General features: G+C 44.2%; 44 protein-coding genes and 1 pseudogene. 20 read left to right on the top strand and 25 right to left on the bottom strand.

Going from position 1 to position 46130, the window contains the following annotated elements; translation table 11 throughout:
• The 4 genes and pseudogenes from A3756_RS22695 to A3756_RS22675 all read left to right on the top strand — a co-directional run.
• Nucleotides 1-222 (top strand): annotated as a pseudogene (locus A3756_RS22695) (2,3,4,5-tetrahydropyridine-2,6-dicarboxylate N-succinyltransferase); the annotation flags it as partial.
• Between the two features lie 135 nt (nt 223-357).
• Entirely contained in the window at nt 358-1497 is a 1140-nt protein-coding gene (dapE, locus tag A3756_RS22690; RefSeq protein WP_068554741.1) for a succinyl-diaminopimelate desuccinylase, read from the top strand.
• Nucleotides 1498-1515: 18 nt separating this feature from the next.
• A complete protein-coding gene (locus tag A3756_RS22685; protein ID WP_068554735.1) occupies nt 1516-2373 on the top strand; it encodes a putative RNA methyltransferase in 858 nt (285 codons plus the stop codon).
• 287 nt (nt 2374-2660) lie between these two features.
• Nucleotides 2661-3053 carry a hypothetical protein gene (locus A3756_RS22675; protein WP_068554605.1) on the top strand — a complete coding sequence of 131 codons (393 nt, stop codon included), beginning with the start codon at nt 2661-2663 and terminating at the stop codon, nt 3051-3053.
• A gap of 32 nt (nt 3054-3085) precedes the next feature.
• Here the strand turns inward: A3756_RS22675 and A3756_RS29085 are convergent, their stop codons facing one another.
• Nucleotides 3086-3583: a cold-shock protein gene (locus A3756_RS29085; RefSeq protein WP_068512899.1), complete on the bottom strand. Its 498-nt coding sequence runs from the start codon at nt 3581-3583 to the stop codon at nt 3086-3088.
• A gap of 310 nt (nt 3584-3893) precedes the next feature.
• Here A3756_RS29085 and A3756_RS22665 point away from each other — a divergent pair, with 310 nt between their 5' ends.
• Complete coding sequence (locus A3756_RS22665; RefSeq protein ID WP_068512900.1) at nt 3894-4133, top strand: SlyX family protein; 240 nt, start codon at nt 3894-3896, stop codon at nt 4131-4133.
• A gap of 79 nt (nt 4134-4212) precedes the next feature.
• On the opposite strand, the gene A3756_RS22660 is transcribed toward A3756_RS22665, so the two are convergent.
• Complete coding sequence (locus A3756_RS22660) at nt 4213-6255, bottom strand: nucleoside-diphosphate sugar epimerase/dehydratase (RefSeq protein WP_068512903.1); 2043 nt, start codon at nt 6253-6255, stop codon at nt 4213-4215.
• 200 nt (nt 6256-6455) lie between these two features.
• On the opposite strand from A3756_RS22660, the gene A3756_RS22655 reads away from it, so the two are divergent.
• On the top strand, nt 6456-6794 hold the full coding sequence (locus A3756_RS22655; protein WP_068512906.1) for a helix-hairpin-helix domain-containing protein: 339 nt from the start codon (nt 6456-6458) through the stop codon (nt 6792-6794).
• Nucleotides 6795-6901: 107 nt separating this feature from the next.
• On the opposite strand, the gene A3756_RS28860 is transcribed toward A3756_RS22655, so the two are convergent.
• The gene (locus A3756_RS28860; protein WP_304438929.1) at nt 6902-7384 is read right to left on the bottom strand and encodes a pilin; all 483 of its coding nucleotides are present in this window, start codon (nt 7382-7384) and stop codon (nt 6902-6904) included.
• Nucleotides 7385-7895: 511 nt separating this feature from the next.
• On the opposite strand from A3756_RS28860, the gene pilB reads away from it, so the two are divergent.
• The 7 genes from pilB to tsaA all read left to right on the top strand — a co-directional run bounded on the left by pilB (nt 7896) and on the right by tsaA (nt 13921).
• Nucleotides 7896-9602 carry a type IV-A pilus assembly ATPase PilB gene (gene pilB / locus A3756_RS22645; RefSeq protein WP_068512909.1) on the top strand — a complete coding sequence of 569 codons (1707 nt, stop codon included), beginning with the start codon at nt 7896-7898 and terminating at the stop codon, nt 9600-9602.
• Between the two features lie 3 nt (nt 9603-9605).
• Nucleotides 9606-10820: a type II secretion system F family protein gene (locus A3756_RS22640; protein ID WP_068554733.1), complete on the top strand. Its 1215-nt coding sequence runs from the start codon at nt 9606-9608 to the stop codon at nt 10818-10820.
• 132 nt (nt 10821-10952) lie between these two features.
• Nucleotides 10953-11822 (top strand): A24 family peptidase, encoded by an 870-nt coding sequence (locus A3756_RS22635; protein ID WP_068512915.1) that lies wholly within the window; start codon nt 10953-10955, stop codon nt 11820-11822.
• A gap of 21 nt (nt 11823-11843) precedes the next feature.
• Nucleotides 11844-12467 carry a dephospho-CoA kinase gene (coaE, locus tag A3756_RS22630; protein ID WP_082865443.1) on the top strand — a complete coding sequence of 208 codons (624 nt, stop codon included), beginning with the start codon at nt 11844-11846 and terminating at the stop codon, nt 12465-12467.
• On the top strand, nt 12460-12693 hold the full coding sequence (gene yacG, locus A3756_RS22625; protein WP_068512918.1) for a DNA gyrase inhibitor YacG: 234 nt from the start codon (nt 12460-12462) through the stop codon (nt 12691-12693). Before coaE ends, yacG begins: the two co-directional genes overlap by 8 nt.
• Nucleotides 12694-12716: 23 nt before the next feature.
• Nucleotides 12717-13160 carry an HIT family protein gene (locus A3756_RS22620; protein WP_068512922.1) on the top strand — a complete coding sequence of 148 codons (444 nt, stop codon included), beginning with the start codon at nt 12717-12719 and terminating at the stop codon, nt 13158-13160.
• A gap of 14 nt (nt 13161-13174) precedes the next feature.
• The gene (gene tsaA, locus A3756_RS22615) at nt 13175-13921 is read left to right on the top strand and encodes a tRNA (N6-threonylcarbamoyladenosine(37)-N6)-methyltransferase TrmO (protein ID WP_068510987.1); all 747 of its coding nucleotides are present in this window, start codon (nt 13175-13177) and stop codon (nt 13919-13921) included.
• Here tsaA and A3756_RS22610 read toward each other — a convergent pair.
• The 4 genes from A3756_RS22610 to A3756_RS22600 form a co-directional block, all read right to left on the bottom strand.
• Nucleotides 13918-15354, bottom strand: coding sequence for an HDOD domain-containing protein (locus A3756_RS22610; RefSeq protein WP_068554731.1), 1437 nt, complete (start codon nt 15352-15354; stop codon nt 13918-13920). The two genes, tsaA and A3756_RS22610, sit on opposite strands and share 4 nt — an antisense overlap.
• Nucleotides 15355-15528: 174 nt before the next feature.
• Nucleotides 15529-15645 carry a cytochrome c oxidase subunit CcoM gene (gene ccoM / locus A3756_RS29080; protein ID WP_304438928.1) on the bottom strand — a complete coding sequence of 39 codons (117 nt, stop codon included), beginning with the start codon at nt 15643-15645 and terminating at the stop codon, nt 15529-15531.
• Between the two features lie 170 nt (nt 15646-15815).
• Nucleotides 15816-17138, bottom strand: a complete 1323-nt coding sequence (locus A3756_RS22605) for an alginate export family protein (RefSeq protein ID WP_068512929.1) — start codon at nt 17136-17138, stop codon at nt 15816-15818.
• 157 nt (nt 17139-17295) lie between these two features.
• Complete coding sequence (locus A3756_RS22600) at nt 17296-19455, bottom strand: acetyl-CoA hydrolase/transferase C-terminal domain-containing protein (RefSeq protein ID WP_068554729.1); 2160 nt, start codon at nt 19453-19455, stop codon at nt 17296-17298.
• A gap of 220 nt (nt 19456-19675) precedes the next feature.
• On the opposite strand from A3756_RS22600, the gene A3756_RS22595 reads away from it, so the two are divergent.
• Nucleotides 19676-20065 (top strand): ribonucleotide reductase subunit alpha, encoded by a 390-nt coding sequence (locus tag A3756_RS22595; protein WP_068512934.1) that lies wholly within the window; start codon nt 19676-19678, stop codon nt 20063-20065.
• A 223-nt stretch (nt 20066-20288) separates the two neighbouring features.
• On the top strand, nt 20289-21332 hold the full coding sequence (locus A3756_RS22590) for a putative solute-binding protein (protein WP_068512937.1): 1044 nt from the start codon (nt 20289-20291) through the stop codon (nt 21330-21332).
• Between the two features lie 18 nt (nt 21333-21350).
• On the opposite strand, the gene A3756_RS22585 is transcribed toward A3756_RS22590, so the two are convergent.
• On the bottom strand, nt 21351-22250 hold the full coding sequence (locus A3756_RS22585; protein ID WP_231875617.1) for a cation diffusion facilitator family transporter: 900 nt from the start codon (nt 22248-22250) through the stop codon (nt 21351-21353).
• Nucleotides 22251-22397: 147 nt separating this feature from the next.
• Between A3756_RS22585 and A3756_RS22580 the strand changes: the two genes are divergently transcribed.
• Nucleotides 22398-23936: a bifunctional ADP-dependent NAD(P)H-hydrate dehydratase/NAD(P)H-hydrate epimerase gene (locus A3756_RS22580; protein WP_068554725.1), complete on the top strand. Its 1539-nt coding sequence runs from the start codon at nt 22398-22400 to the stop codon at nt 23934-23936.
• Nucleotides 23937-23965: 29 nt separating this feature from the next.
• Here the strand turns inward: A3756_RS22580 and A3756_RS22575 are convergent, their stop codons facing one another.
• The 6 genes from A3756_RS22575 to rpoE all read right to left on the bottom strand — a co-directional run bounded on the left by A3756_RS22575 (nt 23966) and on the right by rpoE (nt 28865).
• Nucleotides 23966-24448, bottom strand: coding sequence for an NADAR family protein (locus A3756_RS22575; RefSeq protein WP_068509096.1), 483 nt, complete (start codon nt 24446-24448; stop codon nt 23966-23968).
• Nucleotides 24449-24570: 122 nt separating this feature from the next.
• Nucleotides 24571-25974: a DegQ family serine endoprotease gene (locus A3756_RS22570; protein WP_068554724.1), complete on the bottom strand. Its 1404-nt coding sequence runs from the start codon at nt 25972-25974 to the stop codon at nt 24571-24573.
• Nucleotides 25975-26087: 113 nt separating this feature from the next.
• Nucleotides 26088-26540, bottom strand: coding sequence for a SoxR reducing system RseC family protein (locus A3756_RS22565; protein ID WP_068554722.1), 453 nt, complete (start codon nt 26538-26540; stop codon nt 26088-26090).
• A 10-nt stretch (nt 26541-26550) separates the two neighbouring features.
• Nucleotides 26551-27579, bottom strand: coding sequence for a MucB/RseB C-terminal domain-containing protein (locus A3756_RS22560; protein WP_068554720.1), 1029 nt, complete (start codon nt 27577-27579; stop codon nt 26551-26553).
• Nucleotides 27580-27606: 27 nt separating this feature from the next.
• Entirely contained in the window at nt 27607-28257 is a 651-nt protein-coding gene (locus A3756_RS22555) for a sigma-E factor negative regulatory protein (RefSeq protein WP_068509103.1), read from the bottom strand.
• Nucleotides 28257-28865, bottom strand: a complete 609-nt coding sequence (gene rpoE, locus A3756_RS22550; RefSeq protein ID WP_068554737.1) for an RNA polymerase sigma factor RpoE — start codon at nt 28863-28865, stop codon at nt 28257-28259. Before rpoE ends, A3756_RS22555 begins: the two co-directional genes overlap by 1 nt.
• A gap of 276 nt (nt 28866-29141) precedes the next feature.
• Here rpoE and nadB point away from each other — a divergent pair, with 276 nt between their 5' ends.
• Nucleotides 29142-30755, top strand: a complete 1614-nt coding sequence (gene nadB, locus A3756_RS22545) for an L-aspartate oxidase (RefSeq protein ID WP_068554718.1) — start codon at nt 29142-29144, stop codon at nt 30753-30755.
• Nucleotides 30756-30788: 33 nt separating this feature from the next.
• On the opposite strand, the gene A3756_RS22540 is transcribed toward nadB, so the two are convergent.
• The 4 genes from A3756_RS22540 to A3756_RS22525 form a co-directional block, all read right to left on the bottom strand.
• Nucleotides 30789-33932 carry an ATP-binding protein gene (locus tag A3756_RS22540; RefSeq protein WP_068554716.1) on the bottom strand — a complete coding sequence of 1048 codons (3144 nt, stop codon included), beginning with the start codon at nt 33930-33932 and terminating at the stop codon, nt 30789-30791.
• A gap of 111 nt (nt 33933-34043) precedes the next feature.
• Nucleotides 34044-35801, bottom strand: coding sequence for a single-stranded-DNA-specific exonuclease RecJ (gene recJ, locus A3756_RS22535; RefSeq protein ID WP_197470248.1), 1758 nt, complete (start codon nt 35799-35801; stop codon nt 34044-34046).
• 96 nt (nt 35802-35897) lie between these two features.
• Nucleotides 35898-37292 (bottom strand): threonine synthase, encoded by a 1395-nt coding sequence (gene thrC / locus A3756_RS22530; protein ID WP_068554714.1) that lies wholly within the window; start codon nt 37290-37292, stop codon nt 35898-35900.
• 63 nt (nt 37293-37355) lie between these two features.
• The gene (locus A3756_RS22525) at nt 37356-38663 is read right to left on the bottom strand and encodes a homoserine dehydrogenase (protein ID WP_068554713.1); all 1308 of its coding nucleotides are present in this window, start codon (nt 38661-38663) and stop codon (nt 37356-37358) included.
• Nucleotides 38664-38884: 221 nt separating this feature from the next.
• Here A3756_RS22525 and A3756_RS22520 point away from each other — a divergent pair, with 221 nt between their 5' ends.
• Nucleotides 38885-39097: a hypothetical protein gene (locus A3756_RS22520; RefSeq protein ID WP_068507676.1), complete on the top strand. Its 213-nt coding sequence runs from the start codon at nt 38885-38887 to the stop codon at nt 39095-39097.
• A gap of 54 nt (nt 39098-39151) precedes the next feature.
• Here A3756_RS22520 and A3756_RS22515 read toward each other — a convergent pair whose 3' ends face one another.
• The 7 genes from A3756_RS22515 to ffh form a co-directional block, all read right to left on the bottom strand.
• Nucleotides 39152-39868 (bottom strand): DsbC family protein, encoded by a 717-nt coding sequence (locus A3756_RS22515; RefSeq protein ID WP_068510827.1) that lies wholly within the window; start codon nt 39866-39868, stop codon nt 39152-39154.
• A 139-nt stretch (nt 39869-40007) separates the two neighbouring features.
• The gene (gene xerD / locus A3756_RS22510) at nt 40008-40892 is read right to left on the bottom strand and encodes a site-specific tyrosine recombinase XerD (RefSeq protein ID WP_068510830.1); all 885 of its coding nucleotides are present in this window, start codon (nt 40890-40892) and stop codon (nt 40008-40010) included.
• Nucleotides 40893-40982: 90 nt separating this feature from the next.
• A complete protein-coding gene (gene rplS / locus A3756_RS22505; protein ID WP_068509094.1) occupies nt 40983-41339 on the bottom strand; it encodes a 50S ribosomal protein L19 in 357 nt (118 codons plus the stop codon).
• A gap of 38 nt (nt 41340-41377) precedes the next feature.
• Complete coding sequence (trmD, locus tag A3756_RS22500) at nt 41378-42151, bottom strand: tRNA (guanosine(37)-N1)-methyltransferase TrmD (RefSeq protein ID WP_068510832.1); 774 nt, start codon at nt 42149-42151, stop codon at nt 41378-41380.
• Between the two features lie 161 nt (nt 42152-42312).
• Nucleotides 42313-42855, bottom strand: a complete 543-nt coding sequence (rimM, locus tag A3756_RS22495; RefSeq protein ID WP_068510833.1) for a ribosome maturation factor RimM — start codon at nt 42853-42855, stop codon at nt 42313-42315.
• 55 nt (nt 42856-42910) lie between these two features.
• Nucleotides 42911-43159 carry a 30S ribosomal protein S16 gene (gene rpsP, locus A3756_RS22490; protein ID WP_068510835.1) on the bottom strand — a complete coding sequence of 83 codons (249 nt, stop codon included), beginning with the start codon at nt 43157-43159 and terminating at the stop codon, nt 42911-42913.
• 183 nt (nt 43160-43342) lie between these two features.
• The gene (ffh, locus tag A3756_RS22485) at nt 43343-44710 is read right to left on the bottom strand and encodes a signal recognition particle protein (protein WP_068554712.1); all 1368 of its coding nucleotides are present in this window, start codon (nt 44708-44710) and stop codon (nt 43343-43345) included.
• Nucleotides 44711-44795: 85 nt separating this feature from the next.
• Between ffh and A3756_RS22480 the strand changes: the two genes are divergently transcribed.
• Both A3756_RS22480 and A3756_RS22475 read left to right on the top strand, forming a co-directional pair.
• Nucleotides 44796-45593 (top strand): inner membrane protein YpjD, encoded by a 798-nt coding sequence (locus A3756_RS22480; protein WP_068510840.1) that lies wholly within the window; start codon nt 44796-44798, stop codon nt 45591-45593.
• 32 nt (nt 45594-45625) lie between these two features.
• Nucleotides 45626-46130: CNNM domain-containing protein (locus A3756_RS22475; protein ID WP_156490700.1), on the top strand; the 505-nt coding region annotated here is incomplete at its 3' end.

The raw sequence follows: 46130 nt of genomic DNA, 5'->3' as shown, positions 1-46130 counted from the left end.
TTAGGTGATCGCTGTACTGTTGAGTCAGGTCTCTACATTACTGCTGGCACTAAAGTAGTTATGCTTGACTCTGAAAACCAGGTCGTTGAGACGGTTAAAGCACGTGATCTAGCAAATAAAGCTGACCTACTGTTCCGCCGAAACTCGGCAAATGGTCGAGTTGAATGCTTAACTAATAAGACTGCCATTGAACTGAATGAAGAGCTTCACGCCAATAACTAGTATCTGGCTAAGCAACTAACACTGCCCTAACAGGGCAGCCCTTAAAGGCGCACTCATAATCAAAGCTTTTTAATGCTTACATCTATGGATGCGCTTTTTTGCATATATACAACGATTGAAACGACGAGCCTAATTATGAGCGATAGCACAACTGACACGATCCAACTGACCCAAGCACTTATACAGCAGCCCTCTGTTACACCAGAAGACTGCGAGTGTCAGGATATTATGATGCGTCATTTGGCTCCGCTAGGCTTTGAAGCCGAAACAATGATCTTTGAAGATGTGACCAATCTTTGGGCTCGTAAAGGTACGGAAGCGCCTTTAATCGCATTTGCGGGGCATACCGATGTTGTCCCTACCGGCCCAGAACAAGAGTGGACATACTCACCCTTTTCGGCCCGTATTCAGGGAGATATGCTACATGGTCGTGGCGCTGCTGATATGAAGGGCAGCCTGGCTGCATTTATCACCGCCTGTGAGCGCTTTGTTAAAAAACATCCCGACCATCAAGGCTCTATCGCTTACTTAATTACCAGCGATGAAGAAGGACCAGCAACAAACGGTACCGTTAAGGTTGTTGAAACTTTGGAGGCGCGTAATGAAAAAATTGATTGGTGCCTGGTTGGTGAGCCATCCAGTACCAAGGTGCTCGGTGATGTGATCAAGAACGGCCGCCGCGGATCTTTAAACGCAAAACTTACCATTAAAGGCAAACAAGGACATGTTGCCTACCCGCACTTGGCGAACAACCCTATTCACCTGGCAATGACTGCCCTTGACGACCTATGCAAACTTGAATGGGACAGTGGCAATGAATTCTTCCCCGCGACATCATTCCAAATCACCAATATCAATTCCGGTACCGGTGCGACGAACGTGATACCCGGTACTGTCGAGACACTTTTTAACTTTCGATTTTCTACTGAAGTCACCGCCGAGCAACTTAAAGCAGGTGTCGTCAAAGTGCTTGAGCAACACAAGCTGGATTACGATATCCAGTGGACATTAAGCGGAGAGCCCTTCCTAACCGCAGCGGGCCCACTCGTCGACGCAGCGGTTAAAGCGATAAAAACAGTTAAAGGTATCGACACAGAGCTTTCAACCTCAGGCGGAACCTCTGACGGCCGTTTTATCGCACCAACGGGCGCACAAGTGCTTGAACTTGGGCCGCTCAACGCAACGATTCACCAAGTTGATGAACACGTGAGTATCACCGACCTGAACGACTTGTCAGTGATTTACGAACAGATCTTGGAGCACCTGCTAACATAAGCCAAGCGCTAAGATACTATGGATACTCTAAGCCCCTATTTACTCTGCCCCGTTTGTAAGGAGCAGCTCGTTCTTGCAGACGATCAAAAAGGCCTATGCTGTCGCAACAAGCATAGGTTTGATCGCGCCAAGCAGGGCTACCACAACTTATTATTAAGCCAAAATAAGCGGAGTAAGCACCCGGGAGATACGACTGAAATGGTCGCCGCTCGTCGTGACTTCCTTGATCAAGGCTACTACGCTAATCTTGCCGAGCGATTTATTCACCATGCTGAAGACGCGCTAGCTAAAGATTCTGAAAAAGCCTTCCACTATTGCGACTTAGCATGTGGCGAAGGCTATTACACTCACAAGCTCCACACCAAGTTGCTTAGTTATTTTCAAGAGGTATACACAAGCGGTATTGATATCTCGACACCTGCAATTAAATCAGCCTGCCGGCGCGACAAATCAATTAACTGGTGGGTAGGTAGCGCTGCGAATATCCCCTTGGCGGACAATTCTCAAGATCTGGTAAGCGGCCTGTTTTTCCATTTTGACCTGGAAGAAATATCTCGCACAGTTCGCCCCGGCGGTCATGTGATCCTTGTAAATACCGGCCCTAGACATCTAATAGAGCTTCGCCGTGTTATCTACGATGAACTCAAAGCCGAAACGCGAACAGAGTTTGAAAGCCTCCCTACGAGCCTTCAGCATGTGAAGACTGATTACTTTGAGCAAACAATTCACCTACCTAGCTCACAAGACATCACTAACCTGTTTTCAATGACACCGCATTACTGGCGCTGTAAACCAGAAAAAAGAACTCTACTTGAGTCCCTTGATACTCTAGACTTACAGCTAGACATACAGTTTGATATATTTCAGAAGAAGTAAATCAGCCACTATCAGTACTGATCACTAATAAGAGTTTAAAAGCCACTACCGTGTCGTCTAAAAAACATAATCAGCAGAATTATTTTAAATACTTTCTGATCAGTGCCATTTGTACCCTGGCAGGCCTCGGAACAATTGTATACGTTAATATTCTCTTGCCCGCATCTGAAAAGCAGGAATTACTTGCGCTAATTGGTCTTATTCTTAGCGTGCCTAGCGCTATCATCGCCTTTTACTGCTATATTCGCCTTCTCGTAAGCAGAATCCAGAATTTCTTGGACAAATAAATGATAACGCCCGATATAGAAATATACATAAAGAACATAAACAACAGTGAATTGCTCGCCTGGCTAAATACTCACTTTACAACCATCGATATCAACCTTGAAGCAAGCAGCTTATCCGAAAAGAAAAGTATCTCGGGCACCCTTTCACGCGAAGGGAATAAGATCCCTATCGTCGTTACGCCCTGTGCAGCAGGAAAGTCTTATTGCAGTGTTTGGTTCAAATCGTCTGAAACACCTTGGGACAATGATGAAGCCTGCGCACTAAGCCTGTTAGAGATGTATGACCTGGAGGTCAGGTGTGCCGCACATAGCTGGCAAGAAGGGGAAGATGAAGCAGGTGAATATTGGAATGCCATCACCCGAAACGAAAAAAAGCTTATCCGCTGGGGATAAGCCTTTTCTGTAGAAGCTAAAGAGCTAGAGGCTTACTTGGCAACCGAAACGTTGTCTGCCTGCATACCCTTCTCACCCTCACTCAAATCAAAGCGCACTGCTTGGCCTTGACGCAATGAGCGACGACCGCGACCACGAATTGAACGGAAGTGAACAAAAACATCTTCGCCCGCATCGGTCGTAATAAAACCAAAACCTTTATTCACATTGAACCATTTAACGGTACCGGACTCTACACCCTCAGGTGTATCATCGTCGTCATCAGACTCAGATGCTTCTTGCGCATTGTTACTTGAAGCAGAAGAAGACGAAGACTGTGCCGCAATTTGCGAAATGGCAGATGCAGCAAAAAACATCAACCAAACCAAAGCGTAAAAGCCGCTACCATTTTCACCTGAAAGGAAATTCTCGGCTGTAAGGCCTTGTGGTAATACTGAAGCAGACGAAGCCAATACCAACATAACGTAAGGAAATGGCAGCGCAACAACCGCACTTACTAATAATTTTTTAGATAAACTCTGTGTAGACATGTAAATTTTCTCGTTAAACAAACTCTTAAAATAGTGGAATTGGTTCAGCAAACACCATTAAGGAAAAAATATCTGCATCCCCCACCTGTGAACAACCCTGTAAAAGTATTGGCAATCGACAGGTAACGCTGCATTGACCTGTATAAACACGACCAGACTCAACGCAAGCCGAGCATGATAACAGATTTTTGGCTCACACAATATCTTGCTTAGAACTTATTCGATTCTACAGTCAACACACTAAATTCTTGAGCACCGGGTAATATGTATTACAATAGCGCCCTCTCTCCATACTTAAGATAGTAAAAACATGAGCCAATCAGAATTACCCGAAGCCCTTATCGAAAAACTTAATGAACGAATCAGTGAGCTCGAAGTTAAACTATCGTTTCAAGATGATTTACTGAACACCCTCAACGATGTAATCACTAAGCAGGACAGGGAAATCCAAGATTTGTGGGTAGCGAACCGACTATTAAAAGAAGGGCTTGGGGAACTTAAATCTGGCAGCGCAAGCACTGAGCAGGAGCCGCCCCCGCCGCACTATTAGCACTATTAGCACTATATAAAGTAGTGCTAAAAAGCGAGATAACTCTGCTCACGCCACCCTCATTTGGCAGCGCAGTAAATCAGGCCAGTTTTTTGGGCGATTTTGAAATCGAAACCACTTTTGGCTTTACGGGTGCTTCTTCATTCGCTGAAGCATTATGTTCGGGTATCAACTCATGCTGAGATTGCTTCCAAACAAGGTCATCAATCTCGTTCGATGGGTTATACCCTAGAGGCGCTTTAAGTAGCGTCTCACGCACTGAAGAACAATCAAATAGATGAGAGTATTTATCAATCTTCTCAAGCAAGGCTTCTACTTCAACCCAAGGTAATGAGATCTCACGACCTTTCATAATTCGAGAATGACTGGTTGGTAAAGGGTCGTCGCCAATCAACAACTCTTCGTATAACTTCTCGCCTGGTCGTAAGCCGGTATACTGAATTTCGATATCACCATTTGGATTATCATCATCCTTCACCTCAAGGCCCATTAAGCGAATCAGCTTACCTGCCAAATCGGCAATTCGAACCTGCTCGCCCATATCAAGCAAAAAGACATCACCGCCCTCGCCCATTGAGCCTGCTTGAAGTACCAACAAGGCTGCTTCAGGAATGGTCATAAAATAGCGAGTAATATCAGGGTGCGTTACCGTTACCGGGCCACCATCATTAATTTGCTTACGAAACAGCGGTACAACAGAACCCGAAGAACCTAATACATTGCCAAAGCGAACCATGCAAAAACGTGTATCGTTCTGGCGCTGGGCTAAGCCTTGAAGTACAAGCTCCGATAAACGCTTGGTTGCGCCCATCACATTAGTCGGGCGAACAGCCTTATCGGTTGAAACTAACACAAAGGTATCTACCCCTGCTTTAATCGCCGCTTCGGCACAATACCAAGTGCCAAAGACGTTATTGCGAACACCTTCAATGACATTGTGTTCTACCAAAGGAACATGTTTGTAAGCTGCGGCATGGTAGACCGTTTCGACAGCGTAGCTCTTCATGATAACTTCCATGCGATGCTGTTTCTGCACAGAGCCCATAATGGCATGCACTTCAGTCTTTAATGTATGTTTTTGAATATACTTGGAAATCTCTTGCTCAATTTGATAAAGGGCAAATTCAGACAATTCAAACAGGACAATCTTTCGCGGGTTTAGCTTGACGATTTGGCGACACAACTCAGAGCCAATTGACCCCCCCGCACCAGTGACCATCACCACCTTATTTGAGATACAACCCGAAAGCCTGGCCCTATCGGCCGCGACTTCATCACGCCCAAGCAGGTCTTCAATATCAACATCACGAATTTCTTCAATTCGCGCCTTACCGCTGACAACATCATTAATTTGTGGAATGGTCTGCACAGCAAGCGGGTACTGCTCCAAGCCCTTTATCACTTCAGCTCTTCGAGCCCTGGAAGCATGGCCCAAGGCTAACAAAATACTCTGCGCACCATAACGCTTGAGCACCTCAGAAATATTCTCGGGTGAATAAACGCGGATACCGTTAAGAATGCTACCGTGCTTACTAATATCATCATCAATAAAAGCAATTGGCTGAACCTGCTTGCCATGAAAAAGTATCGAACTTAGCTGCAAGCCAGACTTACCCGCACCATAGATAATCACCCGATCTTTGGATTTCATCATATCGCGGTGTACCAGAGAGCGAGCTAACATACGCGTCCCTCCGACAAAGATCATCGCTAAACACCAGTAAATAATGGGAACGGAACGAGGAATCGGCGCCTGAAATAAAAAGCCCAAAGCCGCCAACATAATAGCAGAGATAGAAACACCAGAAATAATCGCCAGTAAAGCATGATTACTCATATAGCGAATAACAGCCCGATATAAACCGAGACGCGCAAAAACAAAAATACTGGTAAAAACGGTGACAAAAGCGACTAACAATACGGAGCTATTTTCAAGCAAATAAAGTTCATCGTAACGTAAACTTAGGGCCATCCATAAGGCGAAAGGTAGACAAAGACTGTCTGCAAAAACCGTAACCAGGCGTTTCTGGTACCGGGGAAGGTGTAACAACTTACTTAGCACGTCCGATTTATCCTTATCATTCTCCAGTTTCTGAGCGCTTCTGCGAGCGCCTGACTTCATTTTAACCAAGTCCTTAGTGAATACAATAGTGATTGTCGCTAATTGTGTCAGTGAGTTAAATTAATTAGGAATAATCATANAATTAGTATTCACTATCGCCTCTGAAGCCGTTAATATCGAACTTGCATGACACAAGCTTTGACACGGATTGCTCAATAGCCGTTCATGCACTTGATTCTATTAACGCAAGGAGCGAACTTATGAAATCAAACTCTTTTCTTTCTAACAACATCGCAAACATCCCTCCCCGCCTGCTTATCCCTTTTTTGTTTAGCTTGCTGCTTTCTTTCAGCAATATTAGCTATGCAGACAATGAACCAAATAGTTCAATACAAACCAGTAAGGCCATAAACATCAATAGCGCAGATGCTCAAACTATTGCCAAAGCATTGAAAGGCGTAGGTTTAAAAAAAGCTGAAGCCATTGTTGACTATCGTGAGCGCTATGGTGAGTTTGCCCGCCTCGAAGAGTTAGTTGCAGTAAAAGGTATAGGCAAAAGTACATTAAGCAAGAATGAACACTTACTTAGTCTTGAGTAAAACATTAATCTTTATGTTTTTATCAACCTTTCAGACACAAAAAACCCCGGACTAAGCCGGGGTTTCTCGTTAGCAGCCTTAAAGGCTAGCTAGTTCCTATGTAGCGATTACTTACAAGTCGCTGGTAGGAATTTATCAGCAATTGTTGTTGCTGCAGTATCACAAGCCCAAACAATTGTTCCCGCTGCATTGGCATCCGCTAAAGGATTTGTACCAATCGAAGGTACGAAGGCAAGATTACCTGCACCAGAGATCGCAGGAATCAGAGTCATATCAATAGTGATTGTTCCTGGATTTGTGTCTGTAGACTTATCAATAGTGATTGCCTTAATTGAACCAGTCTTCAAGTTCGCTTGGTCCCCAGCAACTACAGCAGCATACGAATCAATACCAGCTACACCACTATCAGCGAACATATCTGTTACTCCAATTTTCAGCGCAGCCGCAGAAACCATACCTTCAGTTACTTTCGCTCGAATCGTGTAATCCTGATAAGCAGGAATGGCAACCGCTGCCAAAATACCAATAATCGCAACAACGATCATCAATTCAATTAGCGTAAAACCTTGCTGATTCTTTTTCATATTCATAATATATCTCCAGATTTAGTATAAATGGCCGCTCGATTGTTTTAGTAGCCTGTTTGCTTTACTACTACCTTCAATCTGGAACCCATCTTTAAAGGTAAACTTGAGTCTACCCTTAAGGATGGCTTCGCGTCAGGAAAGTTGCTTGCTCTTCTAAGCGTTTGCAATCAGTCTTCACACTCTGCGTACCGACACTTAAACAATAGCAGGCAACGTGCCAATTACAAATATTAATATTATTTCCCTTATTAGTCAGTAGATTACAGTTCTTTTATAGAATTACCTTGAAGTATTATCACAAGTATTGGACCATACTCTTGATGACAGGAAGTGACAATATTTGTCAGTTACTCACACTATGCGAAGCTTTCTTTTAAATCTGAAAACTTCCACTACACTTCCTTATATATGTATGCGTTTATCAGCAAGCGCTAAACCGTTTAAAGCCAGTTATTTAGTCCAAACATTAGTTTGTGCATCTAAATGGTGAATTTAACTCAAGCAAAGAAGCCCCATGACAGCAGAAAACACGACACTTACTGGCTTGGCCAGAAAGTTTGTTTTGGATCAGTTACTCGATGAAGAAACTGCCCGAAAAGCACAGCTACACGCTCATCAGAACAATTTATCACTGGTTTCCCATCTGGTTCAAGCAAAAGCGGCTAAAGCCAAGGACCTAGCATTTTCTGCTGCGCAAGAATTTGGTATGCCTGTTTTGGACCTAAATGCCTTTCAGCAAGAATCCTTCCCCGAAAAGGTGGTTGATGAAAAGCTAATTAGAAAACACCATGCCCTGCCTTTATTTATGCGTGGCAATCGGCTTTTTATTGCGGTATCGGACCCAACCAATATTATTGCCCTTGATGAAATCAAGTTTCATACAGGCGCAAGTGTTGACGCAATACTCGTTGAAGATGACAAGCTTAATGCAGCCATCGAGAAGTATCTTGAGTCGCAGGATACAACGATGGGCGATCTGGACGATGCAGACCTTGACGACATCGATGTTGATCAGAGCGATGACTCAGACAATGAAGTGTCGGCTAGTGATGCGGATGATGCGCCGATTGTTAAATACGTCAACAAGATGCTACTCGACGCAATCAAAACTGGCGCATCAGATTTACACTTCGAACCTTATGAAAAAAGCTACCGCGTTCGCTACCGTACAGACGGTATATTACACGAAGTTTCAAAGCCCTCCATTAAACTGGCCCCCAAGATATCAGCCCGTTTAAAGGTTATGTCCCAGCTGGATATTTCTGAGCGGCGAATTCCTCAAGATGGACGTATTAAGCTAAAGCTATCAAAAACCAAAGCGATTGATTTCCGGGTGAATACCCTACCTACGTTGTGGGGCGAAAAAATTGTATTGCGTATTCTTGACCCGAGCAGCGCGAAAATGGGGATTGACGCATTGGGTTACGAAGACGTCCAGAAAGAGCTCTATATGGATGCGCTTCACCAGCCGCAAGGGCTTATCCTAGTAACCGGCCCTACGGGGAGTGGTAAAACAGTATCACTCTATACCGGTTTGAATATACTAAATACTGACGAACGAAATATCTCTACCGCGGAAGACCCGGTTGAGATCAACCTGGAAGGTATCAACCAGGTTAACGTTAACCCGAAGGTCGGGCTTGGCTTCCCTGAAGCGCTTAGGTCTTTCTTACGTCAAGACCCTGACATCATCATGGTGGGTGAGATTCGAGACCTGGAAACTGCGTCTATCGCGATCAAAGCAGCACAGACGGGTCATATGGTCATGTCGACCCTGCATACCAATAGTGCACCAGAAACCTTAACTCGTATGATCAATATGGGCGTTCCGGCATTTAACATCGCCACATCTGTCAGTCTTATCATCGCACAACGACTGGCAAGACGCTTATGCAGCGCCTGTAAAGAGCCTGCTGATATCCCTCCCGAAACACTAGAGAAGGAAGGCTTCACAAAAGAACAAATTGATACAGGTTTTACACTTTATAAACCAAAAGGGTGTGATAAATGTAATAAAGGCTATAAAGGCCGGGTGGGCATTTACGAAGTCGTTAAAAACACGCCTAAGATCGCTCAACTTATTATGTCCGAAGCCACTTCACTTGAAATCGCAAAGCAGGCAGATGAAGAAGGCTTTAACAACCTTAGAAAATCAGCACTTTTAAAGGCTATTGAAGGCGTCACCAGCCTTGAAGAAGTCGAACGTGTAACCAAGGACTAACACATGGCAAGCACCACAGATAAGACACTGTCCTTTTCCTGGGAAGGTACTGACCGGAAAGGCAATAAAACCACAGGCGTTATGGCCGCGGCAAACTCGGCCTTGGTCAAAGCACAGCTTCGTAAGCAAGGCATAAAACCCGTCAAAGTAAAAAAAGCGGCTGCCACTCGTGCGAAAGGGAAAAAAATAACCCCCTTCGATGTCGCTATTTTTACGCGCCAGCTTGCTACCATGATGAAAGCGGGCGTACCGCTTATTCAAGCCTTTGATATTGTTGCAGACGGCCTTGAGAATCCAAGCCTGCAAACACTGGTTATTGATATTAAAAATGAAGTCGCTGCAGGTAACAATTTTGCCGGCGCGCTTCGTAAACACCCTCAACATTTCGATGATTTATTTTGCAACCTAGTTGACTCTGGTGAGAAGTCGGGTGCACTCGAAACCATGTTAGACCGTGTTGCGACTTACATGGAAAAAACAGAGGCACTAAAGAAGAAAGTTAAAAAAGCAATGAGCTACCCCATTTCGGTACTGGTTGTCTCTTTTATCGTTACCACTATTCTCTTGGTAAAAGTTGTACCAACATTTGATGAAATGTTTAAGGGCTTTGGCGCCGAACTTCCTGCTTTTACTCAGTTTGTTGTTGGACTCTCTGAATGGATGCAGGAGTACTGGTTTATACTTATATTAACCATTGCGGGACTAGTCTTCGCATTTAAACAAGCAAGTCAACGTTCCGAGGCTTTCCGTGATGCAAGCGATAAGGCAAAACTCAAGATTCCTATCGTAGGTCGGATTATTGAGAAATCATCCATTGCACGCTTTGCACGCGTATTGTCTACCACTTTCTCAGCAGGTGTACCTCTTGTAGACGCTCTCGACTCAGTTGCCGGCGCAACAGGTAATATTGTTTATCGTAACGCCGTTTTTAAGGTGCGAGACGATGTAGCCTCGGGTACACAACTTCAATATTCTATGCGTTCTACCGGTGTGTTCCCCTCCATGGCAGTACAAATGGTTTCGATCGGTGAGGAGTCTGGTGCACTTGATACGATGCTAGACAAAGTCGCGACGCACTTCGAAGATGAGGTAGATGACCTGGTTGATAATATGACGGCACTAATGGAGCCGATTATTATGTCCGTTTTAGGTGTACTGATTGGTGGATTGATCATCGCCATGTACTTACCAATCTTCCAGATGGGACAGGTTGTATAAGAGATATCCGTGCGGGCACCTTTCTCGTGCCCGCCTTATCTACTACTTAAGCCCGACTTAGGCTATGATTCCCCTCATTCGCAACTTCAAGCTGACAATAAATAACGATAAACGCCGCAACGGAACAATTTCATGCTCGCACTTTTCCAACACCTGAATGACAACCCTGCGTTCCTATACGCTTCAACACTTATTTTCGGTTTATTAGTCGGCAGCTTCTTGAATGTTGTCATTTTTAGGCTCCCTAAAATGCTTGAGCAAGATTGGGCACTTCAGTGCGCTGCATTTTTAGACCAGCCTGAACCAAAACAGGAAAAAATCACCCTATCGACCCCCAACTCGAGCTGCCCAAAGTGTCAGCATGCGATTAAGCCTTGGGAAAATATCCCTGTAATCAGCTATATCTTCTTGCAGGGGCGCTGTAGTCAGTGCAAAAACAAAATCTCGATCCGCTACCCTTTAGTTGAACTTGTCACAGCTTTACTTTCACTTGCCGCTATTTCCATCTATGGTGCAAGTTATGCTGGTCTTGCAGCACTTATCCTGACCTGGGTACTTGTGGCACTAACGATGATCGATGCCGACACACAACTTCTGCCAGATAACATGACGCTACCACTAATGTGGGGTGGTTTGATTCTCAACTACTACGAAACGTTTGTGCCCTTATCAAGCGCACTATGGGGCGCCATATTCGGCTACTTAAGCTTATGGCTAGTATTCCACGCCTTTAAGCTGCTAACAGGTAAGGAAGGCATGGGTTATGGTGACTTTAAACTTCTGGCAGCCTTAGGAGCCTGGTTTGGCTGGCAATCCCTGCCGATTATTATTTTGCTTTCTTCTGTTGTAGGCGCGGTGATTGGCATTTCCCTTATTATCATTAAGGGCCGGGATAAAAATATCCCGATCCCTTTCGGGCCTTATCTAGCCATTGCTGGCTGGATCTATATGATTTTTGGTGATGAGCTAGTTCGCTTTTGGCTCGGTAGCCTTCAAGCATAGCGCTGAATAGTGAGCATCATAGTGAATACTAATTCCAAAGCACAGCAGAAGCTTATTATTGGCTTAACCGGTGGTATCGGCAGCGGAAAAACTGCAGCGTCAGACGAATTCCAGGCATTGGGTATCTGTATTGTTGACGCCGATATTGTCGCCCGTGAAGTTGTTGAACCTGGCACTGCCGCACTCTCCAAAATTGCTACTCACTTCGGTACCGATATACTTACCAATACTGGTGAGCTTGATAGAGCAGCCTTGCGCCAAATTATATTTTCATCGAAAGATCAAAAACAATGGCTCGAAAGCTTACTGCACCCGATAATTCGAAGCGAAATCAAAAGGCAGTTAAACAGTGCAGACAGCCCTTATGTAATCCTCGTATCCCCTTTGCTTTTCGAGACCGATCAAGCTGAACTGGTATCACGAATATTACTTATCGATGTTCCTGTTGAACTCCAATTACAACGTGCAAGTGAAAGAGACCAAAATTCTACTGAACAAATTCAGAAAATTATTGATATGCAGCTCCCAAGAGATTATAAATTAGAGCGCGCAAATGATGTGATCAGTAATGACCGTGATTTAGCGAGCTTAAAACAAAATGTTCTTCGACAACACCAAGCCTATTTGGAGCTAGCAAGTGAGTAAGTCAAAAAGTAATGAGCTAAAGGTAAACTGCCCTACTTGTAAAAAAGATGTGGCCTGGAGTGATGACTCACCTTTTCGCCCCTTTTGCAGTGATCGCTGCCAGAAAATAGATTTAGGGGCATGGGCTGATGAGTCCTACACCATCCCTGTCGAAAATGCCGAAGAATGGAGCGGAGTTCAAAGCGAACAAATCTCAAACAGTGGCAACTCTCAGAACTTCCACTAACACGTTCATGGACGGAGCAAAAAATGAAGGACTGTATATTTTGCCAAATTATATCTGGGAATGAAGAAGCCAGTATTGTTTACGAGGATGAGCATTTTCTAGCTCTAATGGATGCCTACCCTCTTACTAAAGGACACTGCCTGGTCATTCCAAAACGGCATTATGAGCGTTTGGATGAACTCAATGCCAAAACGCGAGCCCAGCTATTTAATATCGGTAACAAAATTGTCGAAGCACAGAAAAAAGCAGGTTTAGGCATTCACGGCACTAACCTCTTGGTAAACGATGGCAAAGCGGCTAATCAGACTGTACCACATCTTCACCTCCACCTTATTCCCCGTGAGTCTGGCGACTGGCTGCGCGCAATTCCAAAAGTATTTCTTCATATTAGTGGCCTATTCGGTTTCAAAACACCGCGAACAATACTGGATGAGCACGCGCTTCAGATTAAACAATTTTATAAATAAGCCTCTAGCTGATAATGCCTGCACCTACTATCAACCCGAGAGAAGAAAGCTCAAACTCTCTTCAAGCGATAGGAGTATTGCATTCACCTTTTACTGAAAAGTTTGGTATTCCCCGGCAAGCTAACTTAATTACTTCAGCTTACGCTGAAATAGAACTTTATCCCCCTTATAACGACCCCGATGCATTTCACGGGCTTGAAGCGTTTTCTCATATTTGGCTAAGTTTCAGCTTTCACTTAAATGCTGATAAACCTTGGCGACCAATGATTCGGCCACCGCGCTTAGGTGGTAATAAAAAAATTGGGGTATTCGCGAGTCGTTCTCCCTTTCGACCGAATTCACTTGGGCAATCTTTGGTTGAACTACGGGAAGTTAGAATCCAAAACAATCAAGCAAGCTTGATCATCGCTTGCCCGGACATTCTGGATGGCACACCAATATTGGATATCAAACCCTATATTGATTATGCGGACGCTACCTCGGACTCGCGCTGCGGATTTGCAGAAGAACCACCAAAGCCAAGGCTAAAAGTAGTTTTAAACAAACCCTTTAAGGATAAAGCACAGCAATTATCGAGTTCGTACCCCGATGACCTATTGGCATTAATAGTCGAAGTTATTTCATATGATCCGCGGCCTGCATACAAACAAGATCAAGAAGATGAGAAGCTTTATAAGCTTAGACTATACGATTTGGATATTAGCTTCTCGGTAGAAGATGGTTTTGCGACAATAAGCGACATCGAGAAGCAATTGAGTTAGCGTGCTGCAAGAATTGTTAGCGCTTCTTTAGACTTATCTAAAAACCGATGAAAGCCTTCAAAATAACTTGTATTGAGCTCTCTCGAAGTCTGCCCCATATCCGCATAGATAAACCCGATTCGTTTACGGCCAGTGGCTAAAGGCGATATAAAAAACCTTTTCTGACCTGTAATACCTAGGTATTCGGGCGATATAAATTGCGTTATGTGCTGGTAGTCCGAGTTACCTATCCAGGCAGCCTGATCACGTTCAAACAGGTTAAACAAGAAACCCGAACGGCTTCTTTCATATCGAACAACAAACTTCTCTCGCCACTTCTCCGTGCTCTGCCCTGAAGCATATTTAACGACTACCCTCTGGTGCTCTTTATCAAATATTGCCAAGGCGACGCGCTCAAGGCCGATGCCTTTATGAAGCCCTTGCAAGCAAAGCTTAAACACCTCATTGATATTAAAATCACCCGCTAACAGCTTATCCAAACGCTCCAGTGCTTCAAGCTCTATTGCAGTATTTGGCTGTAAGCCTTCAGTTTCATTGTCGTATTTTTTCTCTAATTCCTTTGCTGCTCGAGTGCTGGTTGGAATATGCTCAACCAATACTTTCTTGCCGAAGGAAGCAACAGTCTCTGCCGTTTCATCTGCTGTTTTCTTGAGTGCGAACATTGCTTCTGCTTCACCGATATTTTTAAATTCTGCGACGCGCTGCGCAACCTCCTTAAACTCTGCTGAATCCCAGCCGAGTAAAGCAACACGACTTATCTCATCTCCTAATATAACCGCTTGAACACGCGGGTCCTCTTCTCCTGAGCCCGCTAGAACATCGTTAATCAGGCCTTCAATTCGCCACTGTTTGGTCAGTGTTTTTGCTAAACGAGTTAAGCTAACGCCCAGGAACTTCTCAGCACAGCGATTTTTTTCTTCAATTGAAGAGCTAGGTTCAATCTCACGCTTAAGCAAGCGTACCTCAGATTCGTGGCACCCCAAGACCAACAGCTCAGCCAAATGGCTCAACAAAGAGGCGACAAATACCTCTTCCTGCTCCGTATTATTCAGCTTTTCACAGAGCGCTTTTGCTTGGTTTGCGCCATGAAGCGAGCGGGCAAGCATTGCGACTAATAAGGGAGATGGGGAATCTTTCAGTACTGCTTCGAGTACTTTGATCGACAAACAAATTGAGCGAATATTCTTGAAACCAATATTGATAACCGCACGACTGACCGTTGTCACTGCAATATTACTAGGGTTGAAAGTTACTGCGTTAGCAACACGTATGATATTGGCAGTCAGGCTTACATCCTTAAGAATAACTTCTGCCAATTGGGCCCCAGAAGACTCATCAGAAGCCGTGACTTGGTCTAGCTCCTTAATTAAGGTTGAGAGAACAGCCGCCTCGCTTTTCTCGAGGGTACGCATCCAACCATGTAAACCTTTCATTCAATATTCCTAATTTGAGTTTAATACTCAGTCTAGCAAGGGATTCAGAAAAGAGTAGTGTTTGGAAGTGAGAGGGTATTTGAAAAAGCGTCTATGACGAAGCTCTTGAATAAGAGCGGGGAAACACAAACCAGATCAAGAGAATTATGACCTGGTTTTTTCAAGTAAAGCGAACTAACTTTTTTTAGATTTCTGAGCGTCTTTATAAGCAAAATAGCCAAAGCCACCTAGAAACACAACAGTACCCGCAACAACCAATAAACCCGCAATGATGGTCTCATCTATATACATAATAAAATCTCCTCTAGTTAATAAAGAAAATTTATCATGCTCTAGTGATTCAGCACATGACACACATCAATCGCTTGGCAACTATCCCTCAGCTAAGCCAAAGTTCCCCGAACTAAGCAGCAGCTTTTGTCTGTTGGGTTTTATTTCTTTGAGCAATGATAAACAAAGGCTTAGAAAGACAAGCCAGTTTGCAACCATATGCGACGAGTATCTTCGCCCAAGGCATCTGCATTATAGTCAGCATATTTAGCTGTAAAACTAAGCTCATGAAACTTGAGCTTTACCTCAGCTTGCAGCTCTGTGCCGATTGATGATTCAGCGCCAGGAGCCTTATCAAATTCATAGTCATGATGAGCTAGCCCGATAGAAAAATCATCTGAGCAGCGGTATGAAACACCAAATACTGTATCGATAATTCCACCTGTAACATTCCCCAAGGCTTGATCCACAGCTTGGCCGGTATAACCCTGGTATTCATGCATACTAGCTAAAGGAGTGACAAAGCTAGCACTGCCATCGGCACCAAGTCTTTCACGGGCGATTGTAAAGCCTCCACCCTGATAGCCCGCGACAAGCTGCATTCGACTATAGCTGGCTCTGTAATTAATAGGGTTCTGGCCCTTGTCACCCTGAGTAGCAAACTCAAACAAGTAGGAAATTGAGAAATCTTCCCCTTCGCGGTTTCCTGATGAGTCTGCGATGCCATTGTTGCCGCCAACCATACCCGAAAAATAGATACCAGAGGTTTGCGTTTCCCAGCGTCTGTCGCGCTTATGATCAGAAATAGTTAAGTGGTAAAGCGATAAGTCATTTAACAAGAAGCCATTGTAACTCAGATTAAACAATCGCGCTTTCAAGTCGGCATCAGTATCTTGCGAGTACTTCGCGTAAGGCTGCTCGACCCGATCAAAGTTTACATAGGTAAACTTTGTATAGTTCAGGCTTTGGTTTGTGACACTCAAGCCCGTAAATACTTGTTCGTTTTGATACCAACTATCGCTACCAATCATACGCCCAGCATCAAGCTCAAAAGCCTGTCGACCAAAAGTGAACGATGTATTGGCAATGTCATAATTAAGCCAAACTTCACTTACTCGAGTTTCATCCGGTTCCCCGATTAAAACATCATCGAGCTGCCCGTTTGTACTCGAATTGTAATTTTCATCATTTGGAATCGCCGCTAGATCATCAAACTGGATAAACCCCGAAAAAAGCATATAACGCTGCGTCTGATAGCTTAGGCGCGAGCGGAGTGTCAGCGCTTGAGCACCTTGCTCAGAGGGTTCTGATTGGCGTGCATCTTCGTAGCGAAGGCGAAAGTCTAACTCTGCAGTACCTTCAGAGAGTGCATCTGCTATCGAGCTAGCATCGGCTAATTTCTGGTCATCTACATATTCGTAGGCATATAAAGAAGAGGAAAATGTAGCAGTGCAAATAAGAAAAGCGCGAGCTAGCGAATGACAGTACTTACCTAACACTTTTTGCGAAGACATATAAAGCTCTCTTATTGTTATCAATATAATTGCTAAAACGAATTTAACAGCTTTTTAGTATTATTGTCACGCCTATCCAGCAGCCTTATATTTAAGAAATTGAGCATCATATAAAAAGCCCCCAATATTGGAGGCTTAATTGATATAAATAACCGAATTACATTGGTTTTAAATAACCGTTTTCTTCGAGTTCCAGAAGAATTAAGTGCTGAAGAATCTTATCTTTTGTTGAATCTGGATGGTCTAAGCTCAGACGCTCAAGAAAAGGACGCGCTTCGTCTGCATCAACTTTATGAACAAAGGAACGAATAACCGCTTTGATCATTTGTCGTGGGTGCGCCATTAAGGCCTTCAAATCCTTCAAGCTCTTACCGAGTGCAATTTCCTCATCGGTAAAATCAGAGCCAAGCGGAAACGGTGGGAATAAACCTTTCTCACGAGCAGACTTAAGAATCCCAGCTAACTTCTCAGGATAGTTTTCTTTGTATTCTGCTGGTAATGTAAAGCTCTCGCGAACCTTACCTTTCGACTTCATATCTTCTAGTAATTCTTGCTGGAAGCGAGAATCAGCAACCTTAATCAACTCAATCGCGATTTGCTCGTCGGTCTTGCCGCGCAAGTCGGCAATACCGTATTCCGTCACAATGATGTCTCTAAGGTGCCTTGGAATCGTGATATGGCCATAGTGTGGTGTAATGTTTGACTGCAGGTCTTTACCACTACCGCGTGTACTTCTAACGCACAATATTGATCTCGCATCAGGCAATGCATGAGCCATCGATACGAAGTTATATTGGCCACCTACACCACTCACAACCGTGCCATTTTCAAGGCCATCTGATACAACCGCACCACTTAGCGTCACCATCATGCCGGTGTTTATAAAACGAGCGTGCTTGCGCTGCGCAGATAGGAGCGGATGATTGTAGTCAAGCTGGTTGATATGACCGACACTCGACATACAGATCTTTTCATTTTCCTCTCGACTCATGTCGCGCAAAGCTTGATAAAAGTCTTGAGGCCCTAGATAGAAGCCACCATGCATATAGATACCACCCTTGAGGTTATCACCCAGGCATAGTTCACACACGGAGGCAAAGTTGGCTTGCTCTAACAAGTTAACCGAAAGTGTCGTTTCGCCTATTTTAAGACCATCCTCAGCCCACTGTACGGCATCAGAAAAAATGCCCCAGCGCTGCAGATAAATAAAGTCAGAATGAGTCAGCTGATGAGAAATAATCGACTCATTTAACAAGCACTCAAGTGTAGATGGTGAAACTGTTTCACCAATTTTCCCCTCATTAATCAAGCGCTGTAAATCAAGATCATCATAGACCTTACGCTTTACAATTCCGCTCTTGATTAGGTGCATGAAGCCGTTAACAAACATTTCACTGGAACCATACAAGCCTTTATCGAAGGCATCCACGCCACCATATTCGGAGATAAGTTTTTTATCGATATTCAGAGAGTCGACGACATGTTTATAGACGTCGTTATCGGTCTGGCGCAATTTGCATGCATAAACGATGGCATCACCTAATGAACCGATACCAATCTGCAATGTACCGCCATCTTTAATTAGAGTACTGGCATATAAGCCTGCCATATAGTCAGGGTTAGGAACCGACATATTTGGTGGCGCAAACAAACGAGTCTGATAGGCAGGACTATGAACCTGGAAGTCAAAATAATCATTCTCGACCATTGCACGGTTATACATAAACGGTAAATCGTCATGAACCTGAGCAATAGTGACGATCTTTTTCCCCTTCGCCCTCTCTTCTTCAATCAGAGGCATAATATCCAGGGTAACATCGGTATTACAGCTTAAGCTCAACTGTGGTCGGCCATCTATTTCTTTTTTAGCGACAATTTGTGCCAGCACATTGACGCCATTAATCATTAAGTCGCGCGATACAAAGGTATAGTTACTCGATACATAGTTTCGCTGCGCACTGGCAACGCTCTTCATAGCACCCGCTTTAAAGTAAAACTCCGAGACTTCGACATTCGGCGGCAAGGTGTTAGTCCTGACTGCCTTGGCATACTCTAACTCTTCGTAATCACCAAATAAGCGCTCGACAAATGGCACTAGAAACTTGGCTTCCATTTCACTTTTTGGTCTTGGCTTTTCTAGCGATAAAGCTGTAATGATCCGCAGATTAATACTCGGATCCTGCTGCGCCTTTCTGTAAAAAGCATTCGCCAACTGATTTGGTTTTCCCAAACCTAGAGGTAAACCCAAAACAATATTTTTACCAACCGTCTCTATCGTCCGCTCGACACAGCGTTCAACTTCACTAAATAATTCCATGAGTTCTCCAAACCTTTCTTGTTTTTTATATCCAGTACGAATTCGTCTACAGTAACAACACTTGAGCGCGCTAATCATGACATAAGTCAAACACTCACAAAAAATTATCAAGGGCTCCGACAAAAGCTCTGCCTTACGCTTCAAAAGCAATTGACGCTAATCATTTATTCTCTTGGCGAGAGTGGTTATGATGACGCCACATTAACATAAGGACCACACAATGATTTCTACCTTTAGTGAGCTTCTCACAGCCGCCCAAGAGCAAGACCAACCTCAACGCTTACTTTTTTTATTCGCCAAAGCCGAAGGTGAAGCAGGCAAAAAAAAAGGTGAACAGGAAGGCTCATTATCGCCTGTAATGTGCGTGGACAAGCTACCAGAAGAAATTGAGTCATTTGCTGCCTTGTCAGAAGAAGCAGACTCTATTTCAGATGAGTGGGACTTCATGTTTGTTGCTGGTTTGGCAGGACAAGACGGCGAAGCGCCGAGCCCTGATGATGCAGAACCTTACTTAAACCAAATGGCCAACAACCTGGATTCGGGGCAGGACTTGTCTCAATACGTGATATTTGACCGTAAAGAAAACCCGGTACTCATTCAGCCAGCTTAGTGCTTTCGTCACCAACAGAGCCACTCGCTAAAGCCAAAGCGCTCTAGCGAGTACTTCGACCTTTAGCTCCCCATACACCAATTAGCGTACCCTAATTCTAAGATCGCCCTATTGCTTGTCTCATAATAAGAAACTGTTCATGTTATTTATGATGACAGATAAGAAGCGGCCCGATAAGATAGATAAATCAAACAAAAACAAACTCATATAGAAGCCTGTATTCATGGATGTGATCACTCGACTAAACGTTTTCGTTGTAAGCATACTTTTTACCCTTGCTGTTCAGGCAAGCGAACCTTATAGCCCGCCAGGTAAGGAAAAAGTAGATCTTGTTCCTATCTTCATGTGTGTCTGGGACCCAATAGGTAAAGCGGGGCCGGTCGGACAAATTATGAAAGAAGCGACCATTCAAGCTTATAAGTGGGGCGTTGACCTTACTTTCGAAGTCTTCAGCGACGAACGCATAGCGATTGATGAGTTCAAACTTGGACGTTGCGATGCGGTGAATATGCTTGGCTTCAGAGCGCGTGAGTTTAACTCTTTTACTGGCAGTTTAGGCGCAATTGGCGCAATCCCAAGTTACAAGCATCTTGGCATTATTATCAAAAGCCTAAGCTCTCCTAAGGCGGCTCACCTAATGCGCATAGGAGAATTTGAAGTGCTCGGCATTGGCCCTGCTGGTGCAATATTTATGTTTACGCGCGACCGTAGCATTTTGCTTCCCAAAGACTTTGCTGGCAAACGCATGGCCGTTCTCGATGATGTTCCCGAATCTGAATACCTGTCACAAAAGCACGGTATTACACCCGTTAATTCAACCATTTTTAACTCAATCCTCAAGTTTAACAACGGTACGGTTGACCTGACTGCAGCGCCGGCAATTGTTTACGAGCCCTTCGAAATGCATAAAGGCTTAGAACCTGACGGTGGCATCTATAAAGACCCTTTCCTGTATATCACCATGCAGGTTATCGCACGTTGGGAAAAGTTCCCCGAAGGCTTTATTCAGAAGGCTCGGCTAAAAGCGGTTGAGGAATACTCAAAGTTTGTTAAGTTCCTTACGGACCCAGAAGCAACTATCCCCGAACACTATTGGATAGATATCCCCGAACATCTATACGATTACTGGGTGGAAGATTTTAGAGAGAGCCGTTTGGAGTTAGGTCGTCGCGGTATCTACGACCAAAAGACGCTTAAACTAATGAGGAAGGTCCGCTGCAAACTCGACCCTCAAGCGGCTGAATGCTCAGCAAGCAACCGCGAATAGAGAGCTAAGTATTTGACGCTAATCCCCTACATTCGCTATCGCTGTATGGGGGTCTTGGTGGATGATTATATCGGATTGCGGAAAAAACTCTTTTATCTTGTCATGTACCTCGTCAGCGAGGTCATGTGCAGCGAGTAATGTCATATTCCCATCCATTACAAGATGGAACTGAATGAATTTCGTCTGACCAGACTGACGTGTTCTTAGATCATGAATCTCTATGACGTTTTCATGTTCACAAGCCAAGCTTTCTATCTGATTAATTTCCTCATCAGGGAGTTCCCGGTCAAGCAACAACTGAATGGCTTCATAGCCGATTTCTATTGCACATTTTAGAATGTACAAGCCTATTAGTAAGGCAATAATAGGGTCTGAATACAACCAGCCCATATAATAAAGGGCCAAGCCTAACAAAATTCCAGCATTAGTTACTAAGTCTGCTGAATAGTGAAGAGAATCAGCCTTGACAGCAATCGAATTGGTTTTTCTAACGACATAACGCTGGTAAGCAACCAATACCAAAGTTAATGCCATCGAGAAGAGCATCACCCATGTGCCAATTTCAGGTGACTCGATCAGTTCAGGGTTAAAAATCCGCTCCACTGTATACATCAATAGAAATATCGCCGAGCTGCCAATAAATATTGCTTGCCCTAAGCCCGCTAGTGATTCAGCCTTACCATGCCCAAAACGATGCTCCTCATCCGCGGGCTCCAAGGCATAACGCACCGCAAACATATTGATTAGCGAAGCAGCCAAATCCAGTAACGAGTCTACTAGTGCGGCTAGCACCCCCATTGAACCCGTTACAATCCAAGCATATATTTTTAATATTAGTAAGGTAAATGCAACAGCGACAGAAGCCCTGGTTGCCCAAATAATAAGTTGTTCCGATTTTGTCCGCATAGTAATGTTCACTAAGATCTCTTAACAAAAGAATAGAGCTCCTATTTTACGGGCATCTATACTAAATAAAACCATTAATTAGCATCATCTAATTAAATATAAATTTTGAACTGTATCATTAACTTAAGCTTTTCGACGCCCTATCAGATGGAACCCGATATGCCTGAAACAAAACTTCCCAGTGAATTATTCCTCAGCCAGCAGGTAAGAGATATCGATAGTTCGGCTATCAACAGGCATGGAATCAAGGGCTTTTCGCTCATGAACAAAGCAGCGAAATTTAGCTTCAATATACTATTAGAACGATTCCCCAACTGCCAGAAAGTCACAGTATTATGCGGCAGTGGAAATAATGCCGGAGATGGCTATATTGTCGCTGCGCTAGCCAAAGCTTATGGAATTGCATGTAATGTCTACTTTCTTTCGCCTCCAGATAAACTTGTCGGTGATGCGCAAAGTGCATACCAGATGTGCTTAGCAGAAAACGTAAGCTGCGACCACTACTCAGACAAAAGTCTAGCATCAGAGACCGACAATCACATTATCGTCGACGCTCTATTAGGTACCGGTCTTAACTCCCCTGTCAGAGGCCTGTATGCTGACGCTATTGAAGCAGCAAATAAATCTACTGCCCCGATATTAGCGATTGATATTCCATCGGGCTTAAATGCCAATACGGGCAGTATAATGGGCACCGCAATCGAAGCCGACTGCACTGCGAGTTTTATTGCCCTAAAACTGGGCTTATTTACCGCTGAAGGTCAACACTATACTGGCGAACTATATTACGACGACCTGGAGGTGCCAGCCAAAATTATTAATGAGCAGACGCCTATCGCTCATTGCTTGTCACTGCAGAAATTACTAGATCAAGTTTCTGTCCGGCCCCGCCATTTTCACAAAGGTAATTGTGGGCACACCCTCATTGTCGGCGGAGACCGGGGCTATGGTGGCGCGGTACTCATGGCTGCTGAAGCAGCACTTCGCTGCGGCTCAGGCCTGACGAGCGTTATCACCCATCAAGACCACTGCTCTGCATTGCTATCACGCACACCAGAGGTCATGGTCACCTCTACTGAAAATACTCAACAAGTTGAGCAATTGCTGGACGCGGCAACGGTAATTGTAATCGGTCCGGGCCTTGGTAGATCTGCATGGTCAGAAAAGTTACTGCAAAGGGTTATTAAGCTCGATAAGCCGCTGGTGCTAGATGCAGACGCCTTGAATATCTTGACTAACAAACAGAATTGGATCAACTCGGTTGATAAGGAAAATCAAGGTAAACGCATATACACTCCCCACCCTGGTGAAGCTGCGCGACTGCTCGGGCATGGTAGCGCTGGCCTAATCCAGCAGGATAGGCTTCATGCAATCACTGAGCTCTCCAATAAGCTTGGTGGACATATTCTATTAAAAGGCAGTGGAAGCTTACTTGCCAGCAAAGGCGAAACAATCAGCATTTGCCCTTATGGCAACCCAGGCATGGCAAGCGGGGGAATGGGAGACGTACTAAGTGGAATAATTGGCAGCTTGGTCGCTCAAGGCTTCGCTGAGGGCTTTGCCTTGCGTTTAGCAACCACCCTACACGCTCGTGCAGCAGACATTGCTGCCAAACAATCTGGCGAACGTGGCTTATCTGCATGCGATTTGATACCAGTCGTCAGATCGCTACTCAACAAGCTAAATTACGAGCTATAGGTATGACGAGAAAATCTTATGCCTGAATCTTAGTTTTGTTTTTCTCGACCTTCCTGATTCAGTTTTGACCTAACGTCCATCAAAACCTTGCCGTAAGTATTTTCGGCTCGGCGGTCACGACCACAACCCCAATAATAATCGTATTGGCTATTTTCCAGTATCTTCCTGCTACCGCTATCTAAAAGAAGCTGAGCGACCTGAGGATGGCTACGACAATAAGTATAAACCGCTCGCGTCATAACCGTTCGTTTGACTTGAGCCCAGTCTTTTCGAACTTTATGAAAGCGAGATCTACCCATGCGCCTCGCCTGTTTGGCGGTTGACGATTTCCGGATCTTTTCAAAGTAAGAAGGAGAAGTTTCCTGAAACTTCATCGCCTGATAGTAATGCTCGATACTCGGCCACAATAAACCCTCGAGTAAAAAAGAAGCCAGCTTATGAGTACCAAGCGCTTCGTCTTCATTGCTACGTGATAGAAATAATGCATCTTCGTCTAAATCAGGAAATAACAAACTTTTTACTCTTGGACTGTTGAAAAAGCCATCATACCCGATACGTCTTGATCAAAACAGTGGTGAGCGTACACTCGAAGTTACCGAGCGTACTCACCACTTAAGGCGTTCAATGACTCTGTCTAATCTTTAACACGAATAACAATAAACGAAGGACTTCCTTGACGAACGATCAATGCCGGAACAGCTCTATCTGAAGGAAGACTCTCTACCACCTTTTGAAATTCTTTTACCGACGTGAATTTCTGGTTATTGAGTCGAGTGATGATATCACCCTGTTTAATCCCTGCTTCACGTGCTGCACCCGACTCTACCTGGATAACATGAACACCGCCATCCAAATTCAAATCATCCAAGGTCTCATGATCAAGTTCTCGCACTTTAATGCCAATACGGTTCGTCTTCTCTACCTGAGGTTTATTTTGTAAAGCGCTCGCACTTTCGTCAGTCGGAAGCTCACCAATCTCGACACTCACTGATTTCTCATCTCCATCACGAACAACTTTTAGTTTGGCCTTGTCACCAACCTTTGTTCGCCCTACCAGCTGCGGTAGTTCAGATGAGAAATCAATCTCTTCTCCTTCATACTCGATAATTACATCACCAGTTTGAATACCTGCTTGGTCTGCAGGCGAGTCCTCAACCACCTGAGCAACTAAAGCACCGTAAGGACGATCCAAACCAAAGGAGTCAGCAAGATCTTTGTTAACTTCCTGGATCAAGACCCCTAACCAACCACGCGCGACATAACCTTGGCCTTTGAGCTGAGCTACGACCTCCATTGCGACATCAATTGGAATCGCAAAAGAAACGCCCATAAAGCCACCTGAACGAGTATAAATTTGAGAATTAATACCAACAACTTCACCATCCATATTGAATAGTGGGCCGCCAGAATTACCTGGATTAATCGCTACGTCAGTCTGAATAAAAGGTACATAATTTTCGTTAGGGAGGCTACGCCCCTTGGCACTAACAATTCCGGCAGTAACGGTGTAATCAAAACCAAAAGGAGACCCTATAGCAAAGACCCACTCACCAACCTTAAGCGGCTTTGACTTACCCAACTTAACTGCTGGCAAATCATCTGCTTCAACTTTCAAAACGGCCAGGTCTGAACGTTTGTCAGCGCCAATGAGTTCAGCTTTTAATTCACGTCGATCACTAAAACGAACATAAATTTCATCAGCACCATCGACGACGTGGTTATTAGTTAGAATAATGCCATCTTCACTTGCGATAAAGCCTGAGCCCATCGACTGCATACGCTTCTTGCCGTTAGGCTTTCCTGATTTTGGTGGGCCGCCAAAGAAATGCCGGAAGAACTCCGGGATTTGCTCCATATCACCCTGAAACTGGAAAGGTCGCTCGGCATGGCTAACCGTACTAATATTAACGACCGATTCCGCATGCTCTTCAACTAACTCGGTAAAATCCGGCAGATCTGCAGCATGGCTAGAGAGACTCAATACACTGATTGCAGCCATCAAGAATAGCAAGGAGCTGAGTTTATTTATGTACTTCATGAAGAATCCTCAAGAGAGTATGTAGTTAGAACGTACCCTCATTTTTGAGGCCGAAGGGCTAGTTTTCAACTTAAAAATACGTAACGGGGGAGCAAGGTTAAAGAGGAAAAATACTAGTCTATAGCCCGGTCTACGGCTACAATATGTGGCTGAAAGTCTGGATCACTTTTATGCTCGCTAGCAAAACGTCTAGCCAAATAAAGCCCTAATCCAAAGCCACAAATGGACGCCAGCAAGGTCGCGGCATCATTTAAGGCTAAATAACTTTCCGCAAGCACAGCACAAAGAATCATTAAAACCAAGGGAAGCACATACATCACGAGGGAGGCCTGCAGGAAAGTTTTCTCTGGAACTGCGAGGGTTACATAATCCCCTACTTGTACATCAAACTCGTTATCAAGCTCAAACTCAATACATTTTCGTTGGCTACTATCATTGACTAGCTTTTGGCCACAGCCCGCTTTCATCTGGCAACTCTCACAGGCACTTTTTCTATCGATACGAACCGATATACGCCCATTAGTTGTTGAGTCATCAGCAATGACTATAGCTTCTTCTTTAATCATTAAACTAACCTTACATGATCGGTTTGACTGATTTCGCAACCTTCATTGCAGTCATAGCAGGAACTTCGCCAACAACCGTCACATGATAGTCATGACCATCAACACTGTGATCAGTTGAATAGGCAGTTGTTGCACCCACCTGTGTCGCACCTTCAGGCATAGTTCCCTTATCAACCGACTCGATAAATATACTGAAGGTTGCCAGGCCATCACTATAGACCATTACATGCTCACCTTCTTTTGCCTCTCCATTTATCTTTTCATAGCCATTAGGCAAAAATTCAACTTGCCACATCAGGGAACGCGACCAGGACATACCTTTGTCTGCCGTTTTGATCATTTCATGCTTAATCGCTTTCCCTGCCCCCATTACATCGAAAACGGTCGAGTCAATATTATTTGGGTACTCTACATGTGTGTATTGGAAACGCTCCAAGGCTTTATGCTCTTGGTCAATTAACTCAGACTTTAGGAGCAGGCCTTTCTCTTCATCTATCCATAGCTTATAGCTATAACGTTCATCGTCATTGGCAGATATTTCCACCACAACACATGAACGCTCTATCATTCTCTCTTTCCCCTTAAGAACTAAAGAGTAATGACTCTTACCAGGCATAAAACCAACAAACTTATTAGTAAAGTTATTGGAAAGAGGACTGTTTTCTACCTCTACAACTCTGTTATTCGGAAAGACGCACATTACCCGCTCACCATCACGGACAATTTCGCCCATCTCGCCATCGAGTTGCTTTAAGCGCTCTTTCTCAAGACCCTTCTCGTACTGGTGAATAACACTCATGGTACTCGACATAGCACCTCTCGAGAACATAAAGCGTCCACGATAGTTCTGCTCTACAGAGGCTTGTTGCATAAACATCAACCAATCAATTGCTTCCCAGGCGCTGCGCTCCTTTGGAAACTGATAAATCCATTCCTCCTTGGCGCCTTGAGCATAGAGCGGCGCACCGACAAGACAAAAAAGTAGCAACAACCCACGCAGAAGAACTTTAGTATTAAGCTTATTCAAATCAATTAACATGATGATATTTTCACTTCCAAGCTCAGCTTATATTCCAACAGAATTGACACTTGCAACCCTAGCCAAAGGCATAAAACCAGACTGAGTACCACGTATCGAGTGTTCAGCATGCCTCAGTAAATACTGACTAAAATGACGCGCCTGCTCTTCAGTCATCTCAACAACAACCTTAGGCTCTTGCGCAGAAACTTTAAGCAGCGCACCTTCAGCAGAAATATTCGCAGCAGTGCTTTGTATTTCATCATTCAGTTCAGTCGTACCTTGAAAAGCAAAAATAAAGGCAAAAGCGACACTGGCCGCTAAGGCAAGCCAAGCACGACTTCCGCCTCTTTTGCTCGACGATTCAGAGCTATCATCAAGAAGCGGAACAACTTTTTGATCCTCACGGCGATCAGCAAGATTCTGAGGGACAGTACCTTCTACGCTATCCATCTCGGTACTCATATCGAGTGAAGGTTCAGCTGCATTGTCCCGGATTGCCGCAGCCACCCCGGCACTAATATCAATATTGAAGTGGCTTTCACTATCTCGTTTCAGCACCTGACGCGCCTCATGATAGCGCCCCCACAGTAGCTGCACCTCTTGTTCATCGGAGTGACCGAGTATTCGCTGAAGTTCCAGCTCATTTGACTCATCATCCATCAACGCTGATATAGACTCTCTTAATCTCTCGTCCATTAATCACCTCTCATGGCTTTGATCTCATTATCAATCGCTTCTCTAGCCCTAAATATACGCGACCTAACAGTTCCAACCGGGCATTCCATCACCGCCGCAATTTCGTCATAACTTAAATTATCAAACTCCCTTAGCGTCAAAGCGATGCGCAAATCTTCAGGCAGCTTTTTAATCGTATTCTTGATCACAGCTTCCAACTGGTCTTTACTCAACAACTGTTCAGGTGATGCGGTATCTTTTAAAGCACTGGCATTTGGGTTTAACTCCGCATCCTCAAGCTCACAATCACTTGACGGGGGTCTCCGACCTTTGGATTGAAGGTAGTTTTTAGCGCAGTTTATAGCAATACGATAAACCCAGGTATAAAAGGCACTATCCCCTCTAAACCTGTCTATTGCTCGGTAGGCCTTTATAAAGGCTTCTTGGGTTACATCAGCGACTTCATGGTAATCACTAACATAGCGAGACACGACTGCTGCAACCTTGTTTTGGTACTTTATGACCAGTAAATCAAAGGCTGCTTTATCGCCCCGCTGCACACGGACCACTAACTTCTGATCTATACTCGTGTCAGCGTCAGTTTTTTCAGGCAGTGTGGTATGAGTCATATTTTTAGTTTTTTGTTGAAATATCACTACATTATCGCTCAGAGCCTCGAAAATTAAAACGCCTTCTCGCTGTTTTAACACTTCTTTACCCTGCTCTACATGACTCAAACATTGTTTAAAATTATTGACTGTCACACCTATGTCCCACTTTGTCATTCTATGCGCTTCGATCTTTAAGCGCTAATCGCTATCTCTATAGAATTGAGACATTTCATTTACAAATAAGTTCAATATCTAAATAATAGCGGCCGTTAACTTATTGAATGAGTACCGATAATGTCTTCTTCCTATACCTATGATGTTCTAATAATTGGCAGCGGCGCCGCTGGACTAAGTGCTGCTCTCGGTTTGAATAAAGACTTATCTGTTGCAGTGATATCAAAGGCAGGTCTATCTAGCGGCTCGACACCTTGGGCGCAAGGCGGAATTGCAGCGGTGCTCAGCGAGAAAGATGATATCGAGTCTCATATCAGAGACACACTTAATGCAGGTGCTGGTTTATGTCACGAAGACGCAGTCAGGCAGACTGTAGAAAACGGCAGACAGAGTGTCTCCTGGTTAGTTGATCAGGGTGTTGACTTTACCAAGATGGACAACGCTGAAGAAGACACTTATCACCTAACCAAAGAAGGTGGTCACAGTCACCGCCGCGTGATTCACGCGGACGATGCGACTGGCTTGGCAATCTCTACAGCACTTTGTTCGCAGGCAGAGTTAGCAGAAAATATCGATATTTTTGAAAACAGGGTTGCGGTCGACCTTATCACACACAAAAAGCTTTTCTTACCTGGCAATCGCTGCGTCGGGGCTTATGTACTTAACCAGTCCAGCGATCATGTCGAGCTATTCAAAGCACGATTCGTCGTACTGGCAACTGGCGGCGCAAGCAAAGCTTACCTATACACAAGCAACCCTGACGGCGCCAGCGGTGATGGCATTGCCATGGCCTGGCGTAGTGGTTGCCGCGTGGCCAATATGGAGTTCAACCAGTTTCACCCTACCTGCCTTTACCACCCACAAGCTAAGTCCTTTTTGATAACTGAAGCGGTACGTGGCGAAGGTGGAAAGTTGTTACTGCCAAATGGCGAACGATTTATGCATCGTTTTGATAAGCGAGAAGAATTAGCGCCGCGTGACATTGTCGCTCGAGCTATTGACCATGAAATGAAACGTATCGGTGCCGACCATCTTTATCTTGACATTAGCCACGAGCCAGATGATTTTATCAAGTCTCACTTCCCGATGATTTATGAGACTTGCTTGAAGTTTGGTATCGATATCTGCCACCAGGCAATTCCCATCGTCCCTGCTGCACATTATACCTGCGGAGGCATTATGGTGGACCACCGAAGCCGTACTGATGTTAATCAACTCTATGCAGTTGGCGAGGCGTCGTTCACGGGTTTACATGGCGCAAACCGAATGGCCAGCAACTCCCTGACTGAATGTATCGTTTATGGACAGGCAGCAGCCAATGATATCAATAGAAAGTCTGCAGATATTCCCGAGCCACCCGATGCCCCTTTATGGGATGAGTCCCAAGTAACCGATTCTGACGAGGATGTTGTAATTTCGCATAATTGGGATGAGTTAAGGCGCTTTATGTGGGATTACGTCGGCATTGTTCGAACGAATAAGCGGCTTCAGCGAGCAAAGCACCGTGTTGATCTTTTACATCAAGAGATACTTGATTATTACAGTAACTACAGCGTGACGAATGACCTGTTAGAACTAAGAAACCTTGTCACGGTTGCAGACCTGATCATTTGCTCCGCAATCCAGAGAAAAGAAAGCCGAGGCCTTCACTATACACTAGACTACCCGGAGCGACTCCCCAGTGCCAAGGATACGGTTTTAACCCCCACTAATTATTCCACCCGAGACTGGTAAACCGAACTAGAACTTTATATCGGCTTACTTAGTTTAGGAAACCTGCTCATCGTGTTTTGGAGCAAGCCACCGACGAATGGCCTGCTCTAACTTATCTTTTTCCACCGGTTTGCTCAAATAGTCATCCATACCGGCCTCTATACACTTCTCGATATCACCTGACATAGCATTAGCAGTAACAGCAATGATTGCGGGCTGCACAAGCCCTTGAATAGCCCTAATATTACGAGTAGCCTCTAGACCATCCATTCTTGGCATTTGCCAGTCCATCAAAATCAAATCGTAATGAGATTTTTGAACAGCCTCCAGTGCTTCAACACCATCGTTGGCGATATCAGCTTTCAGATTCAAATAGTCAAGCATTATCATCAATACCTGCTGATTAACCTTATTATCTTCGACGACTAATATTTTACTATGAGGCGCAAAGCCCAAGTCTTCACCATGTTGAACATTATCAAGCTTGATGTTATCGCTCTCATGACTTCCATCATGACAGGTAATTTCTGCTAATAATTCATCATACCTTAGTGGTTGAGACAAAAAGCTGATTCTAAAACGCCCTGAGAAAGAAGGATCTTTAATCTCACTGCATTCATCCTTATCAGTCATTAAAACAGTTTTATGGTTTTTAAGGGGGTCAGGCAGCTGGGATTCCATTGACTCGAGTTCATATAGCAAGGTGGAATCAACCGATACTGTTACCAAGGAATCAGGGCTTTCTTTAGCCAACACTGACAACCAGGATGAGACACTAACGAAGGTTTCAAATTCAATCTTTGCTGCTCTAAAATACTGTTCCAGCACACTGTTTTGGAAGTGATCCTTGCCTTCCAGCAATAGAACTTTAGTCGGCAATGCAGTTTTTCTTTGAGCGTCATGTAGTACTACATTTTTGTCTTGCTGGCATTGCAGTTTGAGTTTGAAAATAAACGTTGTGCCAATACCTTCTTCACTTCTAAAGTCTACGCTACCACCCATCAACTCAGCCAAGTGCTTACAAATAGTCAACCCTAAGCCCGTACCGCCATACTTTCCAGTTGTCGAAGAGTCACCTTGAACGAAAGGAGTAAACAGCTTACTTTGCGCAGTTTTTGATAGCCCTATACCGGTATCTCGAACTTCCACAATTAGCTGGGTATTGTTGTCATTCTGGTAAGCCGATTCCAACCACAATTCAACTCGCCCGGAACTGGTAAACTTGACCGCATTTGCAGCAAGATTCAGAATAACCTGTCGTATTCTATTCGGGTCGCCTTTGACCCAGCGATTGATATCTGGAGATAGATAATAAATAAATTCCAAACGCTTTTCTTGTGCCTGAAAATTGATTAGATCTGCACAGTCATCAACTACCTGACGCAAATCGAAAGGAATGCTTTCTAGATCTAACTGATTCGCCTCGATCTTAGAAAAGTCCATTATATCGTTAATTAAGGACAATAAAGCCTGAGCTGAAGAGTTGATAACATTTACAAACTTATCCTGCTCAGCATCGAGTTTGGTTTTCTTTAACACATCCGACAAACCAATGATGGCATTCATTGGCGTTCGAATATCATGACTCATGGATGCGAGAAAAATATTTTTACTTCTGTTAGCGCTTTCAGCAACTTCTCTGGCGTCATCCAACTGTGAGTTTCGCTGCTTAAGCTCATCTAAGGTTTCACTCAGCTGAGAGGTACGAATATTAAACCAGCTCGCTAACTGGGAAAGTTCGCTACTGCTAGGTATTTTCAGACGCGTTACGTAATCTTCACGGCTAACAAGCTTTCTCACCTGCTGGGTCAGCTTATTAATAGGCTCCATGAAGACCAGGTTGAAGAAGATAATATAAGAGAGAGCACTGAAAACTAACAGTACTAAGAGATTGCTTAATAGGCCGTCAGATATTTCATCTACTACCGCAATACTATACCGGGCAGGCATAGATAGTACGACCTTCCAGCCAATATTGGGAAGGCTCAAGACTCTGATTGATGAAGCCTCTAATAGAATAGGGTCATCTTTCAAGATTAGTGGTTTATTTGTTGAGGCTTCAAACCGCAAACCTAACAAGAAAGCGGCTATCGTAGAGCCTTCTTCAACTTCAACCTGATAAGATTCTTCAGCCAGCACCTCTGCTAAGCGTTTAACTTCAGCACTGAATTTATCATCACCTGCCCCATTACTGAGCGAAGTACTTACCGTTTTAAGGTAACTTTCTATTTGCTGGAAACCGGAGTTAGTTGCTGAAATGTCTGACATAGTCGGATATTCATGTTTGACGAAGCCTTTGAGGTCTAGGAACTGAGCTTGCTTATTAACTTCGACTGGGAATGACAGTAAGCGATTATTTCGATCTAAGGCAAAAGCATAGCCCCCAATTAATTTTGCCTGCTCAGACATAAACTCAGACAAGCCAGTTAACCTTAGATCGATTGTTGCGACACCCTTGAAAACGCCATTCTCGAACATTGGCACCGTACAAGTTACCATCGGTTCTAATGAATAAGGGTCCATATAAGACTTTGACCAGTAAGCACGCCCGTGTTTTAAATAACGGGCAGGAACATACCATTCTTCGTTGTGGTAGCCATTCCCTTTGGGGTCGTTGTAATCGTCGAAATACTCTAAGACACCTTGCTCATTTCTCCCCCAAAAAAAGGACCGACGTTCCACGCCTTCTTTGAACTGATTGGGTTCGGGCCAAACACCACCACCGGCAACAAGCTTTGACATTCCCGCTTGATCAATAACCTTTGGCAATAAATCTTTAAATGTAGCAACATCTTTGGAAAGCGAGACACCGAGTTTTGCTAAAGTCGTGGTCAATGTCTCAGTCGCAACAAGGCGTTGTTGCAGCTTTAAAACAATATTCTGGCCAATCTCTCGATTTAGCTTTTCAGCCTGCTCGGAAATGACCTGCTTGCCTTTTGTCTGAGTCACAAAATAGCTGGCGGCTACAACTGCTGCGATAAACAGAACAAGGCCCAAGCTCATTTTAAAGATCAAACTGCTGAAGACTCTATTTCTGGGACCTACATGTGCACTTCGTTCAGCTCTAGCACAGTCATCCTGGTGCTGAGTATGCTTATTAGTTGAAAGATCTTCTGATAGTTCTTTGGTGATTTGTTCCGTTCTTGGATCTCTTCGCTTCATTGAAGGGCCAACAATTTTCTTACTTTCCTGCTTCATAGCACTCGTTCTTTCGTCCAAGAAATATGGAAAAAGTATAGGCAATAGATTGGTAAAAGAGAAATTCGAAGCTCTATTCCAAAGAAAGAACGCCTGCTTTTACGATAATAATCATGAAACTGGCTCTAAATACTCAATAATATATTGAACACTTACTCGCCCTCGAAACTCGTTTATTCCCGGTTTAAAGACCACTCTAGCCATTTCAGGCAAGTGCTGACTTACCCATGGACTATTAAATTGAATCGCGTCAAACAACTCATGACCACCTTCCATTTTTAATACTAGCTTGAGGTGTTTTTCTTTTAATACTCTGCTCTGTACCAATTCAAAGGTATTTTCAAAACAAGGTTCTGGAAAGCGTTGACCCCAAGGCCCAGCAGCTTCAAGCTCTCTTATTTGCTGAACTGTTGACTCATACTCATTCAATGGGCCATCGGTAAGGATAACCGACTCCATATCCTCTTCCCTCAATAACTCTCTTACGACTTGGTCAAACGCTTCATTAAAATGCGGATAGCTCGCTTCATCAATCGACAAACCCGCCGCCATCGCATGGCCACCAAACTTTTTAATCAGCTCTGGGTGGCGCTTAGATACCAGGTCCAGAGCATCGCGCATATGAAGCCCGGGTATAGAGCGCGCAGATCCTTTTAGCTCCCTATTCTGAATCAGCGGATCATCGCTAGCAGGCGCAAAAGCGATTACGGGCCGATGAAATAGCTCTTTGATACGTGAAGCTAATATCCCAATGACACCTTGGTGCCAATGTGGCTCATATAAGCTCAACCCCCACGACAAGTTCTCAAGAGCCAAGCTTTCCGTAGACTTGTCCAGAATGCTTTGTACCTGGGCTTCAGCATCCTGTTTCATTTCGGCTTCAATGCGCTTGCGCTCGACATTCAGCTGGTCCAGGCGCTGCGCGATAGACATTGCCCTAACCTCGCTATCAGCTAATAGGCATTCGATACCCTGTGACATATCATCAAGGCGACCCGCCGCATTTAGCCGCGGACCAACGATAAACCCCATATCACTCGATTTAACGCCCGACAACTCCTTACCCGCGAGCGACAAAAGCGCTTTGATTCCAGGACGACAATAACCTGCCCGAATACGTTTAAGCCCTTGGGAAACCAGTACGCGATTGTTGTGATCGAGCGCCACCAGATCAGCGACAGTCCCCAAAGCAACCAAATCAAGATATGAAGCCATATTGGGTTCTTTAAGCTGTCTCTGTTCAAACCATTGTCTCTTTTTAAGCAAGGTTCTAAGACTACTTAAAACATAAAATATAACCCCTACCCCTGCGGCATTTTTGCTGGGAAATTCACAACCGAGTTGATTTGGATTCACGATTGCATCAGCTTTAGGTAGGGTATCTCCCGGCAAGTGATGATCAGTAACCAAAACCTTAATACCGAGTGACTTGGCCCGCTCTACGCCTGCTTCACTAGCAATACCATTATCAACAGTAACGATTAGGTCAGGCTTTAATTTTGCAGCATAGTCAACGATTTCTGGCGTCAGGCCATAGCCGAATTCAAAACGGTTGGGCACAATATAAGAGCACTCTTTCGCCCCCATCTCTCGAAGTACAAGAACAGCCAAGGCTGTACTCGTCGCACCATCGCAGTCAAAGTCTCCAAGAATTAAGATATGCTGCTGTGCAACGAGCGCATTATATAAAACTTCAAGCGCCTCGTTCAGGCCTTTTAGAGAAGATGATGATTCCAGGTCAGCAAGTTGATAGCTTAACTCTTTCGCACTGTGCACCCCTCTCGCCTGATAAATCCGGCTTAATAATGGCGAAAACCCGTCCATCACCGGAGCCCCTTCCGAGAGCGTGCGTCTAACTATTTTCATCATTGGAGCCTGTTTGGTAAAAGTAAGAACCGACGAAGTGAATTACATAAGCCACAAAAAAGCCGGAACAGCGTCCGGCTTTTTTAATCACAGATATGCTTAGCCGCGTCTGTGCTTTGCGACAAAGGCATGTACTTTAGCCATGTCATTTGGAAGAACCTCATAACGCTCTTCCCTATCATAAAGGTCTTTCATATGGTGGGGAAGCTCTGGCGCTACATCAAGCCCGGACTTCTCGACAGCTTCAGGAAACTTAACAGGGTGTGCAGTAGCCAAGGTAATCATTGGTATACTGCCATCACGGCGGCACTCGCGTGCGGCACCCACACCAATAGCAGTGTGTGGATCAATCAAGTATTCAGTCTCTTCGTAAACATCCTTAATCAACTGACATGTTTGCTCATCATTCAGAGACCAGCTATCAAAGAGCTTTCTGGCAGCACGCCAGCGATACTCTTCTACGGAACCTTCGTCAGTTTTCCAGGATGCCATCTGCTTCGCCAAAGCCTTTCCGTCGCGTCCATATAAGTCGAACATTAAACGCTCAAAGTTGCTTGAGACCATAATATCCATACTTGGGGAAAGTGTGTGCTCTAAAGGCTGCATTTTATAGTGATTAGCACTGATAAAACGATGCAGAATGTCATTTTTGTTAGTAGCAACAACTAACTGACTAATAGGTAAACCCATATTCCGAGCTAAGTAACCCGCAAAAATATCGCCAAAATTACCAGTTGGAACCGAAAAAGCAACACTCCTATGAGGGCCACCAAGCGCTAAGGATGCACTGAAGTAATAGACAATCTGAGCCATAATTCGCGCCCAGTTTATTGAATTCACAGCAACCAGGCGAGTACCTTCTAAAAAGGACTGGTCAGCAAAGCTGTTTTTAACCATGTGCTGACAGTCATCGAAGTTACCTTCAATAGCAATGTTGAAAACGTTATCACCCAATACCGTCGTCATTTGTTTACGCTGTACATCCGATACTCTGTTATGCGGATGCAAAATAAAGATGTCGACGTTGTCGCAGTGTTTACAGCCTTCTATCGCGGCAGAACCAGTATCGCCAGAAGTCGCACCCATAATAACTACACGCTCATTTCTTTTCTTAAGCACATAATCCAACAAGCGACCTAGTAGCTGTAAGGCAAAGTCTTTAAATGCCAGTGTAGGACCGCGGAATAACTCCATCACCCACTCGTTAGCATCCACTTGCACTAAAGGTGCGACGGCAGAGTGATCAAACACCTCATAGGTTTTTTCAACCATGTCCCTGAAATCATCTTCAGGAATTTCACCTTCAACAAAGGGGTACATAACATTGAAAGCTAACTGAGAGTATGGAAGGCCTGCCCAGGATGCGATTTCTTCCTGAGTAAAACGAGGTAAGGTTTCGGGTACATAGAGCCCACCATCTGGCGCTAAACCAGTCAACAAAACATCTTCAAATGATAAAGGGGGCGCTTCGCCGCGTGTGCTAATATATTTCACGTTTATCTATCCAAGCAAAATTTCTATCGTAAACAAGAAGGCTCTGCCTTCAGGTTCTTCTAATTAATGGTTAAAGTGCTCAACGCGTATCTTCACGACTTCTTTTCTTGTCGTTTCAAGCGCTTCTATCTGCTCTATAGCAGTATTAATTTGCTTCTCTTGCACTTCATGGGTCAATAATACAAGCGGAATGCAATCACCCTCTCGGTCGGTTTCTTTTTGCATCACTGACTCAATATTAATCCCCAGGTCACTCATAATCGACGCGATCTTGGCCAATACGCCCGGGTGGTCCTCAGCAGTAACACGCAAGTAATACGCAGAAGATATTTCTTCGATTGGCAGTACCGATAAGTCTTGAATCTTGTCAGCGCTGAAGCCAAGGTAAGGAACCGGTACAAAGCCTTTATTATCGCCTATTCGTGCGATATCAATAATATCCGCAATTACCGCTGAAGCTGTTGCTTCTGAGCCAGCACCGGCACCATAGTACAATGTTTGACCAACCGCATCACCATCGACCAATACCGAGTTCATTACGCCATCGACTTTAGCGATCAGCTGGTCCTGAGGGATTAACGTCGGATGAACTCGAAGCTCAAAACCATTTTCATGCTTACGCGTAATACCCAAGTGCTTTATGTTATAACCTAAAGCATGGGCATTAACGACATCAGCTGGTGCAATTTTACTAATGCCTTCAGTAAAGGCTTTTTCAAACTCTAAAGGAACACCAAACGCTGCGGATGCCAGAATAGTTAACTTATGCGCAGCATCAATACCTTCGACATCAAAGGTTGGATCTGCTTCAGCGTAACCAAGATCTTGCGCTTCTTTTAACACATCTTGGAAATCTCGCCCTTTGTCCTTCATTTCCGTAAGAATAAAATTTCCTGTACCGTTGATGATACCCGCAAGCCAATTAACCTTGTTTGCAGCTAAACCTTCTCGAAGCGCTTTTATAATCGGAATTCCACCAGCGACCCCCGCCTCATAGGCAACAACTACTTTATGCTCGGCAGCCAGCGCAAAAATTTCGTTTCCGTGCTCAGCTATAAGCGCTTTGTTAGCCGTGACAACATGCTTGCCATTTTTAATCGCAGCACAAACAATGTCTTTAGCAAGATCATAGCCACCAATTAATTCTGCTACCACATCCACATCAGGGTTATTGACAACATCCATTACATTCGTCGAAAATTCGATACCGCTAAGGTCACAATTATCTTTAAGCTTTCTAGAGGCGACTTGAATCACCTCAACCTGACAGCCTGCTCGGGCAGTAATATCCTGTTGATTTCGTTTCAAGACATTAATCACGCCACTAGCGACGGTACCTAGACCACATATTCCAATCTTAACGGAGCTCAAGATATATTCCTCACGATCACGAATTCATTCTGACTTAAAGCAAAGCAACGACTAAATAGCTGCTACCCTGTAGCCTTAAAATATTTTGGCGCATAGTATACCTTTTCATCAAAGAAAAAGAATGGCACCACAACTTATTTTGAGACCCGCATATTTTTTACTAGCAGATCATTTCTTCACAGCTATACTTCTGAAAACTTAAATAAACAAGAATCAAATCCATGACTAAATACTTAACCGGCATCTGCTTTATTATCTTCAGCACCTTACTTTCTTCATGTGGTGGCGCCTTTAGCGGCTATAGTGACGCGGAACTTAGAAAAGCTTATCGTGACTGTGACTACAACAAACTTTCTCCAGCCGGAGCTCAGCGCTGCAACAACATCAAAAAAGAATGCGACTCACGCAGAAAAGACAAGGGGTTTAGGTGTTAAATTCGACAGCGATAAAAAAAGGCCCGATGAGGGCCTTTTTTTATTAGCTAGCAACTATAGAACACCAAGCGCTTTCCCAAGTTTTTGGGCATTTAAATAACCTGGAATTAAACGACCACTTTCTAAAACAATTGCCGGCGTGCCACTTATTCCCATTGCCTGCCCTAACATATACTGGTCCTGTACAGGGTTGGCGCAAGTCTTTTCGGGAATTGACTTACCATTCTTAGCATCAGTCATCGCTTCGAGCTTATCTTCAGCACACCATGCTGATACGTATTTACCATATGAGTCACTCCCAACACCTGCACGCGGATATGCCAGATAACTAACCTCTATCCCCATATCATTCAAAGCTGGAATTTCTCTATGAAGCTTACGGCAATAACCACAATCAATATCAGTAAATACTGCTATACGAGCCTTGGTTTCACCCTTTGCAGGAAATACAATTTTATCCTTACCCTGAACTGAAGAAATTTGCTCAATTCTGGCGGTCTCGCGACGCTTTTCAGTCAGGTTTTCAATTCGCCCTGTCTTCGTTGCATACAGATCACCGGTTAGAAAGAACTTACCATCAGAACTGACAAATAAAGCTTCACCTGAGTAGGTTGTAACCCGGTACATACCAACAATCTCACTCATCTCGACCGAGCTCAATTTCAAACCCGGCATTGCCTCGGATAAGCTTTTTCGAACCTGAGCCTCATCAGCATTCGCCGTGAGCGAAAACAGCAGACTTAGACAGATAATATACCGAACTAAACGCATACAAACCTCTATAATTAAAACCTATGTAAGGCTTGGCAAAAAACCAAGCCGTTTTTTAATTGAACATTATTTGTATGACAAGCTAAACGGAATTAAGTTCATCTACAAGAACTTATCGTTAACATTTTGTTATGTAGTACTAGGCTCTAGGATGAAAATCTTGATGTAAATCGTATAAGCGCTGTTTAGCTATATGAGTGTAAATCTGAGTTGTTGACAAATTTCCATGCCCCAGTAATAGCTGTACAACACGCAAGTCTGCACCATGATTCAAGAGATGAGTTGCGAAAGCATGTCTTAAGGTATGAGGTGATAATTTTTTGTTAATACCGGACTCAATCGCATACTTTTTAATTCGATGCCAGAATGTTTGCCTTGTCATTTGCTGTGATCGAGAACTTGGGAAGATGACGTGACACCCAGATGAGCCCGCTAGCTCTGGCCTGGCTTTCGACAAGTATTCGTCCAGCCAATCCAAGGTCGGCTCCCCCACAGGAACCAAACGCTCCTTACCACCCTTTCCAAATAAACGAATTAAGCCTTGCTGGACATTTAGTTGCTCAAAATTCAGGGATACCAATTCTGACACCCTTAGGCCGGAGCCATACATAACCTCTAACATTGCCCTATCACGCAAGCCAAGCACCTCAGAAACGTCCGGAGCCGCCAATAACTTCTCAACCTCTGCTTCAGTAAGAGAACTGGGCAGCATACGCGGCAACTTGGGGTTATCTATATTGAGTGTTGGGTCTATGGCGATTATGTTTTCGCGCACTAGAAAGCGGTAGAAGCGCCTTAAACAGGATAATAAGCGTGAACTGGACGAAGACTTAAGCCCTCTTTCCAAGCAGTCCGATAGATAATCATAGATATCACTTTCGCCAGCCTGATGTAGCTCTAAAGTGCGCTTTTTATGGAGCCACGAAGCAAATTGCTTTAAATCGGATCGGTAAGCAGACAAGCTATTGTCACTTAGCCCATTCTCTAGCCACAAAGTGTCAAGAAAACGCTCTGTATACGTCATCACCCATTCACCACCAAGGAGAAAGCAAAAAAGGCAAGCGCCCTAAAGCCACTTGCCTTTTTTAAAAGATAAATTAAGCAGTATTAAAACTTAGCTCAACTTCTCTTTAATTCGAGCAGCCTTACCACTTAGCTCACGCAAGTAGTACAACTTAGCCTGACGAACATCACCACGACGCTTAACTTCGATGCTATCAACCTGCTTACTGAAAGTCTGGAATGTTCTCTCAACACCAACACCGTAAGAAATCTTACGAACCGTGAAAGAAGAGTTAAGACCACGGTTGCGCTTAGCGATAACAACACCTTCATAGGCCTGTAGACGCTCACGGTTACCTTCTTTAACTTTTACTTGAACAACGACTGTATCACCAGGGCCGAATTCTGGAATCTCTGCCGTCATTTGCTCAGCTTCTAAGGCGCTGATAATGTTATTCTTGCTGCTCATTTTACACTCCTAAAAATGATAAACCTAAAGCCTCAGGCCTACCGATTCACTTCTCTAATAAATTCTTGCAACAGAGTCTGCTGCTCGCTATCTAATTCTATTTTGTCCAGCAACTCTGGACGTCGCTGCCATGTTCGCCCCAAGGATTGTTTAAGGCGCCAGCGGCGAATTTTTTCATGATTACCCGACATCAAAACATCAGGAATCGGCTTACCCATAAAAACTTCTGGACGAGTATAGTGAGGACAATCCAACAAACCACTAGCAAACGAATCCTCGGTTGCCGACTCACTATGCCCCAATACCCCAGGTATTAACCTGGAAATGGTATCCAGCAATACCATTGAAGCAAGCTCACCACCACTCAATACGAAATCACCAATTGATATTTCTTCATCAATTTCAGCTTCGATTAAGCGCTCGTCAACTCCCTCATATCGACCACAGACGCAAATCAATCCGTCATATTCAGCCAGTTCCACAGCTTTCTTATGGTCTAGGCGCTGTCCTTGAGGTGACAGGTATACAGTACGTAGTGATACCACCTTCTCGGGCTGATCGTGCTTTAGGTCCTGCACCATCTTTGCCTTAGCGTCGTGAATAGCATCCTGCAAAGGCTGCACTTTCATCAACATTCCCGGGCCACCACCATAAGGTCTATCATCGACCGTACGGTGCTTATCATGGGTGAACTCTCGAGGATTCCAATAATCCAGAGCTATTAGCCCTTTCTTTACTGCCCGCCCAACGACACCATGATCTTCTAGAGAGCGAAACATTTCAGGAAAAAGCGTAACCAGTCCAAAATGCATACATTCACATCTCTAAGCCAGTCACACCACATTGACCAGCAAGTTTCTATCTTTGCACCACTTAAAGAACTAATCCCTTATGCCAGAACTGATTTACAGAACTGATTAAGTAGTGCCTATATAAAAACGCCCCGCAAGTACCGCAATCAGCGCTTTACAAACTAAAACTCCGGATCCCAATCAACTTCAATGGATCCTGCTTCCAGATCTACCGCCAAGACAACCTGATCTGGCAAGTAAGGAATTAATCGCTCCCTACCGTCCAAGCTATCCTTACACTTTTTTACTACCAAAACATCGTTAGATCCGGTTTCAATCAAATGATCAACACGACCAAGTAAAACCTTCTCTTCTACATCAGACCCTGAAGCAAATACTTTCAGACCTTGAAGCTGATGCCAGTAGTAATCACCGCTAGGCAGTTCCGGCAATTCTTCTCGAGGTACAGAAATCAACGAACCACAATACTGCTTAGCCTCATCGCGATCATGACACCCCTTTAACTGGGCGACCAGACCATTGCCATGAGCTTTGCAGCTAAGCACGGTTACCGATCCGTTCTTGCTGCCACCTTCGAGAGTCCAATTTTTATATTGGCAAATATTTTCTTTAGGCTGAGTATAGGAAAACACCTTCACCCAACCCTTAACACCGTATACCGAGGTAATCTTACCCATTACAGCTTTTTCTGTAGCTTTGCTCATGAGTAATTATTTCCAGCCGGTATCAATGTTAGCTTTCCAGACTACTTAAACGGCCTTACGCAGCTTTAGCAGACTCTTTCAAAAGTGTCTTAACTCGGTCAGAAGTCTGAGCACCTTTATCTAACCAGTGCTGAACACGGTCAGAATCAACTCTTAAACGTTCTTCCTGGCCACGTGCCAAAGGATTGAAAAAACCAACACGTTCCAAATAACGACCATCACGTGAAGAACGGCTGTCTGTAACTGTTAGATGATAAAATGGGCGCTTCTTAGAGCCACCACGAGATAAACGGATAGTAACCATTCGTTGTAAATCCTGATTCCAGTTAAAAAATTCCCACACCACACCCGCAAAGCAGGATGACGGCGCTCGAAAGGGCGCATATTCTAGAGCATTACTCTAGAATTGAAAACACTAATTTCTGTTTTTTTACAATATCGCAATAATTCAGAGCGCCCTGCTGCGATTTCCAGTTTTTCTTAACACTTAAAACGGTCCACCGCCGCCTGGAGGCATCATTCCTTTCATCCCCCTCATCATCGACGCCATACCGCCTTTAGAAGAAAATTTCTTCATCATCTTTTGCATTTGCTTGTGCTGCTTTAACAGACGATTAATATCTTGAATCTGCGTACCTGAACCTGCCGCTATACGACGTTTTCTAGAATTGTTAACAGTATCAGGGAAGCGACGTTCTTTGGGCGTCATCGAGGATATAATCGCTTCCATCTGCCCTAAAGACTTATCATTAACTTGCTGTTGTGCAGCCTCTGCCATCTGCCCCATACCCGGCAACTTATCCAGCAAATTACCAACACCACCCATGTTTTTCATTTGTTGCAACTGGTCGCGAAAATCTTCTAAATCAAAGGATTTACCCTTTTTGATCTTTTTAGTAAGTTTTTCAGCTTTCTTCTTATCAAGATTACGCTCAGCCTCTTCAATCAGAGTCAGAACATCACCCATCCCCAAAATTCGAGAAGCCAAACGATCCGGATAAAACGGCTCTAATGCATCGACTTTTTCACCCATCCCCATAAACTTGATAGGCTTGCCGGTAATATGGCGCACAGACAATGCCGCACCACCACGGGAGTCGCCATCAGCTTTTGTCAGAATAACACCCGTCAATGGCAGAGCCTCATCAAAGGCCTTCGCAGTATTTGCTGCATCCTGCCCCGTCATAGAGTCAACAACGAATAAGGTTTCTACCGGAGTAATCGCCTGATGCAACTCTTTAATCTCAAGCATCATTTCATCATCTATAGCCAATCGACCCGCTGTATCGACAATCAAGACATCGCAAAAGGTTTTCTTGGCTTCAGATATCGCTGCATTAGCAATATCGATTGGTTTCTGATCAGTGGTGCTCGGGAAGAAGTTCGCTCCCACCTCTCCAGCCAATGTTTCAAGCTGCTTGATCGCCGCAGGACGATAAACATCCGCACTCACAACCATTACCTTTTTCTTTTCCCGCTCAGACAAGTAACGAGCCAGCTTGGCAACAGAGGTAGTCTTACCCGCACCCTGTAAACCCGCCATCAAAACAACAGCCGGAGGTTGGGCATTTAAACTCAAGCCTTCTGACTGAGCCCCCATCATTTCAACCAGCTCAGCATTCACTATCTTAATAAATGCCTGACCGGGCGATAAGCTACGCATGACTTCATAACCAATCGCGCGCTTTCTAACCTGCCCAATAAATTGTTTAACGACTGGCAAAGCCACATCAGCCTCAAGCAATGCCATTCGAACTTCTCTCAAAGTTCCTTTAATATTATCTTCAGTTAAGCGGGCTTTGCCGGTAACTTTTTTAAGACTCTCTGATAAGCGATCGCTCAGATTTTCAAACATGTTTAATCTCTATATTATTGCTATGTAATTGCAAACGGCGCATTATAACCATTTAACAGCCATAAGTTGAACATCAAGCTAAATAATGAATATCTTTGTACTCAGTTTTTTGTCGGTCGGACTGTATTTCACAGGGACAATCTATCAAACCCTCGTGTATCTCAGAAAAATTAATGCCAAGCACTTCATCTCCCTTTTAATCGGAGCCAGTGCGGCAAGCTTGCAGCTAATAGTTACTTTAGAGCAAACCTTCCGTGACAACTACGCCGCCTTTAGCTTCTCAAACTCAGCATCACTTATCGCCTGCGTTATTGTTATCGGGCTTTTATTGGCATCCAGCAGAAAACCACTCCAAGCAATTTTTCTTGCCGTTTACCCTTGCGCTGCACTTAGCGTAATCACCCTACTCGCCTTTAACGACAGCAGCCAATCATTCTCACCACAAAGCAGCGGCATCTTTATACACGTTATATTATCACTCATTGCCTACAGCGTCTTTTCGATTGCCGCCGTACAAGCATTACTTGTTCATATGCAGAACAACAACCTAAAGAAGCGAAACCACACTATACTAATGCGCAATTTGCCGCCACTCCTGACCATGGAGAACTTACTGTTTGAAATGCTATGGAGCGGCACTATCCTGCTTGCTCTTGCCATTCTCGCCGGTTTCATTTTTGTCGATGACCTATTCGCTCAACACTTGGCACACAAAACCGTTTTATCAATTCTTGCTCTGCTCACATTCTCTGCACTACTCGCAGGCAGAAAAATTTATGGCTGGAGAGGAATCACAGCCAGCAAATGGACACTTTGGGGCTTTAGCCTTCTAATGCTAGGTTTTTTCGGTAGCAAGCTAGTTCTTGAAACAATAAGCAAATAACCCGACAACCTTCATATAAACGGTAAACAACATTGAACGACGCCTCTATACCTTCTCTATTACTATTTCTGCTTTTTCTAATCATTTTATCTGGTTTTTTCTCTAGCTCAGAAACTGGCATGCTGTCGCTCAATCGCTACAGACTTAAACACCTAAAGAAAAATGGCCATAAAGGCGCGGAGAAAGCCAGCAATCTACTAGATCGAACCGATCAATTAATTAGCGTCATCCTAATTGGAAACAACTTTGTAAACATACTAGCCTCGTCAATAGCAACGGTCATTGCCATTCGACTATGGGGTGACGCAGGCATCGCAATTGCAACCGCAATCTTGACGCTAGTTATACTAATTTTTGCTGAGATAACACCTAAAACCATTGCAGCCTACCACCCGGAAAAGGTTGCCTTTCCCGCCGCACACATACTAAAACCTCTACTAAAGCTACTCTACCCAGCTGTCTGGTCAGTTAACCTTGTTACTAATTTCCTATTAACAAAACTCGGCTTTAGTACAAACGGAGAAGAAGAAAACCACC

The sequence above is a fragment of the Oleiphilus sp. HI0086 genome (genome assembly GCF_001635225.1).
Note: the sequence above shows the minus strand (reverse complement) of the source record. Positions and strands in the feature narration are given on the sequence as shown.

What these genes read in the sequence shown, in the direction of transcription:
- recJ (WP_197470248.1), bottom strand. Translation starts at nt 35,801, where the DNA reads ATGATGAAAATAGTTAGACGCACGCTCTCGGAAGGGGCTCCGGTGATG.
- tsaA (WP_068510987.1), top strand. Translation starts at nt 13,175, where the DNA reads ATGCCTGCACCTACTATCAACCCGAGAGAAGAAAGCTCAAACTCTCTT.
- A3756_RS22610 (WP_068554731.1), bottom strand. Translation starts at nt 15,354, where the DNA reads ATGAAAGGTTTACATGGTTGGATGCGTACCCTCGAGAAAAGCGAGGCG.
- ffh (WP_068554712.1), bottom strand. Translation starts at nt 44,710, where the DNA reads ATGTTTGAAAATCTGAGCGATCGCTTATCAGAGAGTCTTAAAAAAGTT.
- A3756_RS22520 (WP_068507676.1), top strand. Translation starts at nt 38,885, where the DNA reads ATGACTAAATACTTAACCGGCATCTGCTTTATTATCTTCAGCACCTTA.
- A3756_RS28860 (WP_304438929.1), bottom strand. Translation starts at nt 7,384, where the DNA reads ATGAATATGAAAAAGAATCAGCAAGGTTTTACGCTAATTGAATTGATG.
- A3756_RS22600 (WP_068554729.1), bottom strand. Translation starts at nt 19,455, where the DNA reads ATGGAATTATTTAGTGAAGTTGAACGCTGTGTCGAGCGGACGATAGAG.
- A3756_RS22635 (WP_068512915.1), top strand. Translation starts at nt 10,953, where the DNA reads ATGCTCGCACTTTTCCAACACCTGAATGACAACCCTGCGTTCCTATAC.
- trmD (WP_068510832.1), bottom strand. Translation starts at nt 42,151, where the DNA reads ATGCATTTTGGACTGGTTACGCTTTTTCCTGAAATGTTTCGCTCTCTA.
- A3756_RS22560 (WP_068554720.1), bottom strand. Translation starts at nt 27,579, where the DNA reads ATGTTAATTGATTTGAATAAGCTTAATACTAAAGTTCTTCTGCGTGGG.
- xerD (WP_068510830.1), bottom strand. Translation starts at nt 40,892, where the DNA reads ATGACGTATACAGAGCGTTTTCTTGACACTTTGTGGCTAGAGAATGGG.
- A3756_RS22580 (WP_068554725.1), top strand. Translation starts at nt 22,398, where the DNA reads ATGCCTGAAACAAAACTTCCCAGTGAATTATTCCTCAGCCAGCAGGTA.
- A3756_RS22660 (WP_068512903.1), bottom strand. Translation starts at nt 6,255, where the DNA reads ATGAAGTCAGGCGCTCGCAGAAGCGCTCAGAAACTGGAGAATGATAAG.
- A3756_RS22555 (WP_068509103.1), bottom strand. Translation starts at nt 28,257, where the DNA reads ATGGACGAGAGATTAAGAGAGTCTATATCAGCGTTGATGGATGATGAG.
- A3756_RS29085 (WP_068512899.1), bottom strand. Translation starts at nt 3,583, where the DNA reads ATGTCTACACAGAGTTTATCTAAAAAATTATTAGTAAGTGCGGTTGTT.
- rplS (WP_068509094.1), bottom strand. Translation starts at nt 41,339, where the DNA reads ATGAGCAGCAAGAATAACATTATCAGCGCCTTAGAAGCTGAGCAAATG.
- A3756_RS22605 (WP_068512929.1), bottom strand. Translation starts at nt 17,138, where the DNA reads ATGTCTTCGCAAAAAGTGTTAGGTAAGTACTGTCATTCGCTAGCTCGC.
- A3756_RS22570 (WP_068554724.1), bottom strand. Translation starts at nt 25,974, where the DNA reads ATGAAGTACATAAATAAACTCAGCTCCTTGCTATTCTTGATGGCTGCA.
- A3756_RS22480 (WP_068510840.1), top strand. Translation starts at nt 44,796, where the DNA reads ATGAATATCTTTGTACTCAGTTTTTTGTCGGTCGGACTGTATTTCACA.
- pilB (WP_068512909.1), top strand. Translation starts at nt 7,896, where the DNA reads ATGACAGCAGAAAACACGACACTTACTGGCTTGGCCAGAAAGTTTGTT.
- A3756_RS22620 (WP_068512922.1), top strand. Translation starts at nt 12,717, where the DNA reads ATGAAGGACTGTATATTTTGCCAAATTATATCTGGGAATGAAGAAGCC.
- nadB (WP_068554718.1), top strand. Translation starts at nt 29,142, where the DNA reads ATGTCTTCTTCCTATACCTATGATGTTCTAATAATTGGCAGCGGCGCC.
- ccoM (WP_304438928.1), bottom strand. Translation starts at nt 15,645, where the DNA reads ATGTATATAGATGAGACCATCATTGCGGGTTTATTGGTTGTTGCGGGT.
- rpoE (WP_068554737.1), bottom strand. Translation starts at nt 28,865, where the DNA reads ATGACTCATACCACACTGCCTGAAAAAACTGACGCTGACACGAGTATA.
- A3756_RS22640 (WP_068554733.1), top strand. Translation starts at nt 9,606, where the DNA reads ATGGCAAGCACCACAGATAAGACACTGTCCTTTTCCTGGGAAGGTACT.
- A3756_RS22675 (WP_068554605.1), top strand. Translation starts at nt 2,661, where the DNA reads ATGATAACGCCCGATATAGAAATATACATAAAGAACATAAACAACAGT.
- A3756_RS22565 (WP_068554722.1), bottom strand. Translation starts at nt 26,540, where the DNA reads ATGATTAAAGAAGAAGCTATAGTCATTGCTGATGACTCAACAACTAAT.
- A3756_RS22665 (WP_068512900.1), top strand. Translation starts at nt 3,894, where the DNA reads ATGAGCCAATCAGAATTACCCGAAGCCCTTATCGAAAAACTTAATGAA.
- A3756_RS22540 (WP_068554716.1), bottom strand. Translation starts at nt 33,932, where the DNA reads ATGAAGCAGGAAAGTAAGAAAATTGTTGGCCCTTCAATGAAGCGAAGA.
- rpsP (WP_068510835.1), bottom strand. Translation starts at nt 43,159, where the DNA reads ATGGTTACTATCCGTTTATCTCGTGGTGGCTCTAAGAAGCGCCCATTT.
- rimM (WP_068510833.1), bottom strand. Translation starts at nt 42,855, where the DNA reads ATGAGCAAAGCTACAGAAAAAGCTGTAATGGGTAAGATTACCTCGGTA.
- A3756_RS22595 (WP_068512934.1), top strand. Translation starts at nt 19,676, where the DNA reads ATGATTTCTACCTTTAGTGAGCTTCTCACAGCCGCCCAAGAGCAAGAC.
- A3756_RS22685 (WP_068554735.1), top strand. Translation starts at nt 1,516, where the DNA reads ATGGATACTCTAAGCCCCTATTTACTCTGCCCCGTTTGTAAGGAGCAG.
- A3756_RS22655 (WP_068512906.1), top strand. Translation starts at nt 6,456, where the DNA reads ATGAAATCAAACTCTTTTCTTTCTAACAACATCGCAAACATCCCTCCC.
- A3756_RS22515 (WP_068510827.1), bottom strand. Translation starts at nt 39,868, where the DNA reads ATGCGTTTAGTTCGGTATATTATCTGTCTAAGTCTGCTGTTTTCGCTC.
- dapE (WP_068554741.1), top strand. Translation starts at nt 358, where the DNA reads ATGAGCGATAGCACAACTGACACGATCCAACTGACCCAAGCACTTATA.
- A3756_RS22590 (WP_068512937.1), top strand. Translation starts at nt 20,289, where the DNA reads ATGGATGTGATCACTCGACTAAACGTTTTCGTTGTAAGCATACTTTTT.